At 66.3% G+C, this 57,671-nt stretch carries 51 protein-coding genes (1 of these 51 cut by a window edge); 19 read left to right on the forward strand and 32 right to left on the reverse strand.

The annotated features are described in order from the left end of the window. The 5 genes from AU193_RS05165 to AU193_RS05185 all read left to right on the forward strand — a co-directional run. Nucleotides 1-756: the 3' portion of a rhodanese-like domain-containing protein gene (locus AU193_RS05165; RefSeq protein WP_064421283.1), read on the forward strand. Its footprint begins 624 nt before the window's first position; 756 of the gene's 1,380 nt are visible here — the last part of the coding sequence; its start codon lies off the left edge, out of view; it ends in the stop codon at nucleotides 754-756. A gap of 207 nt (nucleotides 757-963) precedes the next feature. Then, complete coding sequence (locus tag AU193_RS05170) at nucleotides 964-1,737, forward strand: sulfite exporter TauE/SafE family protein (RefSeq protein WP_064421284.1); 774 nt, start codon at nucleotides 964-966, stop codon at nucleotides 1,735-1,737. A gap of 17 nt (nucleotides 1,738-1,754) precedes the next feature. Further along, on the forward strand, nucleotides 1,755-3,131 hold the full coding sequence (locus AU193_RS05175) for a rhodanese-like domain-containing protein (RefSeq protein ID WP_064421285.1): 1,377 nt from the start codon (nucleotides 1,755-1,757) through the stop codon (nucleotides 3,129-3,131). A gap of 43 nt (nucleotides 3,132-3,174) precedes the next feature. Then, nucleotides 3,175-3,969, forward strand: coding sequence for a tryptophan-rich sensory protein (locus AU193_RS05180; RefSeq protein WP_064421286.1), 795 nt, complete (start codon nucleotides 3,175-3,177; stop codon nucleotides 3,967-3,969). A 96-nt stretch (nucleotides 3,970-4,065) separates the two neighbouring features. Beyond that, on the forward strand, nucleotides 4,066-5,325 hold the full coding sequence (locus tag AU193_RS05185; protein WP_064421353.1) for an oxygenase MpaB family protein: 1,260 nt from the start codon (nucleotides 4,066-4,068) through the stop codon (nucleotides 5,323-5,325). Here AU193_RS05185 and AU193_RS05190 read toward each other — a convergent pair whose 3' ends face one another. Further along, nucleotides 5,326-5,997 carry a L,D-transpeptidase gene (locus AU193_RS05190; protein ID WP_064421287.1) on the reverse strand — a complete coding sequence of 224 codons (672 nt, stop codon included), beginning with the start codon at nucleotides 5,995-5,997 and terminating at the stop codon, nucleotides 5,326-5,328. A gap of 188 nt (nucleotides 5,998-6,185) precedes the next feature. Between AU193_RS05190 and AU193_RS05195 the strand changes: the two genes are divergently transcribed. Then, nucleotides 6,186-7,466, forward strand: a complete 1,281-nt coding sequence (locus AU193_RS05195; RefSeq protein ID WP_064421288.1) for an HNH endonuclease signature motif containing protein — start codon at nucleotides 6,186-6,188, stop codon at nucleotides 7,464-7,466. A 73-nt stretch (nucleotides 7,467-7,539) separates the two neighbouring features. Here AU193_RS05195 and AU193_RS05200 read toward each other — a convergent pair whose 3' ends face one another. From AU193_RS05200 to AU193_RS05220, 5 genes are all read right to left on the reverse strand, one after another. Continuing rightward, nucleotides 7,540-8,673 carry a hypothetical protein gene (locus AU193_RS05200; protein ID WP_064421354.1) on the reverse strand — a complete coding sequence of 378 codons (1,134 nt, stop codon included), beginning with the start codon at nucleotides 8,671-8,673 and terminating at the stop codon, nucleotides 7,540-7,542. Between the two features lie 124 nt (nucleotides 8,674-8,797). Next, nucleotides 8,798-9,982, reverse strand: coding sequence for an acyl-CoA dehydrogenase family protein (locus AU193_RS05205; protein WP_064421289.1), 1,185 nt, complete (start codon nucleotides 9,980-9,982; stop codon nucleotides 8,798-8,800). Further along, nucleotides 9,975-11,168 (reverse strand): acyl-CoA dehydrogenase family protein, encoded by a 1,194-nt coding sequence (locus AU193_RS05210; protein ID WP_064421290.1) that lies wholly within the window; start codon nucleotides 11,166-11,168, stop codon nucleotides 9,975-9,977. Before AU193_RS05210 ends, AU193_RS05205 begins: the two co-directional genes overlap by 8 nt. A 58-nt stretch (nucleotides 11,169-11,226) precedes the next feature. Continuing rightward, the gene (locus tag AU193_RS05215) at nucleotides 11,227-12,057 is read right to left on the reverse strand and encodes an LLM class F420-dependent oxidoreductase (protein ID WP_064421355.1); all 831 of its coding nucleotides are present in this window, start codon (nucleotides 12,055-12,057) and stop codon (nucleotides 11,227-11,229) included. Nucleotides 12,058-12,114: 57 nt separating this feature from the next. Then, entirely contained in the window at nucleotides 12,115-12,693 is a 579-nt protein-coding gene (locus AU193_RS05220; protein ID WP_064421356.1) for a hypothetical protein, read from the reverse strand. Between the two features lie 189 nt (nucleotides 12,694-12,882). Here AU193_RS05220 and AU193_RS05225 point away from each other — a divergent pair, with 189 nt between their 5' ends. Further along, nucleotides 12,883-13,914 carry a fused (3R)-hydroxyacyl-ACP dehydratase subunits HadA/HadB gene (locus AU193_RS05225; RefSeq protein WP_064421291.1) on the forward strand — a complete coding sequence of 344 codons (1,032 nt, stop codon included), beginning with the start codon at nucleotides 12,883-12,885 and terminating at the stop codon, nucleotides 13,912-13,914. A 4-nt stretch (nucleotides 13,915-13,918) separates the two neighbouring features. Next, nucleotides 13,919-14,773, forward strand: a complete 855-nt coding sequence (locus AU193_RS05230) for an SDR family NAD(P)-dependent oxidoreductase (RefSeq protein ID WP_064421292.1) — start codon at nucleotides 13,919-13,921, stop codon at nucleotides 14,771-14,773. Nucleotides 14,774-14,785: 12 nt separating this feature from the next. On the opposite strand, the gene AU193_RS05235 is transcribed toward AU193_RS05230, so the two are convergent. Beyond that, nucleotides 14,786-15,064: a DUF732 domain-containing protein gene (locus AU193_RS05235; protein WP_064421293.1), complete on the reverse strand. Its 279-nt coding sequence runs from the start codon at nucleotides 15,062-15,064 to the stop codon at nucleotides 14,786-14,788. A gap of 143 nt (nucleotides 15,065-15,207) precedes the next feature. Then, entirely contained in the window at nucleotides 15,208-17,478 is a 2,271-nt protein-coding gene (locus AU193_RS05240; protein ID WP_064421294.1) for a catalase, read from the reverse strand. Nucleotides 17,479-17,682: 204 nt separating this feature from the next. Here AU193_RS05240 and AU193_RS05245 point away from each other — a divergent pair, with 204 nt between their 5' ends. Next, complete coding sequence (locus AU193_RS05245) at nucleotides 17,683-18,147, forward strand: rhodanese-like domain-containing protein (protein WP_253867630.1); 465 nt, start codon at nucleotides 17,683-17,685, stop codon at nucleotides 18,145-18,147. Nucleotides 18,148-18,172: 25 nt separating this feature from the next. Here AU193_RS05245 and AU193_RS05250 read toward each other — a convergent pair whose 3' ends face one another. The 3 genes from AU193_RS05250 to AU193_RS05260 form a co-directional block, all read right to left on the reverse strand. Continuing rightward, on the reverse strand, nucleotides 18,173-19,429 hold the full coding sequence (locus AU193_RS05250; RefSeq protein WP_064421358.1) for an MFS transporter: 1,257 nt from the start codon (nucleotides 19,427-19,429) through the stop codon (nucleotides 18,173-18,175). Then, a complete protein-coding gene (locus tag AU193_RS05255) occupies nucleotides 19,426-20,535 on the reverse strand; it encodes a PLP-dependent cysteine synthase family protein (RefSeq protein ID WP_064421295.1) in 1,110 nt (369 codons plus the stop codon). The genes AU193_RS05250 and AU193_RS05255 overlap by 4 nt, the downstream gene beginning before the upstream one ends. 110 nt (nucleotides 20,536-20,645) lie before the next feature. After that, nucleotides 20,646-21,059, reverse strand: a complete 414-nt coding sequence (locus tag AU193_RS05260) for a hypothetical protein (protein WP_253867632.1) — start codon at nucleotides 21,057-21,059, stop codon at nucleotides 20,646-20,648. Nucleotides 21,060-21,253: 194 nt separating this feature from the next. Between AU193_RS05260 and AU193_RS05265 the strand changes: the two genes are divergently transcribed. Continuing rightward, nucleotides 21,254-22,003, forward strand: a complete 750-nt coding sequence (locus AU193_RS05265) for a DUF305 domain-containing protein (protein ID WP_064421296.1) — start codon at nucleotides 21,254-21,256, stop codon at nucleotides 22,001-22,003. A gap of 82 nt (nucleotides 22,004-22,085) precedes the next feature. Here the strand turns inward: AU193_RS05265 and AU193_RS05270 are convergent, their stop codons facing one another. The 3 genes from AU193_RS05270 to AU193_RS05280 all read right to left on the reverse strand — a co-directional run bounded on the left by AU193_RS05270 (nucleotide 22,086) and on the right by AU193_RS05280 (nucleotide 24,721). Beyond that, nucleotides 22,086-23,216, reverse strand: coding sequence for an ATP-binding protein (locus tag AU193_RS05270; RefSeq protein ID WP_082682856.1), 1,131 nt, complete (start codon nucleotides 23,214-23,216; stop codon nucleotides 22,086-22,088). Nucleotides 23,217-23,236: 20 nt separating this feature from the next. Further along, the gene (locus tag AU193_RS05275; protein WP_064421298.1) at nucleotides 23,237-23,995 is read right to left on the reverse strand and encodes a response regulator transcription factor; all 759 of its coding nucleotides are present in this window, start codon (nucleotides 23,993-23,995) and stop codon (nucleotides 23,237-23,239) included. A gap of 99 nt (nucleotides 23,996-24,094) precedes the next feature. Then, nucleotides 24,095-24,721, reverse strand: coding sequence for a TenA family protein (locus AU193_RS05280; RefSeq protein ID WP_064421299.1), 627 nt, complete (start codon nucleotides 24,719-24,721; stop codon nucleotides 24,095-24,097). 74 nt (nucleotides 24,722-24,795) lie between these two features. Between AU193_RS05280 and AU193_RS05285 the strand changes: the two genes are divergently transcribed. Both AU193_RS05285 and surE read left to right on the forward strand, forming a co-directional pair. Continuing rightward, entirely contained in the window at nucleotides 24,796-25,770 is a 975-nt protein-coding gene (locus tag AU193_RS05285; RefSeq protein WP_064421300.1) for a 1-phosphofructokinase family hexose kinase, read from the forward strand. A 28-nt stretch (nucleotides 25,771-25,798) separates the two neighbouring features. Continuing rightward, nucleotides 25,799-26,572, forward strand: coding sequence for a 5'/3'-nucleotidase SurE (gene surE / locus AU193_RS05290; RefSeq protein WP_064421301.1), 774 nt, complete (start codon nucleotides 25,799-25,801; stop codon nucleotides 26,570-26,572). Here the strand turns inward: surE and AU193_RS05295 are convergent. The 12 genes from AU193_RS05295 to AU193_RS05350 all read right to left on the reverse strand — a co-directional run bounded on the left by AU193_RS05295 (nucleotide 26,569) and on the right by AU193_RS05350 (nucleotide 42,801). Then, nucleotides 26,569-26,877 (reverse strand): hypothetical protein, encoded by a 309-nt coding sequence (locus AU193_RS05295; RefSeq protein ID WP_064421302.1) that lies wholly within the window; start codon nucleotides 26,875-26,877, stop codon nucleotides 26,569-26,571. The genes surE and AU193_RS05295 overlap by 4 nt on opposite strands. A 47-nt stretch (nucleotides 26,878-26,924) precedes the next feature. Beyond that, complete coding sequence (locus AU193_RS05300; protein WP_064421303.1) at nucleotides 26,925-27,782, reverse strand: ABC transporter permease; 858 nt, start codon at nucleotides 27,780-27,782, stop codon at nucleotides 26,925-26,927. Beyond that, nucleotides 27,779-28,627 (reverse strand): ABC transporter ATP-binding protein, encoded by an 849-nt coding sequence (locus AU193_RS05305; protein WP_156425127.1) that lies wholly within the window; start codon nucleotides 28,625-28,627, stop codon nucleotides 27,779-27,781. Before AU193_RS05305 ends, AU193_RS05300 begins: the two co-directional genes overlap by 4 nt. Continuing rightward, nucleotides 28,624-34,152, reverse strand: a complete 5,529-nt coding sequence (locus AU193_RS05310) for a type I polyketide synthase (RefSeq protein WP_064421304.1) — start codon at nucleotides 34,150-34,152, stop codon at nucleotides 28,624-28,626. The genes AU193_RS05305 and AU193_RS05310 overlap by 4 nt, the downstream gene beginning before the upstream one ends. Then, nucleotides 34,149-35,909: an NAD(P)/FAD-dependent oxidoreductase gene (locus AU193_RS05315; RefSeq protein ID WP_156425128.1), complete on the reverse strand. Its 1,761-nt coding sequence runs from the start codon at nucleotides 35,907-35,909 to the stop codon at nucleotides 34,149-34,151. Before AU193_RS05315 ends, AU193_RS05310 begins: the two co-directional genes overlap by 4 nt. Before the next feature lie 5 nt (nucleotides 35,910-35,914). Beyond that, a complete protein-coding gene (locus tag AU193_RS05320) occupies nucleotides 35,915-37,186 on the reverse strand; it encodes a cation:proton antiporter (protein ID WP_064421305.1) in 1,272 nt (423 codons plus the stop codon). A 246-nt stretch (nucleotides 37,187-37,432) separates the two neighbouring features. After that, nucleotides 37,433-38,563 (reverse strand): AI-2E family transporter, encoded by a 1,131-nt coding sequence (locus AU193_RS05325; RefSeq protein WP_064421306.1) that lies wholly within the window; start codon nucleotides 38,561-38,563, stop codon nucleotides 37,433-37,435. Between the two features lie 83 nt (nucleotides 38,564-38,646). After that, nucleotides 38,647-39,276: a TetR/AcrR family transcriptional regulator gene (locus AU193_RS05330; protein WP_064421362.1), complete on the reverse strand. Its 630-nt coding sequence runs from the start codon at nucleotides 39,274-39,276 to the stop codon at nucleotides 38,647-38,649. Further along, complete coding sequence (locus AU193_RS05335) at nucleotides 39,266-40,648, reverse strand: NAD(P)/FAD-dependent oxidoreductase (RefSeq protein WP_064421307.1); 1,383 nt, start codon at nucleotides 40,646-40,648, stop codon at nucleotides 39,266-39,268. The genes AU193_RS05330 and AU193_RS05335 overlap by 11 nt, the downstream gene beginning before the upstream one ends. 83 nt (nucleotides 40,649-40,731) lie before the next feature. Continuing rightward, the gene (locus AU193_RS05340; RefSeq protein ID WP_064421308.1) at nucleotides 40,732-41,220 is read right to left on the reverse strand and encodes an SRPBCC domain-containing protein; all 489 of its coding nucleotides are present in this window, start codon (nucleotides 41,218-41,220) and stop codon (nucleotides 40,732-40,734) included. A 2-nt stretch (nucleotides 41,221-41,222) separates the two neighbouring features. Next, nucleotides 41,223-41,549, reverse strand: a complete 327-nt coding sequence (locus AU193_RS05345; RefSeq protein ID WP_064421309.1) for a helix-turn-helix transcriptional regulator — start codon at nucleotides 41,547-41,549, stop codon at nucleotides 41,223-41,225. An 82-nt stretch (nucleotides 41,550-41,631) separates the two neighbouring features. Beyond that, a complete protein-coding gene (locus tag AU193_RS05350) occupies nucleotides 41,632-42,801 on the reverse strand; it encodes a DUF2786 domain-containing protein (RefSeq protein ID WP_371259145.1) in 1,170 nt (389 codons plus the stop codon). 311 nt (nucleotides 42,802-43,112) lie between these two features. Between AU193_RS05350 and AU193_RS05355 the strand changes: the two genes are divergently transcribed. From AU193_RS05355 to AU193_RS05365, 3 genes are all read left to right on the forward strand, one after another. Beyond that, complete coding sequence (locus AU193_RS05355; protein WP_064421310.1) at nucleotides 43,113-45,146, forward strand: toprim domain-containing protein; 2,034 nt, start codon at nucleotides 43,113-43,115, stop codon at nucleotides 45,144-45,146. Nucleotides 45,147-45,155: 9 nt separating this feature from the next. Then, a complete protein-coding gene (locus tag AU193_RS05360) occupies nucleotides 45,156-47,294 on the forward strand; it encodes a DNA gyrase subunit A (protein WP_064421311.1) in 2,139 nt (712 codons plus the stop codon). A gap of 111 nt (nucleotides 47,295-47,405) precedes the next feature. Next, a complete protein-coding gene (locus AU193_RS05365) occupies nucleotides 47,406-48,176 on the forward strand; it encodes a DUF1906 domain-containing protein (RefSeq protein ID WP_064421312.1) in 771 nt (256 codons plus the stop codon). 13 nt (nucleotides 48,177-48,189) lie between these two features. Here AU193_RS05365 and AU193_RS05370 read toward each other — a convergent pair whose 3' ends face one another. Next, complete coding sequence (locus AU193_RS05370) at nucleotides 48,190-49,317, reverse strand: hypothetical protein (protein ID WP_064421313.1); 1,128 nt, start codon at nucleotides 49,315-49,317, stop codon at nucleotides 48,190-48,192. Nucleotides 49,318-49,616: 299 nt separating this feature from the next. On the opposite strand from AU193_RS05370, the gene AU193_RS05375 reads away from it, so the two are divergent. The 4 genes from AU193_RS05375 (at nucleotide 49,617) to AU193_RS05390 (ending at nucleotide 53,569) form a co-directional block, all read left to right on the forward strand. Continuing rightward, nucleotides 49,617-50,084: a DUF4262 domain-containing protein gene (locus tag AU193_RS05375; RefSeq protein ID WP_064421314.1), complete on the forward strand. Its 468-nt coding sequence runs from the start codon at nucleotides 49,617-49,619 to the stop codon at nucleotides 50,082-50,084. A gap of 130 nt (nucleotides 50,085-50,214) precedes the next feature. Beyond that, nucleotides 50,215-51,585: a wax ester/triacylglycerol synthase family O-acyltransferase gene (locus AU193_RS05380; protein ID WP_064421315.1), complete on the forward strand. Its 1,371-nt coding sequence runs from the start codon at nucleotides 50,215-50,217 to the stop codon at nucleotides 51,583-51,585. Between the two features lie 155 nt (nucleotides 51,586-51,740). Continuing rightward, entirely contained in the window at nucleotides 51,741-52,448 is a 708-nt protein-coding gene (locus AU193_RS05385; protein ID WP_064421316.1) for an SDR family oxidoreductase, read from the forward strand. 116 nt (nucleotides 52,449-52,564) lie between these two features. Beyond that, nucleotides 52,565-53,569 (forward strand): GlxA family transcriptional regulator, encoded by a 1,005-nt coding sequence (locus AU193_RS05390; protein WP_064421317.1) that lies wholly within the window; start codon nucleotides 52,565-52,567, stop codon nucleotides 53,567-53,569. A gap of 54 nt (nucleotides 53,570-53,623) precedes the next feature. Here AU193_RS05390 and AU193_RS05395 read toward each other — a convergent pair whose 3' ends face one another. From AU193_RS05395 to arr, 5 genes are all read right to left on the reverse strand, one after another. Further along, a complete protein-coding gene (locus AU193_RS05395) occupies nucleotides 53,624-54,304 on the reverse strand; it encodes a nitroreductase (RefSeq protein ID WP_256364327.1) in 681 nt (226 codons plus the stop codon). Nucleotides 54,305-54,365: 61 nt separating this feature from the next. Continuing rightward, nucleotides 54,366-54,836, reverse strand: coding sequence for a cupin domain-containing protein (locus tag AU193_RS05400; RefSeq protein ID WP_064421318.1), 471 nt, complete (start codon nucleotides 54,834-54,836; stop codon nucleotides 54,366-54,368). Next, nucleotides 54,833-55,771 carry an NADP-dependent oxidoreductase gene (locus AU193_RS05405; RefSeq protein ID WP_064421319.1) on the reverse strand — a complete coding sequence of 313 codons (939 nt, stop codon included), beginning with the start codon at nucleotides 55,769-55,771 and terminating at the stop codon, nucleotides 54,833-54,835. The genes AU193_RS05400 and AU193_RS05405 overlap by 4 nt, the downstream gene beginning before the upstream one ends. 131 nt (nucleotides 55,772-55,902) lie before the next feature. Next, nucleotides 55,903-56,541 (reverse strand): HD domain-containing protein, encoded by a 639-nt coding sequence (locus tag AU193_RS05410; RefSeq protein WP_064421320.1) that lies wholly within the window; start codon nucleotides 56,539-56,541, stop codon nucleotides 55,903-55,905. A gap of 345 nt (nucleotides 56,542-56,886) precedes the next feature. Continuing rightward, entirely contained in the window at nucleotides 56,887-57,309 is a 423-nt protein-coding gene (gene arr / locus AU193_RS05415; protein ID WP_064421321.1) for an NAD(+)--rifampin ADP-ribosyltransferase, read from the reverse strand. Between the last annotated feature and the right edge of the window lie 362 nt (nucleotides 57,310-57,671).

Raw genomic sequence — 57,671 nt, forward strand, 5'->3', positions numbered from 1 at the left:
AACCCCTCGGTTCAACCGATGAGCGAAGACGACTTCGTGTCGATGCTCATCCACGGCCAGCCCGCCGCACCGGCATATTTCGCCGTCGACGCCGCGATGAACAAGCGGGTTCACCCGCTGCTGCAACAGCAGCGCATGGTCTCCAACATGACACCCGAGCAGATGCGGGCCGCGCTTGCGGCGGGTGTGCGTGTCCTGGACGCACGCGGCGTCGACGATTTCGCCGCGGGCCACCTGCGCGGCTCGGTGAACGTCGGTTTCGACGGGCGGTTCGCCGAGACCGCTGGGATGGTGGCCGAGGTCGGGGAACCGATCGCCCTAATCACTTATCCGGGAGAAGAACAGCAGGCCGCGCTGAGGCTGGCCCGCATCGGCTCGGACAATGTGATCGGCTATCTCAACGTCGACCGCGATGGACGGTTCCCCGCCGAGCTTCAGGGTCTGGTGCAGATCGTCTCTCGGACAACGGTTTCCGGGCTCGACGAGATGCTGGCCGCCGGCGCCGTGACGTTGATCGATATTCGCAACCCCGGTGAGCGAGAAGCCGGTGCAATCTCCGGCTCGATCCACATCCCGTTGGCGCAGTTGCGTAACCGCATGAGTGAAGTGCCGACCGACGAGCCGATCGTGCTGCACTGTGCGGGCGGCTGGCGGTCCAGTGTCGCGGCGTCGCTGCTGCGCGCCAATGGTTTTCGGCAGGTTTCTGACCTGATGGGTGGTTACCACGCGTGGGTCGATGCCCACGCGAGAGTGTGAGACGTCAGTCAGCAAGGAGGCACCATGTGTTACGCAATCCGATGCCCGTCCTGTGGCAAGACGACCTGGGACGGGTGCGGCCAACACGTCGACGACGTGATGCGGTCGGTGCCGGCCGAACAGCGTTGCCGCTGTGTATCGGCGACCGCACCGCCGCGCCGTCCCGGCCGTCGGTTGTGGCGCCGGTAGGCGGGTGCGGGGCAACTCATGGCATTGGCGATCGGCCTAGTGCTCGGCGCGCTGATCGGTGTGCTGCTGGGACTACTCGGCGGCGGGGGTTCGATCCTCGCCGTCCCAGCACTGGTCTACGGCGTGGGTCTCGGTATCGAGGAGGCCATTCCGATTTCGCTGGTCGTCGTGGCCACGGCATCTGCCGTTGGTGTGCTGCCGAAAATCCGTGCCGGGCAGGTTCGATGGCGCATGGCGGGTATCTTCGCGGCGGCCGGTATCCCGGCGACCATTCTCGGCAGCGCCCTCAGCAGACATCTGCCCGAGTCAGCGCTGCTGATCGGGTTCGCGGCCGTGATGGTGGTCGCGGGCATCCGCATGCTGGCCGATCAGGACAACACCGGGACCGCCTGCGAGGTGCGCGCCGGGCAGGTCAACTGGCGTCGGTGTGTGCCGCGGTCGATCGGGGCCGGCCTTGTCGTGGGCCTGCTGACCGGCCTGTTCGGCGTCGGTGGCGGCTTCCTCATCATCCCGGCACTCGTGGTGGTCCTCGGCGTCGAAATGTCCACGGCCATAGGAACCTCGCTACTGATCATCGTCGCCAACTCGCTCGCCGGCATCTTCTCCCATCTTCAGGGCATCAGCGTCGACTGGCCGCTCACCGCGACGTTCGTCGCCGCCGCGACGGTCGCCTCGCTGGTCGCGGGATACTTCGGCACCAAAGTCGACACCGATCGCCTGCAGCGTTGGTTCGCCTACCTCGTCTTCGTCGTCGCCGCATATGTGCTCGTCGACACCATCTTTCTCCGTTGACCACAGAAGGGAAACCCATGGACGTCTCGATCATCGAAACCTCCGGACTCGGTGACCGCAGCTATCTGATCAGTCACGGCGACGTCGCCGTTGCGATCGATCCGCAGCGAGACATCGACCGAGTACTCGCTCTTGCCGGGGGCCTCAAGGCCCGCATCACCCATGTGCTGGAAACGCACCTGCACAACGACTACCTGACCGGCGGGCTCGAACTGTCACGCACCGTCGGTGCCGAGTACGTGGTGCCCGCCGGTGACGACGTGAGTTACCGCCGACGTGCCGTCAGTGACGGTGACGTCATCGACGCCGGGCCAATCCGGTTGGAGGCGGTGCACACACCCGGTCACACCCACCACCACATCAGCTATGTGCTTCGCGACGACAACGACGACGTGCAGGGTGTTTTCACCGGAGGATCGATGTTGTTCGGTACGACCGGGCGGACGGACCTGATCAGCGCGGATGCCACCGAAGAGCTCACCCGTGCGCAGTACCACTCCGTCCGCAAGCTCGCCGATCGCCTGCCCCCCGAGACACCGGTCTACCCGACGCACGGATTCGGCAGCTTCTGTTCGGCCACACCGGCTTCCGGTGATGAGTCGACCATCGGTGAACAGCAGCACACCAACCCGGCATTGACTCAGGACGAACAGAGCTACGTCGACGAGCTGCTGGCCGGACTGTCGGATTACCCTGCGTACTACGCACACATGGGCGTCATCAACGGCCGGGGACCGGCGCCCGTCGACCTGACATCCCCTGAGCCGATCGATCCCGCCGAATTACGGCGCCGCCTCGAGGCCCGCGAGTGGGTGGTCGATCTGCGTAACCGGACCGCTTTCGCCGCCGGACATCTGCAGGGCTCGTTGGGTTTCGAGCTGTCGGGCTCTTTCGTCAGTTACTTCGGCTGGCTGTACGACTGGGGCGCTCCAGTGACACTCATCGGGGAGTCACCGGAGCAGATCGCCGACGCCAAACGTGAACTGGTGCGCATCGGAGTGGACCGGCTGACCGGAGCCGCCACCGGAAACATCGACGAACTGCGCGACGGATTCCCACTCGGCTCATATTCCGTCGCCGACTTCGGCCGGCTGGCCGAACGACGCCGAACGGAGGCGGTGACGGTGCTCGATGTGCGGCAGACCCACGAGTACGAGTCCGAGCGCATCCCGGAGGCGGTGAACATACCGCTGCACGAACTACCCAAGCGGCTCAATGACGTCCCGCCATCAACGGTCTGGGTGCACTGTGCGTCCGGGTACCGGGCGTCGATCGCGGCGTCGTTCCTCGACCGCACGGCCCACGACGTCGTTCTCGTCGACGATGACTTCGACAACGCGAAAGCGAACGGTCTCACTGTGCCAACGCAAACCCAGGATTCGGAGTCCACGTAAACGGGCATGCAGCGCACATCTGCACAAACGTGAGGAGCCCGACGTGGTAAGCCGGACCGCCGACAGAAGATCGATCTCGACGGTGCTGCTGCCGCTTGCCGTCGGTGTGGCCACCGCGGCCACGCTGGTCGTCAACTACCTGGCCAACGGCCTGCCGATCAACGGCCAGACCACCGGTGACGTCACCCGTCGCTTCGAGGTGTACTTCGTGCCCGCCGGCTACGTGTTCTCCATCTGGAGCGTGATCTACCTCGGGCTGATCGCCTACACCGTGTACCTGGGCCTGGCGCTCGCGCAGCGTCGTACCGACAGCGGCGCCGCACGCCCGATCGCGCCCTGGTACGTACTGACCGCCGCTGCCAACTGTTGCTGGCTGTTCGCGTGGCACCACAACCGGTTTCCGCTGAGCATGCTGCTGATGATCGTGCTGCTGGTCGCCCTGATCGTCATCTACCGCCTGCAAGCCTCCCGCCCGCCCACCTCGGCGCTGGAGCGGTGGACGGTGCACATCCCCTTCCGGGTGTACCTGGGCTGGATTTCGGTCGCGACGATCGCCAACGCGACGATCACCCTCGACGACGCCGGGTGGTCAGGGTTCGGTCTGTCCGAGCCGACCTGGGGCGCGATCATGGTCGCGGTGGCGGCCGCACTCGGGTTGGCAATGATCCTGCGCCACCGCGACATGGCCTACGGGCTGGTGATCATCTGGGCGCTGATCGGCATCGCGGTGCGACTGCACGACACCACGTCGGTCCTGATCGCCTCGTTGGCCGGTGCGGCGGTGGTCGGCATCTCCCTGATTCTCTCCGCGCAACGGCTACGAAGCCGAACCGATTGAGGGACCTGCACAGGCGAAGTTCGTTGTCCAGTAAGCCCGGTCGAAGGATGAATCGTTTCGTGTACAGGCGGGACGAGCATGAGATATGACAAAGACATGCTGGAATCGACAGTCCGCCCGCCCGGGGCTCCGTCCGCTTTCCGGTACCCGGGGCTCACCGGCCGCCGGGCCCAGCTGCGAAATGCGGTGAAGCGACTCGCCCATATCGATCTGCTTCCTTCGGATGCGACGGCACAGGCGTTCATCGCGGGCCTGAACGAGGGCGATCCGGTCGCCGAACGCTTCGTCGCCGAGACCTATCACGGTGAGCTCGGTGCGAAGAAGGGGCGCGAGCTGGTCGAGAAGGCACAGCGGGAAGGCATCGACAATGTGCCTGAGGCGCCAGAGTCGATGCGTGCGCTGTTCGAGGAATTCGAACAACTTCCCGCGTGGGTAGACCCGGATCTCGTGGAGGAGGGCGCGGCGGTTTGGCGCCGTTGGGCCTACGCGCTGGGTGCGCTCGGCAACGCCGGCACCAACGACACCTACACCGAGGGCTGGCTGGCAGTACCCCTGTCCCTGTCTGGTGGTTATGCCGGCCAACGCGCCCTGCACCGGTACCTGGAGACGTCGCGCTGGTGGATCGAGGTCTGCCGCCCGGGCGCCATCCTGACGCCAGGATCGTTGGGCCGCAACATTTCCCTGCATGTGCGGATCATGCATGTCAGCGTCCGCGATCGCGTCAGAAAGCACCCGGAGTGGGACGCCGAGCGCTGGGGGCTGCCGATCAGCCAATCCGCCATGCTGCTGACGCTGTTGGGCGGCAGCGTCGCACCGGCGTTCGGCCTGTTTCTTCTCGGCCACCTCACCTCGCCGCGAGAGATGCGCGCCGTTCTGCATTTCAACCGGTACTGCGGTCACCTCGTCGGCGTGCGATGCGACGGCTACTTCCCCGAGACCGTCGCCGATGCATGGCGAATCCTGTTCATGTGCGATGCGGCGCGCAGCTACGACAGCGCAGAAAGCGGCACCGAACTCGTTCAGTCCTTCGTTCCCGCCTTCGCGCCCGCGGCGACGCACCGCGGCCTGCAGCGGCTTCGCGCCGAGTACCACTACCGCCTGCAAGCCGGATATCTCGGCCTGTACATGCTGCCGTGGAATCGTCGTCGCTACCGACTGCCGTCGGTGCTGCCGGGAATCCTGTTGCTGGTCAGCCGCTTTCCCACGATCCTCACGCTCGAGATCGCGCGACGGTTGTCGCCGAAGGTCGATCACTGGTGGCAGACATCCAACCTCGAGCGGTGGGAGAACTGGCTGCAGTGGCAATCCGACGGTAAGACAGCGGCTTTCGAGGCCGCGGTACCGTTGCGCCGCTGATCACGCCCTGGACGGAACCAGCGACGGGCTGCCGACGCCGATGGTGATCTGCGGCGCCGCCGCCGGATCGAGCCACGTCAGCAGTGTGCGCATCTCCTCGCGCCCGATGGCCACACATCCCCACGTCGGGTTCCCGTCGGTCACATGAAGGAAGATTCCCGACACCCGTCCGGGGATCCGCTGGGGGTTCACGGTGATGTTGACCGCATAGTCGTAGACGGGGCCGGAGTCGTACAGGTTCTCGGCGATCGACGATGGTTTACGAGGCCCACGCACATGCGTGTTGTACGTGGGTGAGGAGGCGTCCTCGTCCCACCAGTCCTGGTTCGTGGTCTGAAAGTACGGCATTTTGGTGCCCGGATTGGGTTGGCGGCCGAAACCCTGATCGAACCTGAAGGTTCCCACCGGGGTTCGGTGGACACCGTCAGCGGGGGCTCCGACGCCGAGCGCGCCCACTTTCGCAGGTGTCGGTCCGAGCACAGGCTTCCATTGCCGTCCGCTCCGCTGAAAGGCGGTGAGGGTGCCCGAGGTGGCGTCGGCGGTCGGCACCCCGACGACGATCCACTGCGTCGTCCGGGCGGTCGCCGCGGCGGGCTGCGCCGCCGCAGGCGCGGCGAGCGGTAGGCACAGCAGCGTAACGCCGAGGTACGACAGCGTCTTTCGCAGTTTCACGGGCTACCTCGGAACCGGACTGGAGCGTTCGAATACAGAATCGAGACATCGTATCCGCGGCATATATTGCGAACTGGCCCTCGAAACCTGTTCGCGGCCAAAGCGAGACCGTGTCGCTACTTGGCTCAGCCGGTCCGGTTGATCGGGTGTACCGAACTTGTCGGACCCTTCTGTGATGATGCGGTTTTATGTCGGTCGCTTCGTCGGATGCCCAGGTGGATGCGGGTCCTCAGCAACGTTTGGAGGGCCTGTTCGGGCAGTTGGCCGAGTTGTCGGGGCAGCGAAACGCCATCGATGGGCGCATCGTGGAGATCATCGCCGAGATCGACCGCGACGGACTGTGGGGAGCCGCAGAAGGGGTTCGCTCGGTCAAAGCGTTGGTGGCCTGGAAACTGGGCATGTCAGACACCACCGCCAAGAACGTGGCCGCCGTGGCGCAGCGGATTGAGGAGTTCCCTCGCTGCACCTCCCAGCTGCGCGAGGGCCGCCTGTCGTTGGATCAGGTCGGGGTGATCGCCCAATACGCCGGCGCGGGCTCGGACGATCACTACGCCCAGATGGCGTCGGTGGCCACGGTCAACCAACTCCGGTGTGCCATCAAACTCGAACCGCGCCCCGAACCCGAGCGTCCCCACCCGCGGCGCGGCATCAGCAAGACCGTCGGTGAGCAGTTCAGCACCTACCGCATCACCCTGCCTCACATCGAGGCCGCCAAACTCGACGCCGCCCTGCAAACCCACCGCGACGCGCTCATCGGCGAGCACACCGCCGATCACGGCCCCGACACCGGCGCCGACACCCACGACCGCCGACAACTGGGCGATCTGCGGTGTCGCCCCCCGTTTCCCACCGCCGCCGATGCGTTCATGCGCATCGTCGAGCAAGCCTGGGATAGCGAGGTGGCCCGACGCCCCCACGATCAGCACAGCACCGTCATCGTGCATCTGGATCCCGACAAGCCCGCGGCCTGGCCACACCTGGGCCCGGTACTCTCAGAAGCCGAGCGGCGCATGCTGTTGTGCGAGGCCACCTGTGAAGTGTGGCTCGAACGTCACGGCCAACTCATCGGAGCCGGGCGCTCCACCCGGGTGATCAGCCGCCGGCTGCGCCGGGCCTTGGAGCACCGCGACCGCACCTGCCGGGTGCCCGGATGCTGGGCCACCCGCGGGCTGCACGCCCATCACCTCGTGCACTGGGAAGACGGCGGACCCACCGAACTCGGCAACCTGGTGCTGGTGTGCCCCTATCACCACCGCCTGCACCATCGCGGCGAGATCACCATCACCGGACCCGCCGACCAACTCCTCGTCACCGGCCCCAGCGGTAACCCGCTGGACCCCGGATCACTCGCACGCCCACCCACCCAACCCCCACCAACAGTCCCACCCTGCCGCGGACCCCTCGGCGAACGCGCCCAATGGTGGTGGTACAACCCCTTCCAACCCCAACCACCACCAAGCGACAACTAGCCCCTAACAGACTGGGGCCCAGGAAGATTCACTTGTCAAACTGTGTTGCCCCGGATCACACCGGCATGGCTCGCTACGTACTCAACCCGACCAGCTTCTGGATGAAGCGAACTTCGTCGTTGTCGTGTGCGTTTCCGTCGGGGTGAATCAGGTCCGAGAACCACGTGTCCGGAAGTGTCGTGTACGGCTCGTTCCACGAGTCCCACGGCAGGTAGGTCTGGGTCCGCCCGGCGACAAATCCCCAGTTGTACGCGCCGACGTTGCGCCGCTTGGCAACAGGGAGGATGCCTTCGACCGTGCTGCCGAGGTTGCGGGCGAGGTACTCCGTGCACAGGATCGGCCGGCCCAGCGGAGTGAGTTCGTCGATGCGGTCTTCGAACTCGGCCGGTTTGCCGTAGCTGTGAAAGCTGATGATGTCCGAGAGCTCGAGTTGCAGGCTCGCGATCTCGCTGCGGCTGCCTGGATCTCGCCAATGGCCCTGCCAGACACCACTTGTCAACGGTTGGATCGGCTTGACCGCGCGCACCCACTGGAACACGTGCGGCAGGAACGCGGTGACCAGCTTCTGCTTGTCGGGGTGTTCGACCTTTCGGTAGTCCTTCGCGGGATTGTCCGGCTCGTTCCACACGTCCCACCCCAGAACCCGAGGATCGTTGCGGAAGAGGCCGACCACGCCGGTGACATAGCTCTGCAGCACGCGGGTGTAGGCCGGATCCTGCAGGCGATGTGCACCGGGGCTTTGCACCCAGCCCGAGTTGTGCACTCCCTTGACCGGCGGCCGCTGTGGACCCGCCTTCGGCAACGGATCCCAGCACGAGTCGAACAGGACGAACAGCGGCTTGATGTTGTGACTGGCCGCGATGGAGACGAACTGAGACAGCCGCTGGCTGAAACCGGCCCGGTCCGTCGCCCACAGCTGGTCGTGCAGGAACACCCGCATGGTGTTCATCCCGATTCGCTTGGCCACGCTCAGTTCGCCGGCGATGCGGCGCGGGTCAAAGGTGCCGGCCTGGAACATCTCGAGCTGGTTGACGGCGTTCGAAGTGACATAGTTGGCGCCCAGCAGCCAACCCTGCTCCGCGTACCAAGCGTTGGCGCGGTCAGCCGACCATCGCCCCGTCTCGGCGGCCGCGACGGGCGGCAGTTTGGTCAGCGCCGCGGCGGCTGCCAGATACAGCGGGAGTTTGAGGGCGGTTCGCCGGCGCACCATGCGAACATAGTGGTCACGCCCGAGCTGTTCAGTCCTCGTGTCTCATCTTGCAACGCAACAGGTTTCGAATCGTTATCAATCGGGTGACTCAAGTCACACCGTTGCCGGTGAAGAGAGAGGCTCAGACCGTGAGCCCGTCGGCGACCCGCGGTACCCGTTCCGCCTCGGCGCCGTCGAGCACCATCGTCGCCACCCGGTCCCGGTGTTGTTCGGCGCTGCCCAGCAGAACCGCGTTCGTGGCGGCACGCTTGTAATAGAGATGCGCCTGGTGTTCCCAGGTGAACCCGATGCCACCGTGCACCTGGATCGTGTCGTTGGCGACGTGGGTCAGGGCGTCCGAGCAGACCGCCTGGGCGATGCTCGTGGCGAGTGCCGGATCGTCGGATCCGTCCGTGAGAGCCCAGATCGCGTGATAGGCAGTCGACCTCGCGTGTTCGACATCGACGAGCAGGTTCGCGAGTCGATGCTTGACCGCCTGGAACGATCCGATCGGCCGACCGAACTGCAGCCGCGACTTGGCGTATTCCACCGACAGGTCGAGCAGATGCTTGGCGGCGCCCACCTGCTCCACCGCGAGCAGCGCCGCACCGACCTGTAGCGCATGGTGTATGACTCGGGCGGCTTCCTCGGGTCCGGCGATCATGCGGGCCGGCGCGTCGCTGAACGTCACGTTCGCCTCGGAGCGGGTGAGGTCGAGTGTCGCCAGCGGCGTGCGCTGCACTCCCTCGGCGGTGCCGTCGACGGCATACAAGGCGAGGCCATCGCCGTCGCGGGCGGCGACCAACAGCACGTCGGCGATGCCACCGTCGACCACCTGAGTCACCGTGCCGGACAACGTATCTCCTGCAGCGGTCACCGAAACCGCGTCCGGAGTGAACGCGCCGGCGCGGTCCACCACGGCGAATGCCGCGGTGCGGCGACCCTCGACCAGGTCACCGAGCAGTTCGTCGCGCGCCGGCCCGGACGAGGCGGCCACCAGGGCCGGGATCGCCAGGTACACCGTGCCGAACAGCGGTCCGCAGGCCAACCGCGCCCCCAACTCTTCGATGGCGACGGCCTGGTCGATGAGTGTTCCGCCGACTCCGCCGTCGGCCTCGGGCACCGAAAGGCCCAGCACGCCGAGCTCGCCGCCGAGCCGGGCCCAGATCTTGGGGTCGAACGGCGGGTCGGACTCCATCAGCTCGCGGATCGTCTCCTCCGAGAAGTGTTCGGCGCTGAACTTCCGTACCGCGTCGCGTAATTGGCCCTGTTCCTCGGTGAACTTGTACTCGGCCTGCCCGAGTCGGCTATCGGCCTGCTCAGCCACGAGGGACCTCCTTCCACGGCATACCGGCATCGGCACGCAGATCGCCGGGCAGCCCGAGGATGCGTTCTCCGAGAATGTTCCGCATCACCTCAGACGTTCCGCCTTCGATCGTGTTGGCCCGGCTGCGCAGGTACCGCTGCTGGATGGGACCTTGCCAGTCACGTTCACCAGTGCCTGCTCCCTGCTGATAGCCGTGGTACAGGATCCCCTCGGGGCCAAGGAAATCCATGCACCACTGGTAGATGTCCTGGTTGAGCTCGGCCCCGACCAACTTGCCGATCGATCCCTCCGGGCCCGGCCCGCCGACGGTCGCGGCGGCGCGGGACCGTTCGGAGGTGAGCCGTTGCGCCTCCGAGCGCAGCCACAGCCGCGTGAGGCGGTCCCGCAACACCGGGGTTTGGCGCTCAGGGCGCGACGCCCACAGTCCGGTCGCGTCGGCGATGGTGCCCGCGCCGCGGCGGCTACCGCTGCCGCCGAGCGCGGTGCGTTCGTTCATCAGCGTCGTCATCGCGACAGCCCAGCCGTTGTCGACCTCGCCGAGGCGGTGCTTGTCCGGGATGCGGGCGTCGCTGAAGTAGACCTCGTTGAACTCGGCCTGCCCCGTCATCTGGCGCAGCGGCCGCGTCTCGACACCCGCCCCGTGCATGTCGATCACGAAGTACGTCAGGCCCTTGTGCTTGGGCACATCGGGATTGGTGCGCGCGAGCAGCAATCCCCAGCGCGCCCGGTGTGCCAGGCTGGTCCACACCTTCTGGCCGTTGATGACCCAGTCGTCACCGTCGCGCACGGCCGACGTCGCGAGCCCGGCGAGGTCGGAGCCGGCTCCCGGCTCGGAGAACAGCTGGCACCACAGGTCGTCGGTGGTTGCCAACGGCCGCAACCACTTTCGCTTCACATCCTCGGTCTGCGCGTGTTCGCGGATGGTCGGCGCTGCCATGCCGTAGCCCATCGGGTTGAGCCCGAGGGGTACCGGGCCGCCCGCGCCCTGCAGAATGCGGTCGGCGACGGCCTGAAGGCCTCGGGACACCCCGAGCCCACCGAGGCCCTCGGGAAAGTGCACCCACGTCAGACCGGCGTCATAGCAAGCGCCGAGAAACTCCGGGATCGGCACGCTCTTCGGGTCGTGGTCGGCGACGACCCCGCGCGCCAGCTCGGCGACCCGATCGCCATCAGCGTCATTGCTCATAGGTGTCACGATAGGAACTCGACACGCGTCGAGAAACATCGGGACCCACGAACACCGGCTAGCCGCGGTACTCGGCGACCCTCTCGGCGTACTGGTCGAGCAGCCGCAGCGACTCGTCGTGGGGTTTGGTGGGCAGCAGCAGGTTGGCCTGGCGGTAGCCGAGGTCTTCGAGAGCGCGCCAGTAATCCGGATCGATCGGCGTCCCGAAAGTCGTCAACGGGACGTCGTGACCCGCGCCGTCACGCATTTGATCGATCCTTTTGGCCAGCCTCTCGACCGGCAGCGGGTTGGAGATCCAACCAGCTCCATGGCGGATCACCCGCTTGACCGTGGCGTCGGAGTCGCCGCCGACCACGATCGGTGGATGGGGTCGCTGAACCGGCTTCGGGCGCAGGAACGACGAGTCGAAATCGACGAAACGTCCGTGATACTCGGCGGGTTCGTCGGTCCACAACGCCTTGATGGCCTCGATGCGTTCGTCCAACAGCGCACCGCGGGTCTTGGGGTCGGTGCCGTGATGGCGCAGCTCTTCGATGTTCCACCCCGCGCCCACACCGAACACGAACCGGCCACCTGAGATCAGGTCGATGCTGGCCGCCTCCTTGGCGGTGATGATCGGATCGCGCTGAATCAGCAGCGCGATGCCGGTGATCAGCTCGATCTTCGAAGTCACCGCCGCCGCCGCGGCCAGCGTGACGAACGGATCCAGGGTCCGGTAATAGACCTTCGGCAGGTCCCCGCCCATCGGATACGGCGACTGCCTGCTCGCCGGGATATGGGTGTGCTCGGCGACCGCGAGTGCGTGAAAGCCTCGCTCCTCGACCGCACGAGCCAACGACAGGGGGTCGATCGTGTCGTCATTGACGAAGGTGGAGATCCCGAATTGCACGCTGCCCTCGCTTCCGTCGATGCGCATGCCAACGCCGGCACACGACGCGGCTATTCCTCAGGCCAGCGGTTCACCGAACTTGCTCAGCACATGCCATTCGCCGCCGAACATGTCGAGACCCTGCCCGTGGGCGTCCCTGTCGGTTTGATCCCCCGCATAGCGGTAGAGGGGATGGCCGCGGTATGTCACCTGTTCGCCGTCGTCGCGACGCGGCACGGTCTTGGCGGCGGCCACGTCGATGCCGATACCGCCGGCCGGATCGGAGTCCGCCAACAGTGGCAGCCAGGTGTCGGCACATTCGCCGTAGCACGTGGGTTCGTTCGCCGCGTCGTTCGAGAAGACGTACAGCGTGCGGCCGGTGCTGTCGACGATGATCTCCCCGAGGTCGCCGCGGTCGTCAATGCCGAGCGAGACGTCACCGATCGGCGGTTTCCGCTCGTTCGACGGCGGCGGATCCGGCGCCGGGGTACGCGCCTCGGTGCGCGGTGCGGCCAACGGCGCCTGGGTGCCAGACGCCCCGGACGTCGCCGTGCTGTCGTTGGTCTCCTTGTTCTCGAGCGCGGCGCACCCGGAAAGTGCCGTGAGACTGACCATCAGGATCGACGCGCACGTCGACGCCGTTCGTGGCGTGGGCATGGTCAATCCATTTCCGTCGGTGTCGCCGCTCAAACGTGTCAGCGGCGCGCATGGCCTTCGACGTCGGGTTGACGTAACAGGGCTTGCCCGCGGCTGTGCATCCATGCTCGACGAGGTTCGAGGTTTGCGGGCGTTAGTGTGCTTGGGGTCGGCCTAATCGACAAACCGGCAGAAAAGATGAGCAGATCTATGACCGCAGCACCCGAGACGTCGGAAATCGAAGCGCGGGTCGGCCATTGGTACCAGATGGACGACACCTACCTCGTCGGCCGCGAGAAAGTGCGCGAATACGCCCGTGCGGTGCAGGACTACCACCCGGCGCACTGGGACGTCGCTGCCGCCGCCGAGCTGGGGTATTCGGGTCTGGTGGCGCCGCTGACGTTCACGTCGGCCCCGGGGATGACCTGCAATCGCCGGATGTTCGAACAGATCGTCGTCGGGTACGACACGTATCTGCAGACCGAGGAGGTCTTCGAGCAGCACCGCCCGATCGTGGCCGGCGATGAACTCCACGTCGACGTCGAGCTGTCCTCAGTGCGCCGGATCGCCGGCAGGGATCTGATCACCGTGACCAACACCTTCACCGACACCGCTGGCGAGCGGGTGCACACCCTGCACACGACCGTCGTCGGCGTGACGAGCGACGATATGGATCCGGCGATCAAAACCGCCGTGCACAACAAGATGATGCACGACGTCGACATCCTCGCGGTCAGTGAGCACGACGGCACATACGAGAAAACCGTGCGACCCGAGGGCGAAGTTCAGATCTCCGATAGCGGCATGGCCCGCACCCCGGGGACCCCGTCGTTCGATGACGTGAAAGTCGGCGACGAGCTCCCGGTTCGCCACACCCGCCTGTCTCGAGGCGATCTGGTCAACTACGCCGGCGTTGCCGGTGACGCCAACCCGATCCACTGGGACGAGGACATCGCCAAGCTCGCCGGTCTGCCCGACGTGATCGCGCACGGCATGCTCACGATGGGGTTGGGCGCCGGATTCGTTTCCGCATGGTCGGGCGATCCGGGCGCGGTGACGCGCTATGCGGTGCGGCTCTCCGCGCCCGCGATCGTGTCGGCCAAGGAGGGCGCCGACATCGAGTTCAGCGGCCGGATCAAGTCCTTGGATCCCGCGACCCGCTCGGGCGTGATCGTGGTGGCGGCGAAGTCCGCCGGGAAGAAGATCTTCGGCCTGGCCACCGTGAACATCCGCTTCCGCTGAGATCGTGTCAACTGACTTCGACCGCAGGGACCGCAAGGCCTTCGACCTGACCGGCAAGGTCGTCGTGGTCGTGGGCGCGGGGCAGAGTCCCGGCCCCGGCATAGGAAATGGGCGGGCCATCTCCATTCTGGCCGCGCGCCACGGCGCAGAAATCGTGGCGGTCGACTTGAACGCCGCAGCGGTGCAGGAAACGGTCGAGATGATCGTCGCCGAAGGCGGCAGCGCCTACGCCGTCGAAGCCGATGTCGCCGACAAAGGCGACTGCCAGAACATCTTCGACACAGCGATGGCGACCAGCGGTCGCGTCGACGGGATGGTCTACAGCGTGGCCACCAATCCCCCGTTCGACTTCGACTCGAACTCGATGACCGTCGAGAACTTCAACTACGGCATCAACGTCAACATGCTCGGCTGCTACCACTGCAATCTCTTTGCCGCCCAATGCATGGAGCGCAACCCCGGCGACACCGCCGGAAGCATCGTGAACATCTCGTCGATCGCCAGTGTCAAGAACGAGCTCGGCCTGAACATCGGCATCATGCCCTACGCACTCGGCAAATGCGGTCTGAACCACATCACCGAGCTGGCCGCCGTCCAGTTCGCGGAGGCCGGAATCCGGGTCAACACATTGATGTTGGGCCCCATCGACTCCGTTCTGGCCAACCGGGAATCGCGATCGCTGTTCGGGTTGGAAGCCGACGAGGCGACCGAAAGACACAACGAGGTCGTCAGGCTCAAGATGGGCCGCGCCAGCGTATGGGAATCCGCGTATGCCGCGCTCTACCTGCTTGCCGACGAGTCACGCTTCATGACCGGACAACAGATCCGCTTGGACGGCGGGGCGACCCTGGTGCGGTGACGGGTCGCCCGGTCAGCAGAGTCGCAGGAGTGCGCGGCTGACGATGTCCATCGCCGCGCCGGTCGAGATGCCGAGGTCCGCGCTGATCATCTTGACCGCGTCCGGTGCCAGCACACCGACGCTGGTGGCGGCGCAGGCCCGGTAGCCCTGCGTGAGCAGTTCCTCGGCCGTCAGGAAGCTGTACCGGGGCTGGAGGTCACGCAGGTACTCGTCTTCGGTTGCACCGGCGGGCGCGGCCAAAACAACGGCGAGCGTCGCGAGCCCGGCTCCAATACGCATCACGGCGAACATGTCGAAACCTCCATCGCATCGGGTGTTCCCAAACCATGGACGGATCCCATTCGTCAGGTAGCCCGATGGTAAGCCCGCGACGACACGACCGGGGCGCATTCAGCAAACGTCTGTGCAGCCTCGCGCCCGTCCCCACGCACCCGTCAGACGACGACGACCCGGTCCCACACCCGGTGCTGACCGAGCGCGTTGAGCAGCGACTGGGCGAGAGTCGCCGCATCGGAGCCCGAAAACAGACCCGGCCCGTCGGTCGGAACCGCCGCGGTGGCAGCAAGTTCCGTGCCTTCGGGCAGCACCGCGATCGCCTTGTGGTGCCGGAAGGCTTCGTCGACAATCGTTTTCGCTTTGGCGGTAGTGGGCGATCCCGCGATGAGTATCGCGTCGAACTCCACCGAACGGGCGGTCGCATAGGTGCGGGATACCGGTACGGTGCCACCGTCATGTTCGAGGGTGCCGCCGTGCGCGGCCACCACGAACGGCACGTTCTTGGCCGTCGCGATCGCGGTGACAGCGGCCGCCACTGCGGCGAGGTCGGAGTCCGGACCCGTGAGGATGCCGATCTGGCGGCCCTCGACGGGCCATTCCTCACCGACTTGCGACACCGCGGGACTGAGCAGCACGGGATCGACGGGGGCGACGGTGGGAGCCGGCGCCTCGAGGCCCAGCCCCTCGGCCACCTTCGCGCACAGGTCGGGGTCGATGTTCGCCAGCGCCACCAGTTGGCGCTCCTTGACCGCCTGCTCGTAACACTTGCCGAGTTCGAAGGTGTACGCCTCGGCGACGTGCTCCTGTTCGGCCGCGCTCAAGCTGCGGTAGAACATGGTCACCTGGCTGAAGTGGTCGTCGTAGGTGGCCGGTGCGTCGCGGCGTTTCGTCGACTCCGGAATGACGGTAGGCACCTCGATGAACGCGCCGGTGTCCGCCCCCGCGAGGAACGGGCAACCGCCGTCCAGCGAGTTCGGCTTGTACGGTGCCACGCCGGGATGCACACCGGACTGGTGGAACCCATCGCGGAACATGTCGTTGACCGGAGCGTGCGGCCGGTTGATCGGGATGTGGCTGAAGTTGGGACCCGCCAGCCTGGTGATCTGGGTGTCGAGATACGAGAAGAGCCGGGCCTGAAGCAGCGGGTCGTCGGTGATGTCGATACCGGGCACCAGATGGCCGGGATGAAAGGCGACCTGCTCGGTTTCGGCGAAGAAGTTCGTCACGTTGCGGTTGAGTTGCAGCGTTCCGATGACCCTGACCGGGGCCAGTTCCTCGGGCACGATCTTGGTCGGGTCGAGCAGGTCGATGCCCTCGAACATCTGCTCCGGGGTGTCCGGGAACACCTGCACCCCGAGGTCCCACTCGGGATAGACACCCTTCTCGATCGCGTCCGCGAGGTCGCGTCGATGGAAGTCCGGATCCACCCCGCCGGTGATCTGCGCTTCTTCCCACACCTGGGAGTGCACACCGAGCCGGGGCTTCCAGTGGAACTTCACCAGTGACGTGGATTCGTCGGGCCCGATCAACCGGAACGTGTGGACGCCGAACCCCTCCATCATTCGGTACGACCGCGGAATCCCGCGATCGGACATGTTCCACATGGTGTGGAACTGGGCCTCAGTGTGCAGCGAGACGAAATCCCAGAAGGTGTCGTGCGCACTCTGCGCCTGCGGGATCTCGCGATCCGGATGCGGTTTGGCGGCGTGCACGACGTCGGGGAACTTGATGCCGTCCTGGATGAAGAACACCGGGATGTTGTTACCGACGAGGTCGAAGGTGCCTTCGTGGGTGTAGAACTTGGTGGCGAATCCGCGGGTGTCGCGCACCGTGTCGGCCGAGCCGCGGTTGCCCAGCACGGTGGAGAAGCGGACGAAGACCTCGGTCTCCGCGCCGGACTTCAGAAAGGCTGCCTTACAGATCTTCTCGGCGGCACCGTTGGCGCGGAACACACCGTGCGCACCGGCGCCGCGGGCGTGCACCACCCGCTCGGGGATCCGTTCGTGGTCAAAGTGCGTGATCTTCTCGCGAAGGTGGTGGTCCTGCAACAGAGTCGGCCCGCGCTCGCCGGCCTTCAGGGAGTGGTCGGTGTCGTAGAGCCGCGCGCCTTGCGCGGTGGTGAGGTACGCGCCCTGCTGTCCGCGGGCGGTCAATGGTCCCTCGGTGGAAGCGCCCGTCGCCGTGCGCAGTTTCGGTGCAGTCTGATCGGGCTTCGGCGGCAGGGGCTCGCGCGGGGCGGTCGGCTCGTCGATCGACGGCGCCTCCGGACCGGGCGCGCCGGGAATGTATGACGGGTTGTGCTGTTCGGCCTGGCCTTCACGCTTGAGCTCTTCGTTGCCGAGTAGCGTCCCGGCCGCCTCCTTGGCCTTGCCCTTGGCCTCTTCGACGATGCCCTTGACGGCTTCTTTGGGTGCGCGGTCGTCCGCCATCGGTCTCTCCTTCTCATGGCTTTTCCGGGGCCGAACATCCTCGCTGGCTCGTGACCCATTGCGGCGGCGGGTTTCCATTTCTGGGGCAGTCGAAACTACGGAGCCATTCCGAAATACGGAGCCACTCGAAACACATCTCAAGGATCACCTGGGGTTGCTCCCGACGGGTTCGGCGCTTGTACCCCTGGGGGGTACATTCGTGGCGTGTCTGAACTCGAGGGACCCTCGGTGGTCACCCGGCGGCCATGGCGATTGCTGGCCGCGGCCGTGGCTGCGGCCGGCTCGGCTGTGCTGGTCGGGTGCGCATCAGAAACGGCACCTCCGACATACCCATCGCAATCAAAGGTCGCCAGCGCCGCACGGTTGGTCAACCCTGACGAATTCGTCGCCGCGATCTCCGAGCCCGGTCGGTTGACGGTGAACGTCCACGTGCCCTTCGAAGGCGACATCCCGGGCACGGACATGTCGATCCCATTCGATGAGATCGCCGCGCAAGCCGAACGCCTCCCAGCCGACCGCGACACCGCCCTGGCCATCTACTGCCGCTCCGGGCCGATGAGTACTGTTGCGGCTGAAGCACTTCGCACTCTCGGCTACACCAACATCGTCGAACTCCGCGGGGGTATGCGCGCGTGGCAGGCCGACGGCCGTCAGGTTATCGGCATCTGACGTCTTTTCAGCACGAGATTGTGCCTCACGGCGTTGCCACCGTGTCGGGAACCTGAGCCTGAAGTCGACCGGCTCGTTCCAACCGGTAGAGCGCGAGCGCCGCCAGCAGGCCGATGGTGCTCAAGACGATCCACGTCAGTTCTGCTGATCCGGCGTCAGCAGCTCTTTGCATGAGCGCCCCTGTGCCGAGATTGCCGACGAGGATGCCGATTCCGACGATGGTGTTGTAGAAGCCGTAATGCGTTGCGATCAACCGTCCGCCGGCCAGTGAGACGACGGTGTCCATTTCGAACGGGAACACCGCGGCTGATCCGACCGCCAGCACCGCAGCGCCGAGCAGGAGTGCGCTCACCGCCGCAATCTCGCCGGCACGGCCGTCGTCGGGAAATACCGCCATGGGGGTGAACGCCGATGCGAGGATCAGCATGCCGATCACCAGCGAGTGCCCTGATCCCCAGCGCTTGGCGAACCATTGCGTGATCCTGAGCTGGCCGGCGACGGCGACCAGACCGGAGATAACGAAAATCCCTGCGACCACGACGGATTCGGCGTGCGGCATCAAATTCTTGGCGTGTAAGGGCAGGGCCAGATAAACCTGGAACGACAGCACATACGAACCGATCATCGCCGCGGCGAAGAGCAGAAACGATCGGTTCGCCACAACCGCCCTCCAGTCGTCCAGTATCGACGAGTTGTGTTGTGGCGAGGCGGCGTTGTGCTTCGGAAGCGCGAACAGCTGCGCGATCGTCAATGCCGCGAAAACGGCCGCCGCGCCTGCCGCAGCGATGCGGAAGTCGAGCGTCAGCAGCGCCAGCCCGACGAGCGGTCCGGCGAGGATACCGCCTTGGTAGAAGACGTTGAAGAGCGCAAATGCCTCGACACGCCTCAGGCCGGCGTCGGCGGCAAGGTAGGCGCGCACAGCCGGGTTGAACAGCGCCCCAGCGAATCCCGTTGCCGCCGACGCGATCAGCAGGGCGGGTAGGGACTCGGCGAAGACCAGCAGTCCAAAGCCGGCAGTGCGCAACAGGCAGCCCGCGACAATGAGCGGTTTGTACCCGATGCGGTCGGCCAGGGTTCCGCCGACGATGAACATGCCCTGCTGGGAGAAATTGCGTACTCCGAGCACCAAGCCGATGGCCCATGCGGCCATCCCGAGCGGGCCTGCCAGGTATCCGGCCAAGTAGGGCATCAACATGTAAAACCCGAGGTTGATACCGAACTGGTTGATCATCAACAGCCGACTCGGCCACCCGAAGCTGCGAAACTCGCCGACCACGCTCATCGCACACCCCTCACCGGGTCCATCACCGTGGTGCACCGTGTCCACGACGACACAACCCGTTCGGTCGGATGGTCGATGACCGCCGGTCCGGTCGGCGGTGGGACACCGAGAAGACCATGCTGGCGGCAGAAGTCGTCGTTGTAGACCGTATCGAAGTAGCGCTGCGGGCCGTCCGGGAAGACTGCGGCGATCGTCATGTCCGCCGGGTAGGTGTGTGCCGCCCATCCGGCGACCAGAGCCACTGCGCCGACACTCCAGCCGCCGCTGGCGTAGTGGGTGGCGGCCAGCGTGCGACAAGTCCATACGGCTTCGGCGGGCGCGACCCAGTGGACCTCATTGAAGGCCTGGTAGTCCACGTTGCCGGGAAAGATGCTCGACCCCAGGCCGCGCATCAATCGTGTGGTGGCCGGTTGGCCGAAGATGGTGGAGCCCACCGTGTCGACGCCGATCAACTGCATGTCTGGGTTGAATTCCCGCAGGACCCGAGCCACCCCGGCCGAATGACCACCGGTGCCGACGGAGCACACCAGCACGTCGACGTTGCCGAGTTGTGCCTGCAGTTCCAGTGCGAGTCCTCGGTATGCGTCCACGTTGTCGGGGTTGTTGTACTGATCCGGATACCAGGCGTTGTCATCCGAGGCGAGAAGCTGTTGTACTCGCTCACGACGTGCCTGCTGCCAGCCACCGTCAGGATGCGGCTCGGTCACCAGGTCGACATCTGCGCCGTACGCCCTCAGCATCCTCTGGATCATCGGCTCCATTCCCGGATCGGTCACCAGGGTGACGGGATGGCCGTAGACGGTACCCGCGAGAGCCAGACCTAGCCCAAGTGTGCCACTTGTTGATTCGATGATCCGGCTACGTGGGCGAAGGGCTCCGGTCACGCGGGCACGCTCCACCATGTACATGGCCGGTCGGTCTTTCATGCCGCCGGGACTGAAACCCTCGAGCTTGGCCCAGAAACCTCGCTGAGCCGATGTGAAGGGCTCCGAGATTCGCAGGACTGGGGTGTGCCCGACCATGGTGCCTGGGCGCTCATACCGGGCGAGACATCCCTGACCCTGGCGATGTGACTGAAGAGCGTGAAGGGACAGAACGTGATTCATCTAGGTGCATCGCTTCTGCGTCGAGCCGCGAACTGAGGACGCGGCAGCTGATGACGGGCGGCGGTCTCCGACCGTGCCGCACTCCGGCGGCGTGGTCTGACGCCGCCGGATCAGCGTCGCGCGATGCAGAGCCGGGTCAGCCTCACCCGGCCCGATAGGACGGCCGACCGCTGCCGGGGCGGACCGCGGATGGCAGCGAGTTCGGGTTGACGCCACCGCACCAAAACGGCCGTGAGCGTACCGATCAGCGCCAGAGCGAGCAAAGAGTTGGACGTCCGCGGGAGAACACCCTCGGCGATCGCGTCCGGCGGTAGCGGGATCGGGGCGTCACTGATGTGCGAATGCTCGACGACCACGGACTGTTCGTGTCCGAGTGCGGACGAGAGTGCATGCGGTCCGTGTGCCGGGGCGATGTCGTTTGCCGGCAACGTCCATCCGGCGGCGACCGCCACCACCCACAACGCCAGGGCAAGCGCAACCATCGCGGGGATCCGCGTCCAGGGGAGGGCCACCTTGCTACTCACAATGTTGCCGACTGTAGCAGCGGAGGTGACCCAGGCTTGCGGGCTGGAAGAGTTGACGCCGTCTCGTTATCGCGCTGCGACTGGGCGTGCTGCAGCCGGGGCGGCTCCTGCGTGCGCGGTTCTTCATCGAATCTTCACAGAACGACTAGAGCAGGCTTACACCCTCCGAGAAAGCTGGAGTCGAACCGTGTGCAATGGCGAAAGGATGCGCTGTGAACAAAACCAGGTCCGTGGTGGTCGGAGTCGCCGCCGTGGCCGCGACGTCGGTCATCGCTGCGTGTGGTACCACAGCGAGCAACCAGTCGACGTCGGCATCGCCGACAAGCGCTCAGACCTCGAGCTCAGCCCCGGCAGCAGCGCACAATCACGCCGACGTGATGTTCGCCCGACACATGATCCCGCACCATCAGCAGGCGATCGAAATGAGCGACATGATCCTGGCCAAAGAGGGAATCGACCCCCGGGTTGTTGATCTGGCGAAACAAATCAAGGAGGCGCAGGGCCCCGAGATCGCCCAGATGCAGGGTTGGCTGGACCAATGGGGCATGTCGGGAATGCCGGGGATGAGCGGCATGCCGACCCCGGGTGGGCCCGGCTCGAACGGCACGCATGGGAATATGCCGCCCGATCACGGGGGCATGCACGGTTCTGGCACCGAGACGTCCTCTCCCACGGGGTCACCGATGCCCGGGATGGGTGACATGGCCGGTATGGAAGGAATGATGTCGCCAGGCGATATGCAGGCGCTTCAGGACGCACAGGGCGTGGAGGCCAGCAAGCTGTTCCTCACCCAGATGATCGAACATCATCGTGGCGCAATCACCATGGCACAGAACGAGATCAATGACGGTCAGTTCCCGGACGCCATCGCGATGGCCAAGTCGATCGTGAGCAGTCAGCAGAAGGAGATCGACACCATGAATCAGATTCTCAGTTCGCTCTAGGACTCAGGCGCCCGATCGTCACTGCACGTCGCGCTATTCCACGCGGGCGAAGGTTCCAATGCGCGTGCCGGCTATCTCGCCGTTATGAGGTGATGGCCCGGCTGGCCTCGGACTCCTCACGGAGGACCGACGTCGGTGGCCGGACAGGCACGGTCACGGTGAAGGTGGTTCCCGTTCCCGGTCCGCGACTGGTCGCGTCGATGCGGCCGCTGTGAGCCTCCGTCAGCGCCTTGGCGATCGCCAGGCCGATCCCCGCCCCACCCTTCTCGCGAGTTCGGGCCATGTCGGCGCGATAAAAGCGCTCGAACAGATGCGGGAGGTGTTCAGCCGCAACGCCTTCGCCGTCATCGGTGACGGTGAACACGGCGTCGCCCCCGTCGAGTGCGACGGCAAGGATGACCTGTCCGCCGGCAGCACTGTGGCGCAGGGCGTTGTCGAGCAGATTCCCCAGCACCTGAGCCAGGCGCTGCCTGTCGGCCCACATTCGGGGCGCATCGATCACGCGGGTGGTCAGCGTCACCCCTTCGCTTGCATAGCGATCGGCGATCGCAGCGCTGACCGCGCCGACCAGTTCACCCGCGTCGACCCACTCCAATGAGATGGAGGTGTGGGCCTCTTCTGCTTGTGCCAGCGCCGCGGCGTCTGCCGAGAAGCGCACCAACCGACCTGTCTGCTCACGCAACATGGCGATGGTCTCCGCGTCGAGCCTCTTCACCCCATCCTCGACCGCTTCCAGATAGGCCTCGAGGACCGACACCGGAGTTCGGATCTCGTGGGCCAGGTCTCCGAAGAGCAGCCGGCGAGTCGATTCCACCGCCTGCAAGCGGTGCGCCATCTGATTGAAGGCGTAGGCCAACCCATCGAACTCACCGCCCAACCGCGGCGGTGCGACCCGGACGCCGTAGCGGCCCTCGGCTACAGCGGCTGCTGCTGCGGAGATCTCGGCCAGCGAGCGCTGCACGCGCCGACTCAAGTACGCAGTAACGACGAGTGCGGTCAGAGCCGCCACCGCCACCGCGACAGCAATCGAGATGGCGGTGGCATGCCGGTACGCCTGCTCGGCGTGGAACTGCTCACTGGAGTTGGGCGGGACACCCGCTTGATGCAGGTGGTCGCGAAACAGCGGCGGTCCGGCCAGCAACGCGACGACCCAGGTTGTGACGCCCCCGGCGAACAGCACCAGGGCCTGCCCCAACAGCAGCCGGTGGCGCATCCCGGAACCCACTTGCGCGCTCACTGCCCAGTTCCCATTCGATAGCCCACGCCGCGCACAGTGAACACAAACCTCGGATCGGCGGGGTCGTCACGCAGTTTGCGGCGCACATGACCGACGTGGACGTCGACCAGATGGTCGTTACCGACCCAGGGTTCTCCCCATACCGCGTCGATAAGCTGTCGGCGGCTCCAGACGACACCCGGGCGCGACGTGAGCGTGGCAAGAATGTCGAATTCGGTGCGGGTCAGCGTGATCAGTTCATCGTCGAGGCGCACCTGCCGCCCAGCGATGTCGATGGAGAGAGGGCCGAAAACGCGCGGTGCCGGTATCTCGGCGCTCACCGGGCTGGCTGAAGATGCCGACGACGTCACGATGCGTGGACGACGCAGCATGGCCCGGATACGCGCGACCAACTCGCGCGGACTGAAGGGCTTGGTCACATAGTCGTCTGCGCCGACCGAGAGACCGACGATCGTGTCGAGCTCGGTATCACGGGCGGTCAACATCACCACGTAGGCGTCGGAGAACGTCCGCAGCCGGCGGCAGACCTCCAGCCCGTCGATGCCCGGCAAGCCGAGATCCAACACCACCACGTCCGGATCGACGTCATGTGCGACGTCGAGCGCTTCGTCCCCCGTGTGCCGCACTGTGACGTCGAAATGCTCCCGCTCGAGATAACTCGCCACCACTTCCGCCAGTGGCGCCTCATCATCGACCACCAGTGCCCGGTAGCCGGGGGCCGCGGGTCCGTTCGGTGACTGCAAGGCGTTGTCCATCACTACATCGTGCCGCTCTTCCCCGCGACTCCCTCGGCATGGCCGGGTTGTCCGGCGGTCAGCCCGTAGCCAAGCCGGTGCGCTGGCGGGCCGCCCACGCTACGTCTGATCACTCCGCACCAAGGCCGCGTCGAAGAACGCCAACTCCAGTCGCATCGCGCGCCGATAGGCCACCCGTGCTGCGTCGACATCGTCGGCGTGCTGATCGAGCAGTCGTTCCAACAAGGACGCCACCTCCTCGAAATCGGGGTCGGCGTAGATCTGCACCCATTGCGCATACGGCCCGGCGGAATCGGCGTCGAGCGTGCCGCCGATATGCGCGTAGAGACGCATGCACGGGGTCATCGCCGCACACACCACACCGACCTCGGCGGTGGCGGCGGTGGCCAGCAGGAACTCGGTGTAGGCCAGTGTCGCCGCGGCGGGCTCGACGCCGGTCATGTCGATACCCCACGACGCGGCATAGGACGCGTGCAACCCGAGTTCCTCACGCACGCCGGCGAGTAGATCGGCGAACGTCAGCAGGGTGGCCGTATCCGAGCTTCGGGCCAGGGCCAGACCGTATGCGCGAGCGAAGGATTCGAGAAAGAACGCGTCCTGGGCGATGTACCCGGCGAACAGATCGCGCTCCAGTGAGCCGTCCTCGATGCCCCGAACGAACGGGTTGGCCAGCACCTCGGCCACGACATCGGCGTTCTCCGTCCACAACTGGGTTGCCAGTGACATGCCACCTCCCACACCTTGGTCTGATGGACTCTAGCCAGCGGGTAGGCACCGCGCGGATGGGTACTAGGTAACCCATGACAGAAAGGAAATCTCGCGGTGACGATTCGGACGGCGCCTCAGCCGTCGTCATCTTCGCCCCGCTGCCCGTTCTGACCGTCACGATCGAGAACCGCTCGGGTGAGGCCGACATCCACGTGCACGCCGGAGGTCAGGGTGTCTGGCAGTCGCGCATGATGTCCTCGCTCGGTGTGCCTGTCGTGCTGTGCTCGGCCTTGGGCGGCGAAACGGGGGACGTCCTCGGCCATCTTCTGCCCGCGCACAACATCACCGTGCAGACCGTTCCGGTCAGCGCGCGCAACGGATCGTACGTGCACGACCGCCGCTCGGGTGGCCGCGAGGTGGTAGCAGAGGCTGCCGGCAGCCCGCTGGACCGCCACGAACTGGACTCCCTCTACGAGCTCACCCTGACCGAGGGTTTGACCCATGGGCGGGTCCTGCTCTCCGGTCCACAGGAAGACGATGTGCTGCCGGCCGACCTGTACCGCCGCCTGTCCACCGATCTCAGCGCCAACGGCTGCAAGGTGGCCGCGGACCTTTCCGGCGAACGGCTCGAGGCGGTGCTCGCGGGCCGACCAGACGTCATCAAGGTCAGCCACGAAGAGCTGCTCGACGACGGCCGGGCGAAATCCGAGGACGCGAAGCATCTGGTCGCGGCCATGCGCTCCATGCGTGACGAAGGTGCGGGCACGATCGTCGTGTCGCGCTCCGGTGACGCCCCGGCCTTGGCGCTGCTCGGTGAGGAGGACGACGACGGTGACGTTGTCGAGATCACGATGCCGACCTTGGAACCGGCCGATTCGGCGGGTGCCGGGGACTCGATGACCGCGGGCATCGTCGCCGCACTGGCCAGCGGCCGCCCGCTGCGCCGGGCGTTGCAGATCGGGGCGGCGTGCGGGGCGCTCAACGTCGTGCGGCACGGGTTGGGCACCGGCGGCGAGCGCGCCGTGGAAACGCTTGCCGAACGGGTGGAATTGCGCCCGCTGAAATAGCGGCCATCGAACTGGAGGAGGTCGACGCTTGCCGCGCGCACTGGTGACCAACGACGACGGGATCGACTCTCCCGGACTGCACGCCCTGGCGAGTGCGGCACTCGAGGCGGGGTTGGAGGTGATCGTCGCCGCCCCGGCCGAGCAGGCCAGCGGGGCAAGCGCGGCGCTGAGCGCAGTCCGTCGTGACGGCCGCACGGTCGTCGAGCAGCGCGAACTACCCGCCCTCGACGGCGTCGAGGCGTGGGCGGTGCAGGCTCAACCCGGACACATCGTCGCCGCCGCGCTCAACGGCTGGTTCGACCCGCGACCGGACCTCGTCCTGTCGGGAATCAACCACGGCGCCAACGTCGGTCGGGCCATCCTGCACTCCGGAACAGTCGGCGCGGCACTCACCGCGAAGATCAGCGACACCCGCGCCCTGGCGGTGTCGCTGGACGTGGCACTGCACCCCACCGGCGAGCGGCACTGGAAGACCGCCGCGGGTCTGCTGGCGCCGGTGCTGGAACTGCTGCTCGACGCACCCGACGGCACCGTCCTGTCCCTCAACGTTCCCGACCGGCCCGCGGATGAGATCGGACCGATTCGCCATGCGCGGTTGGCGCGCGGTGGCGCGGTGCAAACGAGAGTCGAGGAGGTGCGCAATGGGGGCGTGCGCCTGACCGAGGTGGAGGTGCCCGACGAGCCCGAGGAGGACACCGACAGCGCGCTGCTGGACGCCGGACATCCGACGCTGACGGAGCTGCGATCGGTCGAGGCGCACGACGGCGAACTCGTGCGAAAGTGGCTGGGCGACGGGCGCTAGGCCGTTATCCGCATCTCCTCGCCCGGATGAGAACTGAGCGTGACGATCACCGCGCCGCTTCCGGTCGCGAACGTGGCGTTGGCGTAGCCGTAATGGATCGCGACGCGGACTCCGTCGCCCAGCCGGTCACCGATCTGCACCGGTACCACCTGAGCCTCGGCGCTCACGCTGCCCCCGCACGTCGGAGAGGTCACCACGGGAACGCGTCCGAGCTGTGCGGAGGGATCGGCGTGGGCGATCGTCGTGCATGCCCACGGTGCGGTCAGCGCGAGTACGAGCCCGCCGGCGACACGAAACGAAGCCATGCTGAGTCATCGGTCGCGGCATCACCGGCGTTAGCCGGGTCGGCGGGTCAGCGCCGGTCCGACCACCGGAACATCGCGAGGCACCCGATCAGTCCGGCGATGCTCCACGCCGCCAAGACGAGGAAGATGCGCCAGTGTTCCCAGCTGCCTGCTGGTTCCAGCGCGACCATCTCGGCGGGCAGCAGTACCGATCGGAATCCCTGGGCCATCCACTTGACGGGAAACAGGGAGCCGATCGCCAGCATCCACGTCGGCAGGATCATCAGCGGCACGTAGGTGCCCGAGACGAATTGCAGTGCCACCGACGGGCCGTTGGTGAGGACGGCGGCCGACACCGCGTTGCTCGCGAGGTTGCTGATGCAGATGCCTAGCAGTGAACAGCTCACGATGCCCAGGACCGCCACCCACGCGAGGGTGAACCATCCGAAGACGTCGGTCGGCAGGCGCAGTCCGAACACGAACACACCCACCGCCAACAGTAGGACGGCCTCGGCGAAGCTGACCACCGCGACCAAGGCGATCTTGCCGACGAAGTACGACGACGCGGTTGTCGGTGTGCCCCGCAGGCGGCGGAGCGCTCCCGCGTCGCGGTCGGCGGCGATGCTGATGCCGAGGTTGACGAACGACGCCGACAGGACGCCGTAGGCCAGCATGCTCGCCGCGATCCCCGCACCGGTGCTGATCTGGCTGCCGGGCAGCTCCTCAGAGAAGATCGCACCCAGCAGCAGGCAGATCACCGCGGGCATGGAGAACGTCAGCACCACCTGTTCGGGCCTGCGGTAGAACATCTTCAGCTCGGGAACGATCCGGGACCAACCGATTTGCAGCGGCGACGGCACTGCCCGTTCCGCGGCGGCGCGGTGGCGCGGCGGCGACACAGCGGTGATGTGGTCGATGTCCGTCATGACTGACCGATCAGGTGGAGATAGGCGTCTTCGAGCGTGGGCCGGCTGATCGTCAGCTGCTCCAGTTCGACGCCGTCCCTGCTGTGCCGCCGGACGAGCTCGGTCGGGAACTCCGTTGTTTGCACGCGAATCTCGCCGTCTTCGAGCCATCGCACCGTGGCGGCCGAACTGACGTGCTCGGTCAAGCGTGCCGGCGAGTCGACGGCCACCACCCTGCCGCCTGCGATCACCGCGACGCGGTCGGCCAGCACGGCGGCCTCTTCGAGGTAGTGGGTGGTCAGCAGGATGGTGGTGCCGTCGGCGGCCAGCACCTTGACGAGCTGCCAGAACTGCCGCCGCGCTTCAGGGTCGAAACCGGTTGTGGGCTCGTCCAAGAACAAGAGTTCGGGCTTACCGATGATGCCGAGCGCGACATCGAGGCGGCGGCGTTGACCGCCGGACAGCGTACGCACCCGAGATCGCGCGACGGTGTCGAGGCCGACGAGCTCGAGCACTTCAGCGGGTTCTCGCGCGGTGCCGTAGCAGTTTGTGAACATCTGCACGGTCTCGTGCACCGTGAGCATCCCGGCGTCGCTGACCTCCTGCAGCACGATGCCGATCCTGGCCCGCCAGTGCCGTCCCGCCGTCCCGGGGTCCTCCCCCAACACTCGTACGTCTCCGGCGTCGCGAGTTCGATTGCCCTCCAGGATTTCTATCGTCGTGGACTTGCCTGCGCCGTTGGGGCCGAGAATTGCGAAGACCTCGCCGGAGGCGACATCGAGGTCGAGGTCCCGCACGGCCTGGATCGGTCCGTAGGCCTTCGAGAGTCCCCGCACGTGCACCGCCGTCGCATCCGCCTCTGTCACGGCGCGTCACCTTCGAGTTCTGCCAGGAGCTCTCGCAGATCGGCTTCCGACATCTCCTCGATCAGCCGGTCCACCTCGTCGTCCATGACCGGTCCGGTCGGGGGCGCGGGCTCCGCGGCGGCACCGTGGATCGTGTGCAGTTCGTCGAGCACACGGACGGCCAGCGAGTCGACGCTGACACCCTTCAGGATCTCCAGCACCGGAAGGTCGATCGAGAACGCGGTGTTGATCCTGATCCTGAAGTCCATCGCCATCATCGAGTCAAGGCCGATGTCGTCGAGCATGTCGTCGTTGCCGAAATCAGTTGTAGCACAGTCGAAGACCGCAGCCACGAGAGTCTCGACCTGAGCTGTGATCACGTCGAGGCGGTCGGATTCAGGAGTCTTCGACAGCAGGTCGAGTATCGACCCGTCCGACCCGCCCTCCGTCGGTGAGACGGTGGCGGCGTCGAGATCGGCGAACATCTTCGGCAGGTGTCCACCGAGAAGCTGACGGGCGCGGTTCCAGTCGGCGCTGATGGCGATGACGTTCGCAGTGGCCTGGTTGATCAGGCGGTCGAGGATCAGTGTTCCCGTCGCCGGGGTGATCAACTCGATTCCTCGCATCGCGTAGACGTTTTCGAGGTTGAGGTCTTCCACCATTCCGACCGACCACGGTCCCCAGCCCACCGTGAGCGCCGGCAGACCCTGCGCCTGCCGGTGATGTGCGAACGCGTCGAGGAACGCGTTGCCCGCGGCATAGTTGCCCTGTCCGGGTGAGGCGATGACCGATCCGGCGGAGCCGAACATCACGAAGAAGTCGAGCTCCTGGTCGGCGAACGCGGTGTGCAGCGCCCGAGTGCCGGCGACCTTGGGGCGCAACACTTTGACGAAATCGTCTTCGCTGACGTTGACGAGTAGTTGGTCGTGAACCGCGCCGGCGGCGTGGATGACTCCGCGAACCGGTCGGTTGTCGTGGCGGTCGTGGTGGGCCAGCCAGGCCATCACCGCATCGGTGTCGGTGATGTCGACCCTCGCGGCACTGACTTGCGCTCCGAGCCGTTCGACGGCCCGGACCGTTTCGATGGCCGTGAACTGCGGGTCGTCGGTCGCCATGTCCGACCACCGGTCGCGCGGCGGCAGCCCGCTTCTGCTCAGCAACGCGATGTGTCGTGCGCCGTGCTCGGCCAGATAGGTGGCGACGGTGCGGCCGAGTGCGCCGGTGCCGCCGGTGACGACGTAGGTCGCGGTGGGAGAAAGCTTGGTGGGAAACGGTGGGGTGAGGTTCGTGCTGTGTCGCAGCCGCGGAACCAGCGTCACCCCGCCTCGGATCGCCACCTGATCCTCGGACGTGGAATCGAGGATGTGCCGACACACCCGCGCGGCGGTGTCGCCGATGTCATCGGTGTCGTCGATGTCGATCAGTCCGCCCCAGCGCTCGACGAACTCCTGATGACCGATGACCCTGCCGAGCCCCCACACCGTGGACTGGTCGACGGCCAGCGGTTCGGTGCCGAGCGCCGGCTGCGCGTTCGCGGTGACGACGTACAGGCGCGGGCTGACGGTGTCGTGTGTGGCCAGTGCCTTGGCGATACGCAGCAGGGTGAGGACGCCGAGGTGGTCGGTGCCGTTCGGGTCGGACGACTGCGCGTCGGCATCGAGATCCATTGACCAGCAGTCGATGACGCCCGCGAGTTCGTTGTCTTCGGCGAGGTGCCGATCGAACAACTGGGCCACCTGTTCGGGGCGCCGTTCGTTGATCGCGTATCCGCCGTCGACCGTGGTCGCGGTCTGGACCGAGCGGTGTGCGACGGTGCGCACACGATGGCCGCGCTGGCGCAGTCGATCGGCGAGCGCGGCCCCGAACCCGGTGTCGTCGACGAACACCAGCCACGACGCGGCCCCGGTTGGCGCCGCGCTGTCCGCACCGCTCGGGTCGGCTGAGGGGACCCACTGAAGTTCGTACAGCCCCTTGTCGATTCGCTCCGGGGACATGCGTGTCGAGGCGCTCAGAGAGCGCACGGTGAAGCCCTCGAATACCGCGAGCGTCTCCCCGCGGTGGTCGCAGATCGTGATGTCGCTTTCGATCTCCTCGACGCTCGCCGACCTGACGGTCAATCGCACGGTCATGTCGCCTTTGGGAGTGCCGTACACGGCGCTGCGCCGGATTCGGACAGGCAGGTACGGGCTTTCGGTGCTGTCGTTGGAAAGCGGTGCGCCGAACAGCGTTTGGAAGGCGCCGTCGATCAGCGCCGGGTGGAACCGGTAGTTGTCGAGCTCGTCGGCGATCGGTGCGGGGATGTCCAGCTCGGCAACCACCTGGGTCTCACCCCCGGTGAGTCCGGTGACGGACCGGAAGGCTTCGCCGTACTCGAAGCCGATGGCCTCGGTGAGCGCGTAGAACTGCTCGCCGCTGAGCGCGCTGACGGGCGGCGCTTCGGCCGGCACCGGTAGGGGCCGGGCCGTTCTCGGAAGTGTGCAGAGTTCTGCCGTGGCGGTGATCGTCCACTTGAGTTCACCATCGGCGGTGGCGGTGAACGCGGCGAACTCCAGGGTGCCGGCGTCCTGGTTGAGGGTGGTCCGCAGGATGGGATCACAGGTGTCGTCGAGGATGAGGGCGCGGTGCAGCACGAGGTCGTCGACGGCGAGGTCCGCTCCGTAGGCTTCGTTGGCCGCGGCCATCGCCATCTCGATGTAGACCGCACCCGGTACGACGACGCTGCCTTGCACCCGGTGGTCGGCGAGGAACGGAACGAGGGCGGTGCTCAGTTCGATCTCCCAGGTCGGGTGCACGGCACTGACCGGCTGGCCCAGCAGCGGGTGCACCGGGTGATAGTGCAGGGCTTCGGTGGCCTCCTGGCTCTCGTTCCAGTAGCGGCGGGACTGCCACGGGTAACGGGGCAGCTTCAGCAGCCGCGCTCCCCCGCGCGGGTACAGCGCCTCCCAGTCGATGTCGTGGCCGTGGTCGTGCAGTGCGCCGAGGCCGGCCATGAACGTGCGCACGTCGTCGTCGTAGCGCCGCTGGGTGGCCTGAACGAGGGTCTTCTGCGCGCCGGCAATCTCGAATATCGACGCCGCGAGCACCGGATGCGGTCCCAGTTCGACGAAGTGCGTGTAGCCGTCGTCCAGCATGCGGCGCACGGCCGGTTCGAAAAGGACTGTGGCGCGGGTGTTCTGCCACCAGTAGGCCGCACCCGACCGGTATCGGTCCAACCAGTCGCCGGTGACCGTCGAGTAGAGCGGGAGCTTCGCCGGCTGTGACGTCAGCTCCGCAAGGGCCTCGTGGAGATCGTTCTTGATGGCGTCCATGTAGTGGGTGTGGTAGGGCACCGTGCCGGTCAGGTACCGGTTGAAGACCTCGGCGTCGTCCAACCGGCGGGTGATGTCGTCGAGGATCTCGCCGTCTCCGGCGATGGTCACCGCGGAGGGGCTGTTGATCGCAGCCACCGAAACCCGCCGCCCGAACTGCTCGCGCAACCTGTCGTCGAGTGCGCCCATCAGCGAGTCGGCGTCGAGGCCGACGGCCAGCATGCGGCCCTGTCCGCTCGTCCGCTGTTGGAGCCTGCTGCGGTGGTAGATGACCTCGATCGCCTGCTCGAAACCCAGCAGACCCGCGAGGTGGTGGGCGGCCACTTCCCCTGCGCTGTGGCCGATCACGGCATCGGGTCGGATGCCGAACTGTCGCAGTTGCGCGGCCAGCGCGATCTGGATGGCGAAGTTGGCGGGTTGGGCGATCTCTGTTTCGCTCATCCGGGATTCCGCTTCGTCGCGCCGAAGTTCCTCGACCAGCGACCAGTCGGTGTAGCGGGCCAGTTCGCGATCGCTTTCCGCGATGCTGTCCGTGAACACGGGCAGGACGTCGAGAAGTCCGCGGCACATCTTCCACCACTGCGGACCCATCCCGGTGCAGACGAACGCCAGTTTCGGCGCCGCCGACGAGGTGCGCGCCGACGAGGTACGCGACGACGCGACCAGGCCTCCGTCGGCGAGGGCCCGCAGTTGATCACAAACATCGGAGACACTGTCGGTGACCAGGGTGTGACGATGGCTCAGATGCGAGCGTCGTTGCGACAGCGTGAATCTCAGGTCGGGCAGCGTGATGTCCCGTTCGGCCTGCAGTTGGTCGGCCAATTGGCGCGCCGCCGCCACCAGGGCCTCTTCGCTGCGCGCCGAGATCGGCAGCAGCGTGAGTGGGAGTCGCTCGGCGGGCGTCGAGGCGGGGGTGTCCGCCGCAACAGGCGGTTCGGCCAGCACCGCGTGGGCGTTGGTGCCGCCGAATCCGAACGAGTTGACCCCGGCGATCCGCCGTCCGCGGCCGGGGAAGGGGCGGCCCGCGCGAGGCACGTCGAGCTTGAGCTCCGTGAGACACACTCGGCTGCTGGGGTTTTCAAGATGAAGGTGCGCCGGGATGTGTCCGTGTTTGAGCACCAACGCGGTTTTGATCAGTCCGGCGACGCCGGCGCCCGCTTCGAGGTGACCGATGTTGGTCTTAACCGATCCGATCGGCAGGGGTTCGCTCCGGTCGCAGGTCAGTGCGGCGGCCAGCGCGCGCATCTCGACCGGATCGCCGACGGGTGTTCCGGTGCCGTGTGCTTCCACATATCCGACGTCGCTCGGCCGGACGCCGGCGCGGCGCAGCGCCGACGTGATTGCCGCGGACTGTGCTTCGGCGCGGGGCACGGTGATGCCGTCGGTGCGGCCGTCCTGGGACACCGCAGTCCCGAGAATCTGGGCGTAGATCTCGTCGCCGTCGCGCAATGCCTGCTCGAGGGGTTTGATCACGACGACCGCGCCGCCCTCGCCGCGCGCATAGCCGTCGGCGGTCTCGTCGAAAGCCTTGCAGCGCCCGTCGGGGCTGAGGAATCCGCTCTGCGACTCGGCGATCGCGGTGTTTGGTCCGATCATGATGTTGACGCCGCCGGCCAGCGCGAGTTCGCTCTCGCCGTTCCAGATGCTCTGCGCGGCAAGGTGCACCGCGACGAGCGAACTCGAACACGCCGTGTCGATCGTCATGCTCGGCCCGCGGAAGTCGAAGGCGAACGAGATGCGGTTCGCCAGCATCGTCATCATCATCCCGGCGGCGGAATGCGCCTTGAACTGGTAACGGCTGCCACGACCCTGGTTCTGCAGCAGTTGGTAGTCCAGGGTGAATCCGCCGATGAACACCCCGACCTCGGTACCGGCCAAGTGATCCGGCCGTATTCCCCCGTCTTCCAGCGCCTCCCATGTGGTCTGCAGCATCAGGCGCTGTTGCGGGTCGATCGAGTGCGCCTCGCGGGGTGAGATCCCGAAGAACTGCGGATCGAACTGGTCGATGTCGGCCAGGAAGCCACCGCGCCGGGTGACCATCTTGCCGACCTTCTTCGGGTTGGGATCGTGGAATCGGTCGGCGTTCCAGCGTGATTCGGGGACCTCGCCGGTAGCGTCGATGCCATCGGTCAGCAGGCGCCAGTAGTCATCGGCGGAGGCGACTCCGCCCGGTAGGCGGCATCCGATCCCGACGACCGCCAACGGTGCGGGCCGGCCACGGTCGTCGAGCGTCGTCATGTTTGTAGCTCACGGGTAGCGGTGTGGATCCAGCCGGCGCTGACCGGATTGTCCTGCTGCGCGTGGCGATACACGGAACGCAGCTCCCGTAACACGGGGTCGCGCTGCCACGCCTGCACCTGGGCAACGGCGGCGTCGTCGTTGAACAGCATGGACTTGTCGGCGAGCACGGTCTCGATCAGTTGACCCGCCAGTTGCCGCAGCAACCGGGCGTTGGCCTCGAACCGGTCGGTGAAGTCGGGCGCGGGTTTCATCATCGCTTCGTGCAGCGTCACCATGAAGTTCAGCGGTGAGTACAGATCGACGAACCGCACCGGCGACTCAGGACCTTCCACCGCGGCCCATTCGCGGAAGAACCGCTGCACCCGGTTGCTCAGCGCGATCAACCCTTCCAGATGCGGCACGACCGCGGGATCGTCGGCGACGCTGACGAACCGGCCGTTGCGGTAGAGCAATCCGATGAACCCCCAGTAGAACGCGACATCCCAGATGATCTTGGCCGACATCACCGTCGGCGTGCCCATGAGCGCATATTGCCTCTCGTACACGGCAAGCCACATATCGGCGAGCGACCGGAACAGGGAGTCGCTGATGCCGGCCCTGGCGGCGACGTCCTCCCCGTCGAGTTCGCGGGTGACCATGTCGGTGATGAGGCCGTTGCCGATCGCCACCAGGTCCAGCCCCGAGGAGTACAACGGGTCCAGGAAGATGCCCGCATCACCGGTGAGGCACCAGCGCGCGGCGCCGTCGAACACCTTGGTGGCGGCGTGGCTGTAGTGCTTCATGACGCGGAAGTCCATGATCAGGTCTTCGTGCCGGGCGATCTCGTCGGCGCACTGTGGTTCGTGGCGGCGGATCCACGCCTTGGCCTTGTCCAGCGTGTTGAACTCGTCGAACGCGTGGAAGTCGGGGTCGGCGACGATGCCGACGCTCGTGGCACCGGAGGCCAGCCTGATGAGCCAGACCCAATAACCCTCGCCCATCAGGTGATTCGTCGACAGTGCGCGGTCTCCTTCGACCAGCCGCGCCCGCCAGTCGCGGTCGTCGCTCCACTGTCCGACATCGAGTTCGGTCTTGACGCGGAACCACGCCGCGTTGCAATGGTGTTCGGTGGCCCGCTTCAGGCCCAGTTGACGCGACAGCGTCCGGTTGCGGCCCGACGCGTCGACCACCCAGCGTGCCGTCGTGCGGGTGGTTCCGTCACCGCCCTGGTACGCCACGGTGTGCGCGTCGTCGCCGAAATCCACTGTCCGGACGCGGCCGTGGGCCATGGCGATGCCGGCGGCTTTGCATCGGCGGGCGAGTTCGTTCTCGAGCCGGCCGCGGTCGATCTGGTACGTCACCTGGGGCACGAACGAGGAGCTGCCGAGTTCGACGCGCCGGCTGATGTCGCCGTTTCCGTCGTGGGAGAAGAACATCCGCAAACCCATCTTGCGGATCTGCACGGTGCTCAAGTGGTCGGCCAGGCCGAGTCGTTCCCGAAGGTAGTGCGCGGACACCTCGACCGTCGACTCGCCCACTGTGTGGGTGATCTCGGCGACCGGCCGTGTCGTCGGCTCGATGACCAGAATGCGGGTAAGGGGGCGCGCTGAATGCAGCTCCAACGCCAGGGTCAGGGCCGCGGCTCCGCCGCCGATGATGGCGACGTCGTGGTCGGCGTTGGCGGATACGTTGCCCGACAACTGGTTACGGATCTTGCGGGCAAGGGCGGCACGTGCCTCGGTGTCCAGTTGCGAGACCTGCAATCGGATTTCCATGTCGTTCACCGTCCGCTCGGCACAGGTTCGGGCGTCACGTCCGGCGTCTTGCGGTGCCGTCCATACACGTACTCGAAGATCGGGGCCGCCATCAGCGTCGTGACGATCGCGACCAGCACGAGAATCGTGAACAGTGTCGGCGTGATGATGCCGGCCTCCAGACCGATGTTGAGCAGGATGAGCTCGATCAACCCGCGTGCGTTCATCAGTGATCCCAGCGCCACCGATTCGCGCAGCGGCACCTTGCTCAGTCGGGCCGCGACGGCGCACGCCACACCCTTGCCCGCGATCGCCACGATGAGCACTCCGAGCGTCAGCGCCCACAGTCCTGGGGTGTTCACCAAACCGATCTCGGTGTTGAGCCCCGAATAGACGAAGAACAGCGGCAACAGGAGCCTGGTGGTGAGCGGCTCGATGGATTCGGTGAGGCGTCGGGCGAAGAAACCCGACGGCATGGCGACACCGAGAATGAATGCGCCGAAGATCGCATGGATACCGATGGTGTCGGTCAGCCATGCGCCGCTCATCAGGACGATGAGAACCGTGCTCAGCACCCACCCGGGAATGGTCTGCTGTTCGTCGGACTTGGCACCGAGTATCCGGGCCCCCCGTCGCCCGAGAGTCAGTACCAGCACGGTGTAGAGCAGTCCGCCAGCTATCGCGGCGACGGCCGTCATCGGGCTCCCGCGGTGGACGGCGATGACAACGGCGAGAATGCACCAGGAGACCGCATCGGCGGTTGCACCGCACGCGAGCGCAAGCGTCCCGAGAGACGTTCCGGAGAGCCGCTTTTCGAAGATGATCCTGGCGAGCATGGGAAACGCGGTGATCGCGATGGCCGCACCCATGAACATCATCGCCATGCCGGGGTGGACGTCGTCACCGAAGAAGCCGCCCATGGACAGCAGTGGCACCGCGACGATTGCGCCCAACACCAGGGGAGCCAGCGTCCCGGCCGTGGAGACCGCGACGGCGGTCCGGGCGCGCTGTTTGACGTGGTCGACGTCGAAGTTCAAACCGACGACGAACATGTAGAGCACGAGGCCGATCTGTGCGGCGGTGTACAGCACGACGTTGGACGTGCCGGCGGGAAACAGATCGCCCTGCACACCGGGAGCGATTCGGCCGAACAGGGAAGGTCCGAGGACGACCCCGGCGATCATCTCGCCGACGACCGGCGGTTGCCCGACACGTTGGGCCAGCAGACCGGCGATGCGGCACGCTGCGAGGATGACGGCGAGCGCGAGGAAGAAGTGGACGGCCGTTGTCGCAGGCATATCAGCTCCTACCGCCCGCGGTGCAGACCGCAGGGGGGCAGCTGTGTACGGAGCGCAGCGCTGTGCGGGCGGGCTCCACCAGTCCGTCTATGACTCACCTCGTCGCTTCCGACCTGTTCGGCGTTGCACGTCTCGTCGGAGACGATGCATATTCGATGCGGTGGGGTATTGACAGATTAAGCGGTCGCTAACCATAGAAATATTTCCGAATGATGACGTCGCGCCGGAGGATCGTGGCCTGCACCGTCAGGGAGCCGGCTCGGCCCCGTCGTCGTCATCCGCGGTACGCAGATCAATCTGCTCGTTGACGTAACGAACGAGGACCGTGAACATCGCCACGGTCGGCACGGCGAGGAACGCGCCGACGATTCCGAACAGCGCGCCACCGGCGGTCACCGCAAGCAGCACCACCGCGGCGTGCAACTTCATCACGCGGCTCTGCAACAACGGCTGCAGCACGTTTCCCTCGATCTGCTGCACGGCGATGATGACGGCGAGCACGAGCAGCGCATTGACAAAGCCGTTGGCCACCAACGCAATCAGCACCGCGAGCGCACCGGCGACGAAGGCGCCGATGAACGGTACGAACGCACCGATGAACGTCAACACCGCCAGCGCGGGCGCAAGCGGGACACCGAGCACCACCAGACCGGCGCCGATGAAGACCGCGTCGATGAGAGCCACTCCCGTCTGTGCCCGGATGAATCCGCCGAGGTTGTCCCACATTCGGCTGAGCACCGTTTCCAGGTGCCGCCCGGCGCGCCGCCCGGTCATTCCGACGATCCAGGGCAGGAACTTGCGGCCGTCCTTGAGGACGAAGAACGACAGCACGACCGTCAGCACCAGTGTTATCACGACGCTCCCGACCGTGCTTACCCCACTGACGACACCGGTCGCGATCGCCGAAGACCTCTCCCGCATGGTGTTGACCAGTGAGTCGGCGAACCGCTCCAGCTGCTCCTGCCGCAGCTCGAGCGGGGGGCCCGCGATCCAGTCCTGCAGCCGGTTGATGCCTTCCGTCGCCTGATCGATCAGCGCAGGCATCTGCCCCAGCAGTGGCGGGATGATCAGCGCGATGAGACCGGACGCCATGGTCAGGAACAGCAGAAGCGTCGTCAGCGCCGCGGCGGCCGGCGGTAGTCCGACTCGATCCATCAACAGGCGCGCCGGCGGCCACAGCACGGTGCAGAGCACAACGGCGAGCAGGGCCGGCAGAAAGATCACCCACAGTTTCGCTACCACCCACCCGAGTACCACAGCGCCGGCAGCGATCGCCACGATGACCAACGACCACTTCGCCAGCCAGAGCGCGCCGGATCCGATCACGGCGCCGCGATCCCGCTTGGCTACTGCGTCGGCGGAGCTGGGTTCGCTCACGCCGAGGGTCTACCCCGGACCGGCGTATCGAAACCGTCGCGCGATGATGCCGCCGTCGAGGGGGATCTGGATCGGTGTGGACGTCATCGAGAGGCCTGCCCGAAAAGCGCTGTGTGCCAGACATGTATGACCGCCGCGAGAAGGGGGCGGGCGGCCTCCGGTCCGTCATCCGAGCGGATGTGGCGGTCGAGGACTCGTTCGTTCATCGAAATCAGCGCGTGGGCAAGAGCTTTCGCGTCGGGGATGGCGATGGTGGGCTGCGTGGCGATGAAGTCGCCGACGAACTCCTCGTACCGCGCCAGCCACTGGTCCCAGATGGCCTTGGCCTCAGGGTCGGAGTCGCGGGCATCGAGCATCGCCCGGAACAGGGTTCGGTGGGCGTGCCAGGACTCGAACGTCCGCGTCATCGCGTCCGCCACGGAGGCGCGCGGGTCACCGCCGCCGGCCAGAAAGCCGCCGATGGTGAATACGTCGTCCTGAAAGATGCCGGTGAGCAGTTCGGTGACGACTTCGTGTTTGCCGGCGAAGTAGAAGTAGAACGCCGGCCGCTTCAGACCCGCTGCCCGCGCCACCTCTGCGACGCTGATCTCGGCCAGCGAATGAGTCTGCAGCTGTGCCTCGAAGGCCTCGAGGAGGCGGAGCCTGCTCTCGTCGCCGCGCGGCTGCGGCCGACGTGCGTTACGCCGTGAGGTCTGCGTCGACTCAGGCGACACCGGCCGCCTCTCGGGCCCGGCCCGCCAGCTGGACGGGTCCGAGTCTTTCGACGCGGCGCCGTCCGGCAGGGAGCTCACGCTTGCGCATGTTGCGTTCGTAATCCCAGTAGTCCACCTGTTGGGTGTGCCGCGGTTTGTCGGCGAAGTGTCCGACGTACTTGCGTTCGTCGGCGGCGATGACGCGCCACATCTCCGCTTCGGACGGCGGCCGGTAGGTGCCTGCGAGGTACGCGGCGACCAACCGGGCCTGGCACTCCACGAAGGGGAACAACGTGGGCACCGCCTGGGCGAAACCCATGAAAAGCAGGTCGTCGATACCCGGTTTGAGGATGCGCTTATACAGCGGCAGTCGGTTGTCGGGGGCCTCGAGGAAGCTGCGGTCGAAGAACGGGAACGTGATGTTGTATCCCGTCGCGTAGATGATGACGTCGGCTTCCACGGTCGAGCCGTCGACGAATACCACCGAACGTCCGTCCAACCGTTCGATATTCGGCTTCGCTGTCGCGTCGCCGGCCCCCAGGCGCATGAGCAGTTCGGCGGACTGGGTGGGGTGCGCCTCGAGGAATCGGTGGTTGGGTTTCGGTAGGCCGTAGTTCTGCGGATCGCCGAACATCAGCTTGGCGAACGGCTGCATCGCGCGCCGCTGCCACGCCAGCGGGATCACCGGCAGTGTGCGCGCGACCTTGTCGGCGGTCTTACCGAAGATGTACTTCGGAACAACCCAAGCGCCCGAGCGCGTCGACAGATAGACGGTGTTGCGCCAGGACTTCTGGGAGAGCTCGGAGACGAGGTCGGCGGCCGAGTTGCCGATGCCGACGACGACGATGCGTTTGCCGCGCAGATCGAGCGGTTCGGTCGGGTCGATGTAGGAGTGAGCGTGGATGCTCTCGCCGGTGAATTCGCCGGGGAAGTCAGGCGTGCGCGGATCCCAGTGATGCCCGTTCGCGACGACGAGCGCGTCGTAGCGTCGCGTCTGTCCGTCCGCGGTGTCGAGTTCCCAGCCCCCGTGGGGCAGGCGCCGCGCGTGCTTGACCTCGTTCTGGAACTGGATGCGGTCCAACAGGCCGAATGTTTCGGCGTAGTCGTCCAGGTAGTCCTTGATCTGGGAGTGGTGCGGGAAGTCAGGGAGGTCGTCGCGCATCGGGAAGTCGCGGAACGACAGGCATTCACGCGAGGTGTCGATGTGCAGCGACCGGTAGGCGCTGGAGTGGCCGTTCGGATTGCGGAACGCCCAGTTGCCGCCGATCCGGTCGGACGACTCGAAGCAGTCGTACTCGATCCCGGCGTCAGCGAGGTTCTTGCCCGTGGTCAAGCCGCTGATGCCTGCGCCGATGATCGCCACCGTGGGTGATATCGAGGGTGATGAAGCCATGATGCCTGCCGTTCTGTGAGGTCTGTCACCGGCCACGGTACCAAATTTCTGACACGTGTCAAAGAATCGCCCGCGGGCCGGTGTCAGCTCGCGAGCAGTTCGTCGATCTGGTTGATCGCCTGCGCCGTGCCCTCTTCGACGCCCATCTCGAGAACTTCTTGCAGGCCTTCTGCCGACTCGTATGTGCTGACGTAGGTGGCCCTGGTGACACCGTCGCCGATCGCCTCGAAGGTGTAGACACTGTGCGCGACCGGCATATCGCCTGCCGGTTTGAGATCCTCATCGGCGAAACCGTCTTCGAAACTGAAGCTGCGCGGCTCATCGACGGCGGTGACCTTCCAGTAGCCGCCGTACTTCTCGCCGTCGGGTCCGGTCATGAAGTACGTGACAGTGCCGCCGGGGGCGAGCGCATGCTCGACCACGGTGGCCGGGTAACCCGGTGGGCCCCAGACCTTCTCGAGTTGCCGCGGGTCGGCGTAGATCTGCCAGACCCGTTCGACGGGCGCCGCGAACTCTGCGGTGATCGTCAGGGTGCGCTCGTCGATGTTCTTGCTGATGGTGGTGACAGGCATGGTTATTCCTCGCTGAGTAGTTCGTCAATGCGAGCGATGCGACCGCGCCAGACATCCTCGAGCTCGGTGAGCATCGAGGCGACTGACCGCACCGCCTCCACATCGCCACTCGCCAGCTGCTCTCGCCCCTGGCGACGCTTGGAGATCAGGCCTGCTTTCTCCAACACGGCGACGTGCTTCTGCACTGCGGCGAAGCTCATGTCGTACTGCGCCGCGAGCGCCGTGACCGAATGTTCGCCGGCCAGCACCCGGCGAAGAATGTCTCGCCGAGTCCGGTCGGCCAGTGCGTGGAAGAACGCGTCCGCTCTGTCCTCGTCTCGGTCAGTCACCCGTCAAAATATACAACTGATCGGTTGTACGTTGTCAAGCGTCGCGACTGGACCTGGCCGGCGAAGTGGTATCCCGAGGGGGCTACCCCGCTATCGAATCGTGGGTGTCGAGCATTGCCATGTTGGCCGCTGCACGTCCGGCGCCCCAGCCGGCACCGTTGGACGCTGACACCGCGCGCGGCACCGCCGACGGAAACAGTTGATGCGCGAGCTCTTCGGCCGCTCGGCTGTTGGCCGCCAGCACAGGAAGCAGTCGAACGTCCCGCTTGACTTCCGCGGTGACCGATGCGCTCGCGCTGTCGAGCCGCTCACCGATGCGCTGTGCGTACGCGACGAGAAAAGACTGGCGAAATGTCCTGGAACGCGCTGCCGCACTTCCGCTGCGGCCCGCGCTCAGCATGGCCCGGTTGGCTTGCACAAGCAGCGAGGTGGTGAGCAACTCGACCAAATCGAGATCCGTTTCGCAGCCGATGACGGTCACGAACCCGAGTCGCTCCGCCCACACTGCACGGCAATGGTTGGACTGACTCACCACTTGCACCAGCGTCACCTTGGCCGCGGCGTACGGGTTCTCGATCCAGATACGCCGCGCAGCCGCAGCTGGCTTACGGCCCCGATCGTGACGGGCAACCGCCTCGTTCAGCGAATACCTGCTCATCAGATCTTGGGCCTTAGTCGAAAGAGCTTCCGCCTCGTCCGGGTACTCGGTGGCTTCGGCTTTTGCCAGCAGAGCGCGCACCTTGCCAAGCGCCTTTTCGTCAGCAACAGCCGCCGCCGTTGCCGTGTGCCGGTACGCACCGGGCAGCGGCAAGATCACTTCCAGCGCCGGGAGTCTGCCGAGAAGGTTCAGGAGTTTGAGGACCACGGCCAGACCGTCGCGCTGGTCGACGGCGTTCGACGCGGCCCACCGCGACATCTGAGGTGGCTGGGCACTCGATCCGACTGTGGCCGAGAGCCTGGCGATATCGGCGCGCCAGTCCGGGTGCAAAGTCGCGGCCGCGTACCGCCGACACTCACTGACGATCGCCTCGTCGAGGTAACGGACCTCGGCTGGCCGCAATTTGCGGCAAGCGATTTCATGCAGATCGGACGGTTGCCAACCGTGCTTCCATGCCGCGCTGATGGCCTCGTTCATGGCGAGGTCAGCTGCAACGTCGAGCTCGTGCGCGAAGTCTCGAAACTCGCGCAGCAGTTCGGTGGCACGACGCGGCAAGTCGTCGGCAGAGCCCGAAGCGGCTGTGCTCAATGCCACGACAAGATGTTCGAGGAGGAGGGCGCGGTCCGGCCCAGGATCGAATGACCCAACGCGCTCTTGTTTGGACGCCGCCCGGCGCCGGTTCCTGTGTTTGGCTGCCCGCTTCTCGCGGTTGCGTCTCCCCATGCGCCGAAGTCTTCCGTAGAGGTCCGACACGCTGCGGCAGGCGCGTCGATTCATTCGAGGCAGTCTTCATCTCGCTGTGTCGACACCGTGATCACCGCAGGCCCTCAGGTCCGCGGAGATGTCGATCCCCGCGTCTACGATTCCTTCGGCCCCCAATTCGGCATCGACACAAAGGACCCGCAGTGAGTTACACCGCCGCCGACATCACCGAACTCGATGATGTCCAGCACACGCGCCTGCGGCCGGCCGTGAACCTGGGGCTCGACGTGCTCAACACCGCGTTGCGTGAGTTGATCGACAACGCCATCGAAGAAGTCGCCGACTCGGGCAACGGTGGATCGACCGTGACGATCACCCTGCACGCCGACGGCTCAGTAAGCGTCGCCGACGACGGCCGCGGCCTGCCCGTCGACACCGATCCGGCGACAGGAAAGAACGGCATCGTCAAGACGCTCGGCACCGCGCGGGCCGGCGGGAAGTTCGACGCCCATATCGATGCGACGAGCACCGGCGCCGGTCTCAACGGAATCGGCGCGGCCGCAGCGGTATTCATCTCCGCGCGCACCGACGTGACCGTGCACCGGGCCGGCAAGACCTACGTGCAGAGCTTCAGCCGCGGCTACCCGGGAACGTTCGAGGGCAAGGAGTTCGACCCGGACGCCCCCTTCACCCGCGCCGACACGCAGAAGCTGCGCGGCACCGGCAATCGCAAGCCCGCCATGCAGGGCACCACCGTGCGCATCCTATTCGACCCGGCGGTCGTGCCGGACACCAGCGTCGACATCGGCGAAGTGCTGCTACGCGCGCACGCCGCGGCCCGAATGAGCCCCGGTGTCCACCTGGTCGTGGTCGACGACGGCTGGCCCGGCGAGGCGGTGCCGCCGGACTTGCTCGAACCGTTCAGCGGCCCGTGGGGCACCGACACGCTGCTGGACCTCATGTGCACCGCCGCGGGCAGTCCCGCGCCCGACGTCCGCGCCGCCGTCGAGGGTCGCGGCGAGTACACCACCGGCCGCGGCCCGACGCCGTTCCGCTGGTCACTGACCGCGGGTCCGGCCGAACCGGCGACGGTGGCCGCGTTCTGCAACACAGTGCGAACCCCGGGCGGTGGGTCGCATCTGACGGCCGCGACGAAGGGGCTGTCCGAAGCGCTGGCCGACCGCGCGTCGCGGATGCGCGATCTGGGCCTGGCCAAGGGTGAAGAAGGCCCGGAGCCACAGGATTTCGCCGCTGTCACCGCTCTCGCCGTGGACACCCGTGCGCCCGATGTCGCCTGGGACTCGCAGGCCAAGACCGCGGTGTCATCGCGGTCGCTGAACGTGGCCATGGCCCCGGATGTCGCGCGCAGCGTCACCGTATGGGCGGCCAACCCGGCCAACGGCGATGCGGTGACCCTGTGGACCAAACTGGCGCTGGAATCCGCGCGGGCACGACGCAGCGCGGAAGGGGCGAAGGCACGGTCGCGCGCGGCTTCGAAGGCCAAGGGGCTGGGCACGAACCTGTCTCTGCCGCCGAAGCTGCTCCCCAGCCGGGAGACCGGCCGCGGATCGGGCGCCGAGTTGTTCCTGTGCGAGGGCGATTCGGCGCTGGGCACCATCAAGGCCGCGCGCGACGCCACCTTCCAGGCGGCCTTCCCGCTGAAAGGCAAGCCGCCCAACGTGTATGGGTTCGCGCTGAGCAAGGCGCGGTCCAAAGACGAGTTCGACTCCATCGAGCGCATCCTGGGCTGCGGTGTGCGGGACAACTGCGACCCGGAGCTGTGCCGATACGACCGGATCCTGTTCGCCTCCGACGCCGATCCCGACGGCGGCAACATCAACTCTAGCCTGATCTCGATGTTCCTCGACTTCTACCGTCCGCTCGTCGAGGCCGGGATGGTCTACGTGACGCTGCCGCCGCTGTTCGTCGTCAAGACCGCCAGCGAGCGGATCTACTGTCAGGACGAGTCCGAGCGCGACGCGGCGGTGGCCAAGATGAAGGCCGGCTCGAAGGGCAGGGTCGAGGTGCAACGCAACAAGGGTCTCGGCGAGATGGACGCCGATGACTTCTGGAACACCGTGCTCGATCCGCAGCGGCGCACCGTGATTCGCGTACTGCCCGATGACGGAGAGAAGAAGCTGCACCATACCTTGTTCGGCGGACCACCAGAGGGCCGACGCACGTGGATGGCCGAGATCGCCTCCCGCGTCGACACCAACTCCCTCGATCTCGACTAGGAGAGCCACGTGACCGCCACCCTGGACGTTCCAGAGCAGAATCCGGACCTGGTCCTCGACCAGAGCGCCGACGACTACTGGAACCGCTACCAGCTCACCTTCGCGCTCTACAGCGTCAGCGACCGCGCGATCCCCTCGGCCTACGACGGGCTCAAGCCCGGTCAGCGCCGTTTGCTCTACCAGATGCATGACTCGAAGCTGACGCCCGGTAACAAGCCGCAGAAGTCGTCCAAGGTCTGTTCGGCCGTCACCGGCAACCTGCACCCGCACGGCGGTACGTCGATGTACGGTGCGGCGGCGCTGATGGCCGCCGAGTTCCAGCGGGTGAAAGTCATTGACGGACAAGGTGCTTTCCCCCGCATTCAGGGCGACATTCCCGCGGCCGACCGTTACACCGAGATGCGGTTGTCCGCACCCGGCGCCGCGCTGACCGCCGAACTCGACAGTCACGCGGTGCCCATGGTTTCGACCTTCGACGGCGAATGGATCGAGCCGACAGTGCTGCCTGCCCAGTGGCCGGTGTTGTTGTGCAACGGTGCCGTCGGCATCGCCGAGGGGTGGGCCACCAAGGTGCCCGCCCACAACCCGCGCGAGATCATGGCCGCCTGCCGGGCGCTGCTGAAAACGCCGAACATGACCGACGACCGGCTCGTCAAGTTGATCCCGGGCCCGGACTGGGGGTGTGGCGCCTCCGTAGTCGGCACCGCCGGTCTGCGCGAGTACATCACCACGGGCCGGGGCCAGTTCACCGTGCGCGGCACCCTGTCGGTGGATGGGAAGAACGTCGTCATCACCGAGTTGCCGCCGGGCGTCGCGAGTAACACGGTGCAGGAACGGATTCGGGCCCTGGTGGAGTCCGGCGAACTGCCCGGCGTGGCGGACATGTCCGATCTGACCGACCGCCGGAACGGGCTGCGGATCGTCGTCACCGCCAAACGCGGCCACAGCGCCGAGCAGATACGCGATCAGCTGCTGGCGCTGACCCCGCTGGAGTCGACCTTCGCCGCCAGCCTCGTCGCGCTCGACGAGAACCGGGTGCCGCGGTGGTGGTCGGTGCGCGAATTGATCAAAGCGTTTCTGTCGCTGCGTGATTCGGTGGTGTTGCACCGAAGCGAGTACCGGCTGGAGAAGGTCAGCGCGCGGCGCCATCTGGTGGCCGGCCTGATGACCATCCACCTCGACATCGACGCCGCCGTAGCGGTGATCCGCGGCTCCGACACCGTCGACGAAGCTCGACAGGGGTTGCAGGACCGGTTCAAGATCGACGCCGTTCAAGCCGACTACGTGCTGGCGCTGCAGCTGCGCCGCCTGACCAAGCTCGACGTCATCGAGCTGGCGGCCGAGGCCGAACGGCTCGACCGGGAATTCGCCGAACTCACCGAGCTGGTGTCGAATCCGGATGCGCGGCGGGTGGTGATCGACAAGGAATTGGTGGAGACGGCAAAACTGTTCAAAGGCCCCGAGTTCGATCGCCGCACCGTGCTCGACTTCGAAGCCGTCCCGGTGACGTCAGGGGGCACAGACGACGGGCCGCGGGAGCGCAAAGTCAACGCGTCCTGGCGGCTCGACGACCGCGGCGTGTTCTCCGACCGTCACGGCGAACTGCTCACCTCCGGGCTGGGATGGGCGGCGTGGACCGACGGCCGGGTGAAGTTCACCGCCGGTGGCGGTCTGCCGTACAAGATTCGCGACATCCCCGTCGCGCCGGACATCACCGGCCTCGTGTGCGCCGGTGTGCTGCCAGAGGGCTTCCACCTGGCGTTGGTGACTCGGCGTGGCAAAATTCTGCGCATCGACCCGGCGGCGGTGAATCCGCAGGGCGTGGCCGGCAACGGCGTGGCCGGGGTGAGGTTGGCTGGAGACGACGACGAGGTCATCGCCGCACTGGCCGTTTCGTGCGCCAACGGCGAGGCCATTCTGTCGCTGGCTGAAAAGAGTTGGAAGGTCACCGAAGTCGCCGACATCCCGGTCAAAGGCCGCGGAGGTGGCGGCGTCGGTTTCCATCCATTCGTCAAAGGTGAGAGCGCGCTGCTTGCAGCGTCGATCTCGGCGACGGGGTTCGTGCGCGGCAAGAGGGCGGTCCGGGCCGAGAATCGGGCCAAGGCGTCGATCAAGGGCTCGGGTCTGGATGTGACACCGGCCGGGTAGCCCCGGTACTCGTCACACCTGCGCCCCACCGAACGCAACGAATCGAAGACGATCTGACTTCGCTCGGCGTGGTCTCGCTGTTCACGCGTGCCACTTTGGTAACTTCGCGCGGTGCAGATATCCCGGCGTGACGCACTGCGCTACGCCGCCACGGTGTCGGCACTGGCCGGGCTTGGCGCGGCATCGGCGGTTGAGCACGCACCGGTGGCCGCAGCTGCCCGGCCCACGCTGATCGACTATGCGATGCGCCAGATTCCGGCGCGAGACATCCGGGCCGCCGGCCACTCCGGCGTCATCAACTACGTGTCGACCTCACGGCCCGGCTCGAACTTCGGTGCCAAGCCGATCACCTTGCCCTACGCCAAGTCCCTGGCCGCCGCCGGTTTGGTGATCGTCAGCAACTACCAGTACGGCAAGCCGGGCGGAACGGCGCCGTCGGACTTCACCCGCGGATACCCCGGTGGTGTCGCAGACGCCCGCACCGGCTGGCAGCTCCACACCGCCGCGGGTGGCGGCCGCAGTGCACCGATCTTCTTCAGCGTCGACGACGACATCGACCGCCAGACATGGATCAACACCGTGCTGCCGTGGTTTCGCGGAATCAACTCGGTGATCGGCGTGCAGCGCACCGGGATCTACGGCGGTATCAAGGCGTGCCAGTGGGCTGCCGCCGACGGTGTCATCGGCAAGTCGGGCACGCCCGGCCACGTCTGGGCCTGGCAGACCCGGTCCTGGTCCAACGGACAGATCTACCCTGCCGCGGTGCTCTACCAGCGCATCATCGACACCGCCTCGAATCCGGGACCGGTGGTCGGCGGCATCCGCGTCGACGTCAACGACGTGATGGCCCAGGATTGCGGCCAGTGGAATCTGCATCCCTGACCGACGGGGACGGTCAGCGGCGTGGTGTCGTGGTGACGTGCACGTGGTCGTAGTGGCCGTAACCGGATCCTGCCGGGCCGTCCGGCGTGTAGTAGGTGCCGCGCCAGATCACGTCCTGCAAACCGAAGCGGCTTGCGTTGCCCAGCATGAAGTCGCGGATGGCGTCGCCCAGCGCGACGCCCTCGGCGCTTTCGGGATTGGGGATCATCACGTCGATCGCCAGGCCGCTCGGATGCCACGGCTTCGAGTCGGGCCGAACCCCGTCGATTTCGGCGATCTGGGGGAACCGTGCGCTGATGGCCCGGGCGGCAATGACGGTGTTGATCTGTAACCCGGCCTCGTTGGCGACGCCGACAGGAAGTGCCTCCGGGACAGCCATGAGAGCGGCCGCCGGCGGCGGGACAACCGCGCCAGGAGGCTGGCCGGGCATCGCGAGAATCGCCGGGTCGCGCGGCGCGGGTGCAGCGGGCGGCGGCGCGGGCGCTGCTGCCGGCGGGACGGCGTTGTCGATGACCGCTTGCTGCTGCGGCGTCAACGCCGCGTACTGCGCCTCCGCGGCGGCGATCTGGCGTTGCAGTTCCCGGAACTTCGCTTGGAGGTCGGCGCGAACCGCGGCGGCCTGCTCGGCCGCGGCCCGCGCATCCGCGGCCGACTTCTCGGAAGCCTGCGCCGAGGCCTCAGCGCGCTCGCGCGCCGCGTGGAACGCTCTCATCTGATCGGCCGTCGTGGCGGCTACCACCCGCTGCAGCGACAGCTTGTCGATCAACTGCTGCGGCGAGGGTGCGGTCAGCAGCGCTGCCGCCTGACCACTGCCGCCACTCATGTAGTCCATCGCCGCGATCCGGTCGACCGCCGCTTGGTAAGGCGCGAGTTGCGAGTTCGCGGTGGCGAGTGCGTCGAGGTCGGCGCGGTGGCGGTCTTCGGCCGATTTCTGGGCAGCCAGCCGTGCGTCGACGTCGCGTTGGGCGGCTGTGACGGCTTCGCGAGTCTGCAGCGCCTGAGCGGACAACTCGTTGAGCTTGGCCAGTGCGTCATCGGCCGGGTCCGCCACTGCGGCGCTTGCCAACGACAGAGCCAGCGCCAGGACCGTGGCTGCGGCGCCGCCCGCCATCCGCGGGAGTAAACGGCGCACCAAACCCATTCGGACTGTCACGATCCTTCGTTGCAGGGACCCTCGGGTCCGGCCACGTTGTCTCGGACAGGGTATGAACTGACATCGACGATGTCTACTCATCCGTCAATCTGACCGCGCTTCCTTCGTAAAGTCCGCCACTTGTCGAGCACCCGCATCACCACGTCATGGGGATAGATGCGCGGGTCGTAGACGCCACCACGGCGGCGATGACCGCCTTGCGTGTCCGGCGGTTACAGCAAGTCGAGACACAGGCAGGTTGTCGGACCCCGAGAGGAAGGTGAGGGCAGTGATGGAAAGGAGCCAAGATGTGCTGGCAGTGCGATCACCCGGAGGCCACCCGTGCCGACTACCACGACGTCCTCCGACGAAAGATTTCTGAGCACGGGTGGGCCGTGCAGTACGTCGAGGACGAGCCGACCCCGTTCGCCTACACCATCGGGCTGCATGGAGCCGGGCTGCCGGAGCTGTTGGTGACCGCGTTGGCACCCCGGCAGGCGGCGAGGGTGCTCAACACGGTAGCCGACTACATGATCCGCTCCCGGGTGCCGGCACCCGGCGACACGATGGAGTTGCCCGACGGTTGGCGCGCCGAGTTCGTCGCGGTCGCGCAACCAGACGTGCATATGTGTCTGGCGGTGGAACTGTACGGGCCCGACGTGCGGGCCCTGCAGATCGCATGGCGCGATGAGCGCGGACACTCTCCGTGGTGCCCGGAGTTCAACGCCGGCGGCTGCCGCCAGCCGGTGCTGGGCGTGCGCGCTTGGCAGACGTAGGTTGGCCGGGCTACCCGGTTCGGATCGAAGAAGCGGCGGCGACATCCGCGGCGATCGGCTGCGAACGCATGGCCCACCGGTGCACACTCGCCTCTGCCGGCCTGCGTCGTGGCGAGGAGATCCTGAAGCGATGAGCACTGCGATTCCACCGTTGGACCTGGGCTGGCTGCTGATGGAGTCGCCCGGCGGCACCACCCATGTCGGCGCGATGCTGCTGTTCAAGAAGCCGCCCGGGCGAAGCGCTCTGGTGCGCGAGGTCGTCGAGACCTATCGCGGCCACAGGCCGCTGCCGCCGTTCAACTACGTGCCAGAGATCGTCGGCGTCGGCACCCCCCACTTTCGCGAGGTCGACAGCTGGGATCCGCACTACCATGTGCAGCATCTCGCGCTGCCGGCGCGCAGTTCCTATGAGGACCTGCTGCGGCTCGTCGCCGACCTGCACGAGCCGATGCTTGACCGCCACCGTCCGCTGTTCAGGTGCTGGCTCATCGACGGGGTGCCCGGCAACCGGTTCGCGATCTACACCAAAACCCACCACAGCATCATCGACGGCGTGTCCGGGCTCCGGAAGTTATACGACGGGCTGAGCCTGACCTACGAGCCGTCGATCCCGGCGCCCGCCTTCGCGCTGCCCCGGCCCAAGACGCAGCCCCCAGAGCCGACGCCGGCGCTGCGCCGAGTAACCGATGCGGTGCGCGGGACACTCGCGCAAGTCGGTGCGCTGAACCAGATTTCGCTCGCGGCCGCACGCAAGGCGCTGTCGGCGGCGCTCGGCTCGCACGTCGAGGGAAGCCTACCGTTCGTGGCGCATCATTCGCCGACGAATGCGCCGCTGGGGCAAGCCCGTGGATTCGCCACGCTGTCATTGCCGTTGGAGGAGATGCACCGGATCGGCCACCAGCACGGCGCGACACTCAATGACGTCGCAGCCACGATCGTCGACCATGGCCTGCACGCTTATCTGCGGGAGCAGGGCCAGGGCTACGCGCACGAGTTCATCGCGATGTGCCCGGTGTCGCTGCGCAGTGAAGGCGACGCCGCGATGGGAACCCGCGTCTCGGCGATCTTCGTGCGTCTAGGACACCCCGCAGCGCCGGTGGCCGAGCGCCTGCGGCAGGTGGTGCACTCGGTGGGGACAGCCAAGACAGAACTCGGCGCGCTGTCCACGGACGCGGCGATGACATATTCGGTCGCGCTGGTCGCGTTGGCAGGCGCGGGCGCGTCGACGCACCTGGACCGTGTGACACGCCCGGCCTGCAACCTCGTGATCTCAAACGTGCCCGGCGCGAAGGAAACCCGCTATCTCAACGGTGCTCAGCTGACAGGGATCTTTCCGGTTTCGGCGCTGGCAGCCTCGATCGGACTCAACGTCACGCTGAGCTCTTATCGCGATCACATGGACTTCGGGTTCGTCGCGAACACCGCCGCGATCGGTGACGTGCACGCACTCGCCGAGCAGACGCGGCGTGCGTATACGGACCTGAAAACGGCGCTGCGCTAGGGTCTTTCGTCGATGTGGCCGCGTACGCGGTCATCGTGTCTCTTCCCGTGGGAAACATGGCCGATTAGCCGTGTCAGCCGGGCGGATCCACGGCGTTGAATCTTGTGACGGGACTTCCGCCAAGGTTCGATCCGTTCGAGAGGAGCACCAAGAAAATGTCACGACGAGTGTTGATCACGGGAGCGTCGAAAGGCATCGGCCGAGCGGTGGCCGATGCGCTGGCCGCTCGCGGTGATGTGCCGGTTGGCGTCGCCCGGACGGCCCCTCCAGGGTTTCCCGGAACGTTTCACCGGGTCGATCTGGCCGATCGGGAGGCGACCGCAGCGGTGCTGACCGAGATCCTCACCGAAGGCCACATCGACGCGGTCGTCAACAACGTGGGCTTTGCCCGATTCGGAGTCATCGGTTCGATCGATCTGGATGACCTCTTCGACACCTATGACCTCAACGTGCGCACCGCCGTGCAGGTCGTACAGGCCGTTCTGCCGAGCATGCGCTCGGCGGGCTGGGGCCGAATCGTCAACATCACCAGTCTGACCACACTGGGAACACAAGAACGTACCCCGTACGCCGCGGCGAAGGCCGCGCTCGAAACGTGCACCCGGATATGGGCAAAGGAGCTGGCTTCCACCGGAATCACGGTGAACGCGGTGGCTCCCGGTCCGACCGAGACCGAGATGTACCGGCAACGCAGTCCGGTGGGCTCCGAACGGGAAGCCCGCTTCCTACAGGGCATTCCGCTGGGACGAGTCGGCACACCGAAGGAGATCGCCCACGCGGTGTGTTTCCTTCTCGACGACGACGCGGCATACATCACCGGCCAGATCGTTCGAGTCGACGGCGGCGGCAGCGTCGCGGGATAGCGGCAACGGGCGAGTGAGGCGCGCAGGGTTCTGCAAGCGCCACAACCCGGTGAGAAACCGACACCACCGGCGAAGTCGCCCGCCACGGTGGTGCACGAGCCGAGAATAATCGGGCCATGGTTGTGCCTCCGCCCACCGCTTCCGAGGCGAACGTCGTCCCGCGCCGCGTTGTGATGCTCGTCTACGACGGTGTGACGCTGTTGGACGTCGCGGGTCCCGCCGAGGTTTTCAAACAGGCGAACCGGTTCGGCGCCGACTACCGGATCATGCTGCTGTCGCCGACGGGCGAAGACGTCACATCGAACCTCGGGTTCAGGGTCGCTGTCGATGGGCCGGTCTCGGCCGAGCACGCCCCGGATACGTATCTGGTGGCCGGCTCCGACCTCTATCCGCGGATGCCCGTGCCTCAGGAACTCGCGGACGCGGCGCGTGTGCCCGCAGTCTCAGCCCGCCGCGTCGCGTCAATCTGCACCGGCGCGTTCATCCTTGCCGCGGCGGGACTTCTCGACGGTAAGCGTGCGACGACGCACTGGAGGGTCACCCGCGAACTCGCCACTCGGTGCCCGACCTGTCGCGTGGAACCGGACGCGATCTACGTCCGCGACGGGGACACGTACACCTCGGCTGGCGTGACCGCCGGAATCGATCTGGCTCTCGCGCTCGTCGAAGAGGACCACGGACCGGACGTGACGCGCGACGTCGCCCGATTCCTGGTGGTGTACATGCAGCGCGCAGGCGGCCAGTCGCAGTTCTCGGCTCCACTGCAGGGACGCCCGCCCCGTTCCTCGGCCCTGCGGAAGGTCACTGCTTTGGTGACGGCCAACCCCCACGGGAACCACTCGGTTGGCGCACTCGCGAAACACCTCAATGTGAGCACCCGGCAGCTCAACCGTGTCTTCCACGACGAACTTTCCACCACACCGGCCCGGTACGTGGAGAACATTCGCTTCGACATGGCCAGGGCGCTGCTCGACCAAGGACACACCGCGACCCAGGCAGCGGCTCTCGCCGGATTCCCCAGCTACGAAAGCATGAGACGCGTGTTCGCAAGAAAGCTGTCCATCAGCCCCGCCGCCTACCAGCGCCGGTTCAGCACAGCTCGCCGCGCCAGTTCGGGATAACCGTTGTACCGGGTATACCGGCGGTATGCCCATGGCTGCGCGCGCGGCCATTTCTCAGTCGTCGAGGAATGTCACGTTGGCTTCGACCGGGTTACGCGGGGTGTCCAGCCAGTTGGCCGCAAAGTCCTTGTCGGCGTAGCCGATCGCGATTCCGCATAGCACCGTCAGCTCGTCCGGAATGTCCAGCTGCTCTCGAAGGATCTGCGGGTAGGCGGCGATCGACACCTGCACGCAGGTGGCAAGGCCGCGCTCGGTCAGCGCCAGCAGAAGAGTTTGGAGGAACATACCGACTCCCAGGCTGTCCACCAACCCAAGATCTCGGTGCATGCAGACCACGGCACCGACGGGGGCCCGGAAGAACTCCCAGTTGCGCAGTTGCGCAATGCGCCTGGCCTCGGCGTCATGGCGGGCGATTCCCATTGACCCGTAGACCAGCGCGCCGAGTTGCTGCCTCAGTTCGAGGAAGCTCTCCGGCAACCCCGTCGTCACTGGCAGGTCGACAGTTGCGGCCGCCAACAGCGCTTCAACCAACCGGTCCCGGCGAGGACCGGACGCCACGTACAGCCGCCACGGTTGCACGTTGGAGTTCGATGGCGCCCGCATCGCGAGTTCCACCGCCTCGTCGAGTAGCTCCCGGGGCACCGGCTCGTCCCGCAGGAACATGCGCGTCGAACGGCGTTGGCGAACGACCTCGTCGAAGCCGTGGCCCGGATCGGCAATCAGCCTGGACGACACCGGGTCTCGGGGTGGTTCAAGTTCGTCCCCAACGAGATGGCTTGCGTGACTCGAGGGCGCCCTATTTGTTCGCATCATCGACCTTGAGCTGTTGTCCGGTGGTGGCCCTAAAGACCACTAGCAGCTTCGCCGGTTCGGTCGAGCTGATGTTCTCGGTGACCACGTGATGGGCGCCGGGCTGCTCGTTCCAGTTCTCACCTTGGTGATACAGGTGCGCGGGCTCACCTTCGAGCTGGCTGCTGACCGCGCCCTGGAGCACATAGGCGTAAACGAACGCGTCACCATGGCGGTGCGGAGCCGCGTGGGTGCCCGGCGGGAAGGTCACGATCGCCGAGGTGAAGGTCTTGCCCGGCACATTCGGCAGCGCCTTCTCGAACAGCGGAGCCAGCGTCTCCGACGAGTGCGGTGCAGCGGTGCCGGAATGAGGAGGTGCCGCGGAGGTATCGTTCGTCTCCGCCGTAGGGGTACAGCCGACGACCATTGCGGCGAGCGCCGCGGTCAGGAGGCCGACGCCGATTCGCCTTGTGATCATGACCGTTGTCCTTCCTGGTCGTGTGCCACCTGAATGATCGTCTTGCCGCGAATGCGCCGGCGGCGGGTGAACGCGTCGGGGGCTTCGGCGAGCGGGCGGACCTCGCCGACGATCGGCTTGAGCCGTCCGTCCCGCACTCGCTGGGCCAACTCGACAAGCTGCCCGCGATCGGGTTCGACCACGAAGAAGACGGCGCGCCCGTCGTCGGGCCGCACTCGAGGAGGCGCGGCGATGGTCACCAAGACGCCGCCGGGCCGCACCAGCGCCGCTGACCGCTCGAGGACTTCTCCGCCGATGACATCCAGGACCACGTCCACTGCGCCGACGCTTTCCATGCGGTCGGCGGTGAGGTCCACGAACTCCTGTGCACCCAAGCCGAGCACGACGTCGCGGTCCGCGCTCCGTCCCGTGCCGATCACTCGCGCGCCCACCTCGAGCGCCAGCTGAACCGCGATGGAGCCGACACCGCCGGCCGCCCCGTGCACCACAACGGTCTGGCCGGTGGTGATCCGACCATGGACGAACAACGCCTGCCAGGCCGTCAGCCCCGAGATCGGCAGCGCAGCGGCCACGGTGTGGTCGATGTCGGCGGCCAGAGGTGCCAGGTTGCGTGCCTCTACGGCGGTGTACTCGGCCAACGAACCGTTGCGAGCCCAGTCGGCGAGGCCGAACACCCGCTGACCGACAGTAAGCCCGGTGGTGCCGTACCCCAATTCGGCGACGACTCCGGACAATTCGTGTCCGGGAACGGTGGGAGTGCGGTCGCGGCCGGCCCGGTCGGTCCACGTGGCGGGCCACTCGAGTTCACCGGGGGTGAAGCCGGCTGCGTGAACGCGGACGATGACGTCGTTCTCGGCGGCGTGGGGGTACGGCAGATCGGTGAGGGTGAGACCGTCGACACCCGCGTCGCGTGCTGTTGCAGTGATGGCTTGCATGTCAGGTCCTTTCACGCGGCTTCGCGAACGAGCAGCGGGTCCCTCTCGGCGGTGTGTGGAGAGTAGGCCAATGTGCCGTCGAGCCCTGAGATAATCCGTTCATTACCGTTGCGCCTCAGACCTTTCGGCGGTCAGCTCGGCCATGGCGCGGCGAGCATACGCTCGACGGTGGTGACGCGCCGGTAACCGGGGACGAAGTGCTCCACTACGTCGGAGTTGACCGTTCCGTTGGTCGTCTCCGGACGGTTCTTGAACCCTTCGAAGTAGGCCTGCAGAAACTCGTTCTTGAAATCGCCCCGCGGGTGAGCGGCGACGATTTCGTTCACCTGATCGGCATCCAGCCCGTCGAGGCCGACGCCGACAACGTCGGTCATCACCCCCAAGTACATGGCCGCGATCTCCGGACCCATGCGGCCCGGAATCTCCGGTGTGGTGTGCAGCGCGATTGCCGTCCACACAGTATCGGCCGCTCCGGCAGAAAAGCCGCGATCGATGAGGAACTTGCGCCCGTGGTCGGCGCCGTCGACCTCGAACCGCTGTTCTCGATCGGAGAACGGTGTCACCAGACCGGTGTCGTGAAACATGGCGGCCAGATAGAGCAGTTCTTGATCAGGGTGCGCGCCGAGTCGGTGCGCGTGTAACTGGCCGAACAAGAAGACCCTGCGCGAGTGGTGGTAGATGAGGGGGCTGGTGGTGTCCCACAGGAGACGAGTCGCTTCAGCGACCGCCGCAGTATCGGGGATCTCCACGCCCGCAATGACTTCTGACATGAGATGTGCGCTTTCTGCTTGGTTGTCGAACTCTGCCTGACATCCATGCTGGCGCGCATCGTGCCTCGTGCGCCGCCTTCATCCGGCCAAGAATCCCTCGAATAAGGACGTCAAAACGCGCTGCGAGCAGCAGCACGGCGCATGGATCGCCGACCGGTGTTCCCTACTCGATGTTGGGCGCGTCGCCGTGCAGTCGAAGCCGGCGCCACCACCGGCCACGACGGCTCCGGGGCGCGACGGGGTACCGGTTAGGTACTCGCGCACCGCAGCGTTGACGCGTGCAGGATGTCGGTGCGCGTCCGGGGGCTTGATGCGCCCAGGTACCCACTGGCGACGTCGCACTTCTCAGTTCAGGATCTCCGCATCGTCGCTTGAGAGGAGCGCAGACAGTCGTTCCCGCCACAGCTGCAACTGTTCAGGAGTCAGCCGCGTCCACTCGGTGATCTCGCCGACGATCCGCAGTGGGGCCGTGCTGCGGTACGACCGAGTGGGGTTGCCGGGGAACTTCTTATCGGTCACGTTCGGGTCATCCTCGAACTCCCCGGTCGGCTCTACTTCGTACACTCTCGGATGCGCCTGGCCCCCGGCGAGTTCCGCGGCGATCTCCGCAGCGACACCAGCCCCGTCAACCAGAGCGGTGAAGTAGATGTGGTTCATCACGATCTCGGGACGGTAGTTCGATCGATGGCCGGCGGTGAGGAACTCGCCCACTTTCAACTTCGCGATCGTGCCGTGGAAGAACGGGCCCTCATCAAGCGATTTCGGCACCTAGATTCCTTCGGATCAATTGCTGAGACGGTCCAGCATGCGGTACTACCCGGGCCTTGCCGCAAGCCCCCTGTCTGGCGTTATCCTGGAGGTGAAAGCAGTGCCTGGTTTCCCTATGCCGACCCCTCACTGGACGATCACATCGAGGTAACTTTCGGCCAGTTAAGACAGCTGTGGCATCGATGACGACGCGGTAGCCTTCGCCCAGCATCATCCAGTCGCACACCGAAGGCGTCGCGCTCTTCTGCTCCCTCGATGCGACCGCATGTCGGCTTCGTCGACGATTTCCCGAATTCCCGTGCTCTTCAGGGCGGTCCGGTGCAGATACCGCCGACGAAGACCTCGAAGGCATCGTTCATCAC

Source organism: Mycobacterium sp. GA-1285, from assembly GCF_001499905.1.
In the GTDB taxonomy this organism is placed as follows: domain Bacteria; phylum Actinomycetota; class Actinomycetes; order Mycobacteriales; family Mycobacteriaceae; genus Mycobacterium.

Coding starts and splice junctions, on each gene's coding strand:
- AU193_RS05335 (WP_064421307.1), bottom strand. CDS start 40,648: ATGGCTTCATCACCCTCGATATCACCCACGGTGGCGATCATCGGCGCA.
- AU193_RS05285 (WP_064421300.1), top strand. CDS start 24,796: ATGACAGAAAGGAAATCTCGCGGTGACGATTCGGACGGCGCCTCAGCC.
- AU193_RS05315 (WP_156425128.1), bottom strand. CDS start 35,909: ATGGAAATCCGATTGCAGGTCTCGCAACTGGACACCGAGGCACGTGCC.
- AU193_RS05375 (WP_064421314.1), top strand. CDS start 49,617: ATGTGCTGGCAGTGCGATCACCCGGAGGCCACCCGTGCCGACTACCAC.
- AU193_RS05235 (WP_064421293.1), bottom strand. CDS start 15,064: ATGTTCGCCGTGATGCGTATTGGAGCCGGGCTCGCGACGCTCGCCGTT.
- AU193_RS05380 (WP_064421315.1), top strand. CDS start 50,215: ATGAGCACTGCGATTCCACCGTTGGACCTGGGCTGGCTGCTGATGGAG.
- AU193_RS05170 (WP_064421284.1), top strand. CDS start 964: ATGGCATTGGCGATCGGCCTAGTGCTCGGCGCGCTGATCGGTGTGCTG.
- AU193_RS05295 (WP_064421302.1), bottom strand. CDS start 26,877: ATGGCTTCGTTTCGTGTCGCCGGCGGGCTCGTACTCGCGCTGACCGCA.
- AU193_RS05185 (WP_064421353.1), top strand. CDS start 4,066: ATGCTGGAATCGACAGTCCGCCCGCCCGGGGCTCCGTCCGCTTTCCGG.
- AU193_RS05400 (WP_064421318.1), bottom strand. CDS start 54,836: ATGATCACAAGGCGAATCGGCGTCGGCCTCCTGACCGCGGCGCTCGCC.
- AU193_RS05405 (WP_064421319.1), bottom strand. CDS start 55,771: ATGCAAGCCATCACTGCAACAGCACGCGACGCGGGTGTCGACGGTCTC.
- AU193_RS05270 (WP_082682856.1), bottom strand. CDS start 23,216: ATGCGCCACCGGCTGCTGTTGGGGCAGGCCCTGGTGCTGTTCGCCGGG.
- AU193_RS05220 (WP_064421356.1), bottom strand. CDS start 12,693: ATGCCCACGCCACGAACGGCGTCGACGTGCGCGTCGATCCTGATGGTC.
- AU193_RS05225 (WP_064421291.1), top strand. CDS start 12,883: ATGACCGCAGCACCCGAGACGTCGGAAATCGAAGCGCGGGTCGGCCAT.
- AU193_RS05175 (WP_064421285.1), top strand. CDS start 1,755: ATGGACGTCTCGATCATCGAAACCTCCGGACTCGGTGACCGCAGCTAT.
- AU193_RS05255 (WP_064421295.1), bottom strand. CDS start 20,535: ATGAATCACGTTCTGTCCCTTCACGCTCTTCAGTCACATCGCCAGGGT.
- AU193_RS05300 (WP_064421303.1), bottom strand. CDS start 27,782: ATGACGGACATCGACCACATCACCGCTGTGTCGCCGCCGCGCCACCGC.
- AU193_RS05320 (WP_064421305.1), bottom strand. CDS start 37,186: ATGCCTGCGACAACGGCCGTCCACTTCTTCCTCGCGCTCGCCGTCATC.
- AU193_RS05275 (WP_064421298.1), bottom strand. CDS start 23,995: ATGGACAACGCCTTGCAGTCACCGAACGGACCCGCGGCCCCCGGCTAC.
- AU193_RS05385 (WP_064421316.1), top strand. CDS start 51,741: ATGTCACGACGAGTGTTGATCACGGGAGCGTCGAAAGGCATCGGCCGA.
- AU193_RS05250 (WP_064421358.1), bottom strand. CDS start 19,429: ATGAGCGTGGTCGGCGAGTTTCGCAGCTTCGGGTGGCCGAGTCGGCTG.
- AU193_RS05390 (WP_064421317.1), top strand. CDS start 52,565: ATGGTTGTGCCTCCGCCCACCGCTTCCGAGGCGAACGTCGTCCCGCGC.
- AU193_RS05265 (WP_064421296.1), top strand. CDS start 21,254: ATGGCGAAAGGATGCGCTGTGAACAAAACCAGGTCCGTGGTGGTCGGA.
- AU193_RS05210 (WP_064421290.1), bottom strand. CDS start 11,168: ATGAGCAATGACGCTGATGGCGATCGGGTCGCCGAGCTGGCGCGCGGG.
- AU193_RS05340 (WP_064421308.1), bottom strand. CDS start 41,220: ATGCCTGTCACCACCATCAGCAAGAACATCGACGAGCGCACCCTGACG.
- AU193_RS05240 (WP_064421294.1), bottom strand. CDS start 17,478: ATGGCGGACGACCGCGCACCCAAAGAAGCCGTCAAGGGCATCGTCGAA.
- AU193_RS05195 (WP_064421288.1), top strand. CDS start 6,186: ATGTCGGTCGCTTCGTCGGATGCCCAGGTGGATGCGGGTCCTCAGCAA.
- AU193_RS05370 (WP_064421313.1), bottom strand. CDS start 49,317: ATGGGTTTGGTGCGCCGTTTACTCCCGCGGATGGCGGGCGGCGCCGCA.
- AU193_RS05280 (WP_064421299.1), bottom strand. CDS start 24,721: ATGTCACTGGCAACCCAGTTGTGGACGGAGAACGCCGATGTCGTGGCC.
- AU193_RS05410 (WP_064421320.1), bottom strand. CDS start 56,541: ATGTCAGAAGTCATTGCGGGCGTGGAGATCCCCGATACTGCGGCGGTC.
- AU193_RS05310 (WP_064421304.1), bottom strand. CDS start 34,152: ATGACGACGCTCGACGACCGTGGCCGGCCCGCACCGTTGGCGGTCGTC.